The sequence below is a fragment of the Martinezella lusitana genome (assembly GCF_016901135.1).
Lineage (GTDB): Bacteria > Pseudomonadota > Alphaproteobacteria > Rhizobiales > Rhizobiaceae > Rhizobium > Rhizobium lusitanum_D.
On sequence record NZ_JAFEVL010000018.1, the window covers coordinates 1 to 55866 of the forward strand.

Genomic DNA, 55866 nt, shown 5'->3' on the forward strand with positions numbered 1-55866 from the left:
TGTGGATCGTCTTTCCGATCTTCTCGTCCATGGTTGCGAACCTCGGCGAACGCCAAGAGATTCCGGTGTCTAGCCTGATTGCCGTGCTTTCTGGCACCGTCGTTCTTCAAGCGAGCTATTGGGCAAGAATACGTTGGGTGGCCGTTTGTCCCCCGTGCCAATCAATTTTCGTTGCCCATGTGGTATCGTTTGCAGCGCGCCTTACCTTTCTTTTTGGCGGCGTCTTCTTTTCGACTATTTTCTTCAGGCACTTGCCAGAGGCCAGCTCGCTACCTCCTCTAGGGCAGGCAGTATTGAGAGGGGTCTCGATCGTCATGGTTCTGTTCGGGCTGTTTTGCTACTCCACGGAACTGGAGAGACTTGCGAAAGCTGTCGAGGATCAATCGGTGCATTGAACGACCGCCGCAGGTGTATAGGCAAGCTGCTTCCCCAACCTACTTCGAATATTGCGGGAGCCGCCCAAGCGCCATCATGAATTTAATGTGGCGTTGTGACAAACGCCCCTCCTATCCCCATCGACTTCGCGAGCGTTACCGAGGGCAGTTCACCGAACTGTCGCCGGTACTCGGCGGAGAATCTACCGAAACACCAAAGCCAAATCGTGTGAATCAGCATCGACCGCTGACCCCTGGCCTAAGTGGCACTAAGTGCATGAGGTTGCTGGAAAATTTATCGCCTCCGCGGGGTCATCTTGCACCGATCGTGACCCCGCTCAGTTTTCCATTTAGCGTCGGTAGATCAAAGCCTTACGCTCAAATCGTGAGGGGTCAGCCTTCGGTGCCGATGCACACCAAAGGGTTCGAAACCCCCGATTAACGACTTTATCCCTACCCTCCGCGATAGTGATTCCGCCTAAACCTGAGAAGGACATTCCGATGGCCGACGACACTGCCAGAGTGCTACACTCCGAACAGGAGCAGACGCTAGAGAACCACTACTGCGAATATCCCGGTTGCGTGAGGTGGGCCGGTTTCGGCTACGACGTCGATCACGGCACACAATGGTTCTGTGTGGAGCATAAGTGGCAGGACTACCGGCTCGGCAAGCCCCGACGCACCTTTTTCGACGACGAGGCGTCGGGCATCGACGCCATCATGGTAGAACGCCACGCAGCAGTTCTGTGATGGATTCGCCGAGCCGGGCTTGAGCTGGAATGGCCCGGTAAAGATTGAAGAACGAAAGGGATTGAAATGAGCGCCTATGTGGTATTCGTTCGTGACCGGATTACGGACCCCGAGGAATTCAAGACGTATGGACAGATGGCCCCTCTTGCAAGGGAAGGGCACGAGATGAAGGCCCTCGCCTTCTACGGACCGTCCAGGACGCTGGAAGGACTCACGGTCGACGGATCTGTCATCATAGAGTTTCCGACGATGGATGCCGCTCAAGCTTGGTATGACAGTCCGCTTTACCAGGACGCTCTGGTTCACCGCCTGAAGGGCGCTGAGTATCGCGTCTTCATCGTTGAGGGTATACCGAAGGCAGGGACGTAACAGGCGACGAGCTCAACGGACTTTGATTTTGCGACAATTGCAATTGTCGTCCCGATGGGCCTTTCCGATCCCTTGCTGGCTTGGCCCATGTCCGCTGCCTGCGCGCTGTTACAGTCGCTCCCTGACGATACAGGCCTGACCCAAAGGCGAATCCTGATAGACTTCGGGAGACAGGGAAATCGACACCGTCTGGTCGCTGGACAAGCAACAACCCGAGCCAAGCGCGCTATGAGACCATTGTGTGATTAAGGTCTGGAATGATTTCGGGAGAGGTCCAAATGCAGGGAATGCAAGGACTGATAGATTGGATTGTCGCAAAAGGACTTTCCGCGGACGACATCGACGATATTCTGGTGGGTCTTGCTGAGCGCCTTGAGGAGATGGGTTATCCCCTTTTGAGGGCGTCGATTGCCATGCCGTCCATCGATCCCATGCGAAAAGGCTTTTCAGTGTCATGGTCCCGGTCGTCGACAATGTCTATCGAGGTTCAGGGCCACGACAGCGCTGGCCAGGAGCTCTTTCGCCGATCGCCGATCTCCTATCTTTTATCGAACGACCTCGAATTCGGTCGCTGGAAGCTCCCGTCGCCGGCCGATCAAGAAACCTTCCCTCTGCTGCAGGAACTCGCAGGTCTTGGGGCAACCGACTACTTGATGAAGCTTATCGCTTTCCCAGGGGAAACCGCGCTCGCCGGCGTGGGCTTCTCCTTGGCGGTAGACGGCCCCGGCGGCTTTTCGGACGAACAAATTGCCGGTCTTGATACGTTTCTGCCAACACTCGCACTTGCCTGCTACAGAATTGCAGCAATGCGAGTAGCGACAGATGTGCTTGCCGTTTACACAGGCGTCAGAACAAGCGGCCGAATTCTAAACGGCCAGACTCGGCGCGGAGACGGAACCTCAATCTATGCTGCGATCATGATGGCCGATCTGAAGGACTTCACCTCTCTGAATGAGAGATACGCGCCGGACGATATCGTGGCGTGGCTCAACGAGCATTTCGAGGCCATTGCGCAGCCCGTCGAAGACGCCGGCGGAGAGATTCTCAAGTTTATGGGCGACAGCGTTCTCGCGATCTTTCCGGCCGAAATCGATAATCCAGATGACGCATGCAGACGGGCGCTGTCTGCGACTATGACGGTGCTGAGGACAACCGCCCAACTCAACTCCGCTCGAGCAATTGCGGCCAAACCGGAGATGCTGGTCGACATCGTCCTTCACGTAGGAGAGGTCTTCTACGGAAATATAGGCGCTTCGCGGCGTCTGGACTTTACCGCGATAGGCAGAGCTGTGAACGAGGCGGCGCGCATAGAGAAGCTATGCGACGCGCTCGATCGAAATCTTTTGGCATCGGAGGCCTTCGTGGCGCACGTTCTCGACGCCTTCGAGATGCTGGGGACCTTTCCGCTTAAGGGTGTGGCAAAGCCGGCCAACGTCTATGGGTTGATTTCGGCGGATCTACCCGACGTCTCTCGACTCTAAGCCTGTCGGAGAGCAGACCGTTTACGCCGCTTATGAAAATCATATAAACATTATATATATCAGTATATTATCGTTGTAACTTAAATTTACGATGTAGAAATTAGAACGTCATGAGCTATTAGAGAAGAGGCCTTGTGCCAGTCCGGCAGGCCGCAGCGAGACACTGATCCTGCGGGGCCCTGTCAACCCGGAGCGGCGCGTGCTAGATCACTTGCAACGAATGCGCCGGCATGGTGCGGCGTGCCCGCAATCTTAATCAGGCAAGGGCGATCATAATGAGACAACTCAGTGAAGAGGGCCGACGGATCCTGGCAGGGATTGCAGAGCGGTACGGAGTCAGCCCCGGCGCGGTGGAACACCTTCTGATGGCGATTATCGCCGGGCAGGCGACACAGGCCCAGTTCAATCATCCCGATCTGGGTGGGATGGGGCAATGGTCGCAGGGCGGCATGATCATGGTCGGTGACATGTTCAACAATGCGCTGAAGGCGAACGTGGCCGGGATTTGTTCCGAGCTTGCGAACTTGGTGCGCGGCACGGATTTGCTGGGCCCGCAGACGTCGCACCAGTCTCAATATCAAGGTCAGGGCGTCGTCAGCCTGTTCGTGCCTAGCGCGCTGTCAGCTGGGAACTGGTGGCCCGAGGAGTTTGGGCACCCTGCCTCGACAGGAGCGCAGAATGACCTGCGGTATGCCTTTTTCCCGACAACCCAACGGCTGGCGATTGATATCGGCGGTCGGGTTACGGTCTATGACACGAAGGACCATCGCATTGGCGGGTTCTCGCAACAGCAAAGCGGCGACCAGTCGCTGAGTTTTACCTCTCAATATGGGCTGGTGAAAATTTCGGAACTGGATGTGGTACGGCAGGGCGGCAAGGAACCGGCGGACATGCCGGCTACCGGAACATCCGCCGCCACGGCTGCGCCGTCGATATTCGCATCGTCCGCGCCGGAATCGGCCGAGTCACAACAAGCGGCACGCCCAGCACCGGAGCCGCTTCGGTCGGATGAGGATGTCTTCGACAAGATCGAACGCCTCGCGGCACTACATGCGAAAGGCATTCTCACGGATCAGGAATTCGAGGCCAAGAAGTCGGAGTTGCTCAGCCGACTATAGCATCCGATGAACGGGGCTTGCCACAGGAAGGTCAATGGAAGGCTTTCCATCGGGCCGTGCCGGGCGATGACGACCATCAACAACCTCCGACAAAACCGTACTCCGATTGAGTTCGCGCTCGCGCATCAAGACCCATCCCATCCGTCGCTTCATGCCAGGCGATACTGACCTGGCCGAAGTGCCACAGTCGGCTCTGGTTCAATTAGCTCACCATCTGAACGACCTGCCGAGAAAGTGTCTGGGCTATGAGACACCGACCGAAGTGTTCATGGCACATTTGCAAGAGGGGGGCTGCTCCCCTGCCCTCTAAGACAGGCATGATGCACTTGGGTTAGCTTCTCCAATCCAAAAACCGGAACACCACCGGAGATCAATGCCACGCCGATCCTAATGAATGCGTTTGCAATAGAACCAATCTTGCAACAGAACCGTGGCGGCCTCGATCAGCGAACTGGACGAGGTGACCGACAGCATCGGTGAGACGGATGGCGTCGAAAAGCGCTTTCATCGATCACATTGTCGACACGATCGATCGCTGGCAGAAGGCCTATCGGAAACGTGAGGCCGCGAAGGGCCTGATGTCGATCGGCGGCGGCCGTTTGGAAAATTCGACAGCGACCAGTTCTCCGGTTTTCGGGCCGGCGGCAAGGCCGATATGGCCGTGACCGAAGGCGTGCATGACGTCGGCCGTTGCGCTCGAACGTGAGATGACGGGCAGGCCATCGGGGGTCGAGGGGCGGTTGCCTTGCCAGCGCAGGACCGTCAGCTCCTCCGAGCTTTCCCCAAGGTCCGGATAGGTGCTGAGAAGCTGCCGCAAGAGGATATCAGCTCGCCTCCAGTCGGGCGCGGCATCGACGCTAGCCAACTCCACCTGCCCCGATGCCCGCAGCCGGCCGGGCATCATGGTATTGGCCATCTTGCCGTCGCTCGGCATGATCGGGATGCGCGGACCTGTCTTCGGATCAACGACCTCGACATGATAGCCCCGCTCGCTCTCAAGCGGGATGCGGTCGCCGACCATTCTCGCCAGCGCCTTCGACCAGATTCCAGCCGCGATGACGGCACCATCGCATTCGATTGGACCGGTGTCGGTGTCGACTGCCGTCAGACGACCATCCTTTATCCGGAAGCCGGTCGCGCGCGCCTTCACCAGTTGGGCGTCGCCGCGAAGGACGTGTTGCACCAGCAACGAAACATAAGCACCGGGATCCACACAATGCCCACCGGCCTCGACGAGCGCGGCAAACATATAGCGCCGGTTAAGGGAGGGCTCGAAGGCACGCAGTTCCTCGCTCGAGAGTTCCCGCCACGCAACACCATTGTCGCGCCGCAGCCGCCAGGCAAAACCGTCGGCCTCGAAGCTTGCCCGGTCGGGATAGACATAGAGCAGTCCGTCCTGCCGGATCATGTCCGCCTGCCCGCAATCGGCTGCAATCGCACGATGGCGCGACGGCGCATCCGACAGCAGCGACGACAGGATTTTCGCCGTCCGCTGCACCTTGGCGAGCGATGAACCGGCGCTGAGGAAACGCAGCAGCCACGGCGCGAGCGGGAGAAGATGCCCCCAGCGAATGGTCAATGGCCCTTGCGGATCGAGAAGATAAGTCGGCACTTTCTTCCAGAGGCCCGGAACAGACATGGGAATGATTGAGGCCGGGCTGAGGAAGGCACCATTGCCATAGCTCGCCGCCTGCTTGTCGCCCGGCTCACCCGGTTCGATGATCGTCACACGATGCCCGTCCTTCAGCAGTGCGAATGCGCTGCAGGCGCCAACGATGCCACATCCGATGACGGCGATGTGTTTTGGGGCGGTGTTCGGCATTCTGGTTTCCTGATTTTTTTAGGCACGCCCGTCACCCCCTCCGTCCAGCGTAGTCGGCCGATCTTTCCGGGGCGAACACCAGGCGCGATTGGAGGTTTTTTCAAACGGATCGTGTCCCTCTTCACCGCTCAGCAAGTATTCGAGCATTGCCACGAAGCGATGCCTCGCTGACGCTGATACCGAGCCCGGGACCATCGGGTACAATCACACAGCCATTTCTGTTCGCAATACGCTCTTCCAGAACATCTTCCGTCAGGACGTGATGCGGCATGTAGAATTCGCAACCCAGGGAAACGCCGGGTGTTGCGGCTATGAACTGGGTGCCGGCCGCTAACGCAACGCCACCCTCCCAGAGGGTGCCGCCATAGCCCGGCATGTGTGCTGTGTCTGCGATTGCCATCAATGCCTGAGACTTGAGAATGCCGCCCGCCTTCATCAGCTTGACGGAGATCGCATCTGCCGCGCTCAAGCGGATGATCTCCATGAGGTCTCGGGAGTTGAAACAGCTCTCGTCGGCCAGGATCGGCGTGTCGAGCGCATCTGCAAATGAGGCCATTGCCTGCAGGCAGTCGCGTGGCACAGGCTGCTCGATGAAGGTGGGACGAAACCGATCGACATCGCGCAGGGTGGCGATAGCGCCGAAGGGCTGAAGCGCCTGATTGTAGTCGAGCCGCAGGTCGATGCTATCGCCGAAAGCTTCGCGCATGGCCTCCAGATGAGCCATGTCTTCGGCATGCGGCTTTACCCCGGTCTTGACCTTGAAGATGGTATTGCCCATCGGCACCATCTCGTGCATCCGAGCCATGTCGGCGGCAAAATCCGGATCGGCGATGGAGAAGGAAAGAGGAATCTCGTCGCGGACGCGGCCTCCGAGAAGATCGGCGATCGACAGGCCGCTGGACTTACCCAGGATGTCGAACATGGCGGTCTCGATCGCGAGCTTGGCTTCGCCGTGGCCGACGAGTGCCCGGTCCATCGCGATCGTCAGCTTGCGGATTTCCTTGACGGGAGCGCCGATGACCAGGGAACGCAGGTAGATGTCGATTGCGGCAAAGGCGCCTTCTGCCGTGCCGGTGAAAACCTCCCAGGGAGCCGCTTCGCCCCAGCCTATGATGCCCGAGGACGAGATGAGCTTGACCAGCACCCGTTTGACTGTGCCCTTGACATTCCCCACCCCTTGAAGCCGCGCCATCTTGATGGGGCTTTCGATGAGGTAGACATTGAGATGCTCGATACGTTCCATGTCCGGTCTCCGAATTCTGTTTGATCCGCGACCGTGCAGCCTTTTGCGGGCTAAGGTCGGTGTGGCGGATCGAGGCTTAGTGCGATGCGTTGCCCTGGTGGAAATGACTGAGGAAGGCTCTGGTCGCCTCCATCTTAGGATGGTCGATCGTTTCCCGCGCCGGGCCATCTTCAACGACGACACCGTCGCGCATGAAGACGAGGCGATCCGCGACCTCGCGGGCAAAGGCGATCTCATGGGTGACGATGACCATCGTCATGCCGTCTGCCGCAAGCTTCTGCATCGTCGAGAGAACTTCTCTGACGAGCTCAGGGTCCAAAGCCGAGGTCGCTTCGTCGAACAGCATCACTTCCGGCTCCATCGCCAGTGCGCGTGCGATAGCAACCCGCTGCTTCTGTCCTCCCGAGAGCGTCTCTGGCATCTGCCCGGCCCGATCCGCCAGACCCACTTTCTCGAGCTGAGCCATGGCAAGATCGCGAGCGGTGACGCGGTCGAGCTTGCGAACATGGATCGGCGCCTCCATCACGTTCTGCACAACCGTCATGTGGGGGAAGAGGTTGAAGTTCTGGAAGACCATACCGGTGCGCGACCGGAATTCCGCAAGCGCCTTCGTCCGGGGCGGCTGGTGCCCCTGTCCGAAGAAGAAGGATGTATCCCCTACCCTGATGGCACCATCATCCGGAACGACCAGAAGGTTGATGCAGCGCAGTAGCGTGGATTTTCCCGATCCAGAAGGGCCGATCATCGCGACGACCCGGCCCGTCTCGACGCTGAAGTTGATATTCTTGAGGACTTCCAGTGGACCGAAGCTCTTGCGAAGAGCCGTGACTTCGATTTTGGGCACATCATCGCTCATCGATTGGCTCCAAATTTTCTTTCGCGGTGACGCACGAACAGGGTCAGCGGGAACAGGATCACGAAGTAGGCCACAGCGACAGCTGTGTAGGCTTCAAGCGGGCGGTAGCTGTCATGCGCGATCATCTGCCCCTGATAGACTAGGTCCGGCACGGCAAGCACAGAGACGAGCGACGTGTTCTTGAACTGCATGATCGACTGGTTCATCAACGCCGGCACCATGCGTCTGAGCGCCTGCGGCAGGATGATACGTCGCATCGCGAGCCCGGGCGTCATTCCCAGCGCCGCTGCCGCTTCCGACTGACCCGGATCAATGGAGACGATGCCGCCACGGATGATTTCGGCATAGAACGAACCGCCATAGCACGAGAGCCCAAGCAACGAGGCCGTTATCGGCGTCATCTCGATCCCGGCGAGGATCGGCAGCGCGTAGTAAAACCAGATGAGCTGAACGAGGATCGGAGTGCAGCGAAAGATCTCGATGAAGGCGAGCGAGACGCCTCTTATCAGCCGAAAGCGTGACAGAAGGCACATCGCAGCCACCAGACCGATCAACAGTCCTCCCACGATGATCGCGACGGTGAAGCCGACCGTGACGCCGAGCCCCTGAAGCAGCACCCATCGGTAGCCCCAGAGTATGGAAAAATCCCATTCATACATGGAGAAATCCCGCGTTTAGGATGAGAAGCCCGTAGAGACATGTCCCCACAGGCCGAGATGGTGACGCGTCAGATTTCAAACCCGGCGGGGAAACTGCTTTCCGTCACGCCCACCAGTGCCATGTTACGAATGATTGCCGATTTGATGAATCCGTTGTCGCGGTGTTCGCTGATCCAGTGATCGACGAACTGACGCCAGGACTGGTCCTCCTCGCGACGGAAGCCGGCATTCGACGTGGTGAAATCCACGGGAGTCGGAATGACGAGTTCGCCGATTGCAGGGTTTTTGGCCCGTAGCGTCAACGCAAGGACCATGACAAGGCACTGCGCGTCGATGCGGCCTGCCTGAAGCGCGGCGGTTACATCACTTGCGGTCTTCAGGCGCGAAATCTGTGCGTTGGGCGCATGCCGCGTCACGGCCGCGTCATGCGACGATCCGGCATCGACGCCAATTCGCATCTCCGGGCTGTTGAACTCATCCCAGGTCTTAGCTGTGACCGATTTCTTGGCAATCAGGGTGAAGGAGTTCTTGAACACCGGCCCGGAGAAATCGATGACCTTCTGGCGCTCGGGCGTCGGGTTCAAGCCGAAGAATACATCACTCTTGTCAGCCTGCAGGTCGAGGACGGAGTTGCCCCAGGTCGTCTCGAGGATCGACAATTTCAGACCGAGGTCGTCGGCCAGTTTCTGGCAGATGTCGACATAGAAACCGCGCCATTGCCCGTCGGCCAGACCCTTTTGATAATAGGGGGCGCCATCGGCAATGCCGCCGATGCGCAGCACGCCCGAAGCCTTGATGCGCTCGAGCGAACTTGCCGTCTGCGCGCGCGCCGGTAGCGAAACCAAACCGGCAGTGGCCCCGATCGCGGTTGCGCCAATAAGTTTTCCAAATGTTCTACGCGTAATCATAAAGTTCCCCTCTATCGTTTTTGTGGTCGTTGTCGTTCCGATGTGAGCAAGTCTTGTCGTGGCTGCAAGGCAGTTTTCATCCCGTCTGCTTTTCCATCAGTTGAGATTTCCGGCTGGCGAAGCCTTGCCTTTGCCGCGAGCATTCAGCCCTCACATTGCGTATTAAACCTAACATTAATGACGGATGCGGCTGCGGAATGTAAAACTTGAAAAAATGGGTTCGTCATGACTATTTGTCATGACGAAATTCTGCGAGCCAGTGAATCCATGCGTCGCTTCCTTCCTTCATTGTCAGCCCTGCAGGCCTTTGAGGCCGCGGCTCGCCACATGAGCTTTACGAAGGCGGGGGAGGAACTTGCCATCACGCAGAGCGGTATCAGCCGTCAGATTCATAGTCTCGAACGCTATCTCGGCGTCCGGCTCTTCGAGCGCTCCGGATCGAGGCTCGTACTGACCGATCCGGGTACCAAATACTTTCAGGAGATCGAACAGACACTCAACAAGCTTGAGGAGATCTCTATTGACGTCGTGCGCGGGCGTAAGGCTGATGCATCGCTGATGATCGGCGCATATCCCACTCTTGCTGCGCGATGGCTGGCACCTCGGCTCGAAAGCTTTGTGCAGGGAAATCCCGATATGCCGATCGAGATCATGCTGGTCGATCCCAAGCTGGATTTCGACCATAGCCGGATTGATATCGCCATCCTGCGAGGAGTCGGCTCCTGGAGAAATGCCCGCGCTTCATTGTTGTTTCCCGAGGAGCTTGCCGTCGTTGCCTCGCCAAAGCTTATCCCGGCGGCGACGAAGCTCGACTGGCTCGATTTCGCTCGGTTTCCTACTCTGCAAAATGCTAGTAGACCCAGCCTCTGGCTCAACTGGCTGCGGGCCGCCAATTTGAGCTACAGCGGCGCCATCCAAGGGGTTCGGTTTGCCCATAGTGAGATGCTGATCAGCGCAGCGGTCAGCGGCCTCGGCCTTGCGGTTGTGCCGGTGCAATATGTCGAACGGGAACTGGAGAGCGGTGAATTGCACCTGCCGCTCGGAAAGCCGGTTCGCTCCAGCGAGTCCTATTGGGCGGTGTATTCCGAGCGTAAGTCGCAAAAGCACAGCGTGATTGCATTCCGGGACTGGCTGCTACATGAGAGCCGAAAAGGACGCAAAGCAGTTTGAACCACCCCTGATGGAGGCCGGGGATGTCAGGCTAAATTCAGCAAGAGCAGCTTTGGACAGGCGCGCTATACAGCCGTCCACCAGTCGCTGGGCGAGCCTGATCCCTTTCCGCTTCGCTATCGCGCCAAGCTGCGTGAATTCGTCGCTGACCTCATCCGTCGACCGGCCGGCCGCAATGAGGCCGCCGCGCGCATTGCCGCTTGGACGACCGAGACGATCAATCCCGCTGACCGTGGGCGCTTCATCGAGATTGCAGAAGCCGAGCTGACGGGACTACATGAAGGCAATTTCGCTATCAGATCAGACCTTAGGAGTTTACTGCCTGGCGCAAAATCTGGGAGGGGAAATGACCGACAGCTCCTCGGCATCATTGATCCACGCAGACTATCGGGCCAATGTCTGCTTTATACTTGCCAAACCGCGGCGCAGGAATGGATCCGAGTGGATGTAGAAAAACTGGACGCCCTTAGCGAGCCAGTATGGTAGTTCCTCGACAGTCGCGAGCGTGCCTGCGATCCTTCCGGCAGCCCGTATCTTCTCAACCGCGTAGGCTACTTTTTCTATCACCTCGGCTGGACGTGCCTCGCCGAATGGGGGCGCCGGCGGAAAGCCCATGTTTTGCGAGAGATCGCCGGGTCCGATAAAGAAAACATCGATGCCCTCCACAGCGAGCATTTCATCAAGGTTGTCGATTGCCTCGAGCGTCTCGATCATGCTGACGACCAGACGTTTTTCGTAATCGGACGGCAAAGCGTATCGAACGGCGTCGACGACAGCTCGGGCCTGGTTGGCCGTATCCACCATCGGCACCATGAGCCCATCGGCGCCAGCATTCAGATAGCGGATGAGAACCGGCCGCTCGTGCGAATGGGGGCGAATGATCGCGGCACCGCCAACGGAGCGGACGATCTGTGATGTCATGCGGACATCCTCGAAACTCCAGGTGCCGTGCTCGCAATCAACGAAGACGGAGTCCGCGCCGAGTTCGATCAATCGCGCCGAAAGGCCCGATGAGGAATGGTGCGGGGTGAACATGGTGATGGTTTCGCCGGCCTGAAGCCGGGCGCGCAATTTGGCACCGTTCATGATGTTCCTCCTAGCTTTGTTTCTTTGGCAGGTCGGGCGTGTCTGCCGGCGCTCCGACCCAGCGCGCGGTCTCGATGTCGACCGAGGTGTCGCGCATGAATGTCGGGCAGATATGCAGCTCCGGTATCATCGCGCCCTTCTGCAGGCTGGCACAGAGTGCAATGGCGCGGGCGACGTCGTGCGGATCGAGCATGATGGCGCGCTCGTGCTCCAGCGGAGGTCTCGCCCGATTGTCCATGATCGGCGTATTGGTCTCGCCCGGAAGGATAGTCGTCGCGCGAATGCCCTGGTTGCGGTAGGTGTTGTGAACGAAGGTCATGAAGTTCTTCACGCCGGCCTTGGCCGCTCCATAGGCCGCACCACCGAGCAGATTCGGGTTGAGCGCCGCGAGCGAAGAGACTGTGATGACGGTCCCTTCCCCCTTGGCGATCATGTCGGGTAGCACCGCCTGAGTGAGATTAAAGACCGCAGTCAGGTTCACATTGACCGTCGAGTTCCATTCGTCTTCGCTGAGAAACCGTGCGTTCAGGACCTTGCTCGCACTCCCGGCATTATTCACCAAGATGTCCACCGGCCCGATGCCGTCGCTGATCCATTTCACGGCCGCGAAGATCTCCTCACGGGATTCGATATCGAGCACACGGGTAAATGCGTTGCCGCCTTTCTTTTCGATCCTGGCGGCGACTTCGCGCAGAGGCGTCAGACGCCTGCCTGTGAGGACCACGCGGGCGCCCTCTTTCGCAAGGAGCATAGCGGCTTCTCGGCCGATACCCGTCCCTGCCCCGGTGACCAGCGCAATTTTTCCATCAAGCAGACCCATTACCTTCTCCTATTCCGCGGCGACAGCAGACGTACCCTTATAGGCATAGACGGTCTTTGCCGCCCTCGGCGTGATTAGGCCTTCGGCAAGGTCCTGCTCGATGATCGCGACAGACCGCTCGCTGGCGCGGCCCCAGCCGCCGCCGCCCGGCGTCTCGACCTCAAGACGTTCGCCGGTCTTCAGGACGACCTTTCCCTTTGGGAACTGAGGCTTGCCTTCCTTCATGACTTTGCCGGCCGCGCCATTCTGCCCCTCAACAACGCCGAAGCAGGGATGACGGACGCGCTCCGAAGCGAGATAGATATTCATCGGGGTTTTGCCGAGATTGCGAAGGACCACTCGCTGCCCGAGACCACCGCGATGCTTTCCGGCACCACCGGAATCGGCGATCAGCTCCTTGCGCTCCGTCAGCACCGGCACTGCAATTTCGAACATCTCGATTGCGGTGACCTTGCAGTTGGACGGGAAACTCAGCGTGTCCAGGCCGTCAAGTTCGGCACGGGCGCCCTGACCCCCGTGGAAGTTCTGCACGGAACCATATTGCGAGCCATCGTTCCGCTGGCCGACGCAATTGGCCGCCCAGATCGGTGCGCCGCCGCTATCGCCCATCACCTTGTCCGGAACGACTCCCTCCAGCGCCTTGAAGATCAGCGAGGGAATGACGTGACCGATGAGGTTGCGCGAGTTGCCGGCCGTCCATTGCTGCGGGTTCAGGATGCTGCCGAGCGGAGCTTCGTCGGTGATCGGGACGATGCAGCCTTCGTTGTTCGGCGTCTCGGGGTCGAGCAGGCACTTCAACGCGTAGACGGAGTGAGCGTAGCGGTAGTTCGTCCGGCAGTTGATCGAATGCAGAACCTGGCCGGAAGTGCCGGCATAGTCGACGTGGATGGAATCGTCCCTGACGATGACGGAGGCTTTCAGCTTCACATCGACATCATAACCGTCGAGAAGAACCTCGGCCGAATAGGTGCCGTTCGGCCATTCGCCGATCGCCTTGCGGGTCTGCGCCTCAGAGCGGGAATGGATCGCTTCCGCAAGACCATCCACATCATCAAGACCATATTCATCGAGAAACTTCAGAAGCTCGCGGCCCATGACGTTGTTGGCGGCGATCATCGATTCAAGATCACCCTTCACTTCCGTCGGCAGACGGACGGAGGCAGCGATGATATCGAATACGTCCTGGTTGGGGATACCCGCCTTGAGCAGCTTCACGATCGGGAAGCGGATGCCCTCCTCGAAGATGTCGCTTGCCTCGGAATGCAACGGCGCGCCGCCAATATCCGGAAGATGCGCGATCGAGCCGGCATAGGCGACGACCCTGCCATTCTTGAAGATCGGCGTAATCATCGTCACGTCGGGGAGATGGCCGGTGCCGATCTCCGGATCGTTTGTGGCCAGCACATCGCCCTCTTCCAAGGCTTCCGCCGGGAACTTCGGGAGGAAGTACTTTTGCGCGGCAGCCGGTAGCGAGGTGATGAAGACCGGGATCGACCATGTGCACTGCGCGAGCGCGCGGCCCTTGCTGTCGAGAAGGACGGTCACGTAGTCGTGGTTCTCGCGGACGATCGGCGAGAACGCGGTCTTGCCGAGGACATTGTCGGCTTGGTCCGCGATGAAGATCAGGCGGTTCCACATGACCTGAAGATTGATCGGATCGTTGAAATCGGTAGCGGGCTTCGACATCTGAGGTCCCCCTTAGAGAATATTGATCACGAGGTTGCCGTTGGCATCCACATGGAAGACGCCGCTCGGGCCGACGACCGCGGTCGATTCACGCTGTTCGACGATCGCAGGTCCCTTCAGCTCCTGGCCGACAGGGAGCTTGTAGTGGTCGTAGACCGAGGTCTCGGTGTATGTCCCCAGCTCTTGAAAGTAGACCTGACGGCTTCCCTTCCTCGCATCGGCAACCTCAATCTCATGCGGACGGGTGACCTGATCCTTCTCGCCACTGGCGCGCAAACGCCAGGTGATGACTTCGACGGAGGCCGCGACCGTGCGCCCGAAGAGCTCCCGATAAAGCTTGAAGAAATTGTCGAGAAGCTGCTTGAGGAACTCCTCCTTCGGCAGACTGCGGTCGGGCAATGCGACCGTGATCTCGTGACCCTGACCGACGTGGCGCATATCGACGGTATAGCGGTTTGTGATCCTCTCCTTGGCGATGCCCGCAACTGACACAACCTCGGCCCCCTGTGCCGCCAGATCATCGAGCAGGCGGTTCATGCCGCCTAGATCCCATGCATCCACCGCCATCGGGTGGCTTACGGACAGATCCACGGCGACCGGAGCGATCAGGAGACCAATAGCAGACGTCACGCCGGCACCCGTTGGGCAAATGACGCGCTTGATGCCGAGTTTGCGGGCGATACCGTAAGCATGAACCGGGCCGGCGCCACCGAAGGCGACCATAGGCAAGGATCTCGGATCGACGCCGAGGTCCGTGGCATGCATCGCAGCCGCCTTGCTCATGGATTCGTTGACGAGATCATGGATGCCCCACGCGCAGCGATCGACGCTGACATCCAGCGCATTTGCCAGTTTGGTTATGACTTCGCGCGCGGCATCTTTCGATACCTTGAAGGATCCGCCAACGAAGGACTCCGTCCCCATATAGCCGAGCAGAATGTCGGCGTCGGTAACCGTCGGTTCGGTACCGCCGCGCTGATAGGCGGCAGGCCCCGGAAGCGCGCCGGCGGAACGCGGGCCGACGTCGAGCAGGCCGAGCGGGTTCTTTGCAGCGATCGAACCGCCGCCGGCGCCGATTTCGATCATCTGGATGGACTGGATCTTCAGAGGAAAGCCGGATCCCTTGCGGAAGCGCTGGTAATGCGCGACCTCGAGATCGGTTCCGACCGTCGGCTCACCATTTGGAATGAGGCAGAGTTTCGCGGTGGTGCCGCCCATGTCGAAGGAGAGGACACTGCCCTCGCCCGCAATGCGTCCGAATTCAGCCGCGGCCACGGCTCCGGCAGCCGGACCGGACTCGATCAATCTGACTGGAAGCTCGGCTGCGCGGCTGCTCGGAACCAGGCCGCCGGACGATGTCATCCAGAGAACCTGGCGATCGATGTCCTTCTTCGCAAACTCGCGCTGGAGATGCGCGACATGGCCCGCCATTTGCGGCCGGGTATAGGCATTCACGACCGTCGTCGAGGCGCGATCGAATTCGCGCATTTCGGGGCAAACCTCCGAAGAAAGAGAGACGAAGATGTCAGGGTCTTCTTCGCGCAGCAGAGCTGCGACGCGCTGCTCATGCTGCGGATATTTATAGGCATGAAGCAGGCAGACCGCGACGGAGCGGATCCCCTTTTCCTTCAACCGTCCGGCAATCTCGCGGACAGTTTCTTCCTTGAGTTCAGTCATGACGGAACCATCGGCAGAGATACGCTCTTCCGCACCAAAGCTATTGGCGCGTGTCACCAGCGGATCGGGATATTTGATGTTCAGATCATAAAGATCGTAACGGCCTTCATTGCGGATGCGCAGCATATCCCGGAAGCCGTCGGTGGTGATGAAGCCCGTCTCGACGCCCTTGCGTTCAAGGACGGCATTGGTCACGACTGTGGTCGCTCCAAGCACCTGCAATTTCTCGATGGCGACCGCTCCGGAAAATTTCTCCAGCAGTTCCGAGACGCCCTGCACGACTGCTTCAGCCGGGTTCTGAGGCGTGCTGAGGACCTTGTGAAGATGCAGTTCGCCGGTGTCATCCAGCAGAGCGAAATCGGTAAAAGTACCGCCGGTGTCGAAAGCCAGTTTTGCCATGTTTCCCTCGAAGCGACCGTGCGGCGCCAAAGCGCCGTTGTGCCGGGGTCCGGCCTTCCGAACCCGTTATCTGCAAAGAGGTTAGGTGACAGGGGCTTGCATTGGCCAACACAACTACAGTCTGCCGCCATAGGGTTTGCTTATGGCAAAAATTCTATGCCGCGCGAATGCCCGGATGGTGGCCGGCCATCAACTTGCCGACGATCTCCAAGAGGACGGACCGCGCGGCAAGGGCAGGTTCGGAAAGCGGGAGATGGTCGGAAACACAAAGCGACACGGTCGCCTCGATGACAGGCCGAACGAGCGCGCGGACCTGCGCACCCGCAAAGCCGGATGTCTCGGTGACCACCGAGGCCGGCAGGATTGTCGACCCCAGCCCATCGAGAACGGCGGCACTGAGCGCGGGAACCGATTCTATTTCCGAGACCACGTCAGGCTCGGACCGAGCTCTCGCCAGCGCCTCGTCGATAAGCCTGCGCAGAAGATGACCCTTGCTGGGTAGAAGCAGAGGGATCTCGTTCAGGGCGGATAATGGCAAAGGTTCTTCCGCGGCGCCGGGAAGCGTCGAGCCCGGAGGAGAAACGAGGAACATCTCTTCCCGAAAGAGCGGCTGCAGCGTCACGCCTTTGATCGGATTGGCCGAGTAGATCAGCGCCATGTCCATCTTGCCGGTCATGATCAATTCGCTGAGGATATGGCCGAAACTATCGTTGATATGAACGACGATCTTCGGATGTTGCGCTTTCATTTCCTTGATGATCGGCAGCGATAGCGCGCTGGAGGTCGAATACGTCGCCAGACCGATGGACACGCGTCCGGCAAGAGATCGGGTGGACTGATTGATGTCGGTTTGCGCCTGCTCGATCTGCTTCAAAAGTAATTGCGCATGCCGATAGAGAATAAGCCCGGCTTCGGTCGGCGCGATGCCGACATTGCTGCGGATGAGGAGCTTATGTTTGAAATGCGCCTCAAGCGCCGCGATCTGCTGCGATAATGCCGGTTGGGCGGTCCGCAGAATGCCGGCGGCGCGCGAGACGCTACCCGTATCGACGATCTTGACGAAGCTTCGCAGTTTTCTGAAATCGACGCTCATGGTTCCCGGCTTATCGTTTCGTGGAACCTAAAGCCTGTGGCAGGAGCGGCGCAAGCCCCTCCTGCATGCGCATGACTGTTAGCGAAGGGCCGCCGCCGCATTCTCGATGCGGTCACATGCCGCTTTGATCGCATCCATCGATGTTGCGATGGACAGGCGGAAATATGGCGACAAACCATAGGCGGCGCCCTGAAGCGCGGCCACGCCAACGCCATCCAACAGATAGAGAACGAAATCGAGATCGGTCTCGATCGTCTTCCCGTCTGGCGTCTTCTTGCCGATGACGCCGGCGCAGTTCGGAAACAGATAGAAGGCTCCGTCCGGCACTAGGCACGACAGGCCGGGGACTGCATTGAGCCGCGCGCAGGCATAATCGCGCCGCTCCTTGTAGACTTTTACGCTTTCGGTGACGAACGACTGATCAGTGGTCAACGCGTGCGCCGCGGCTGCCTGGCTCACCGAGGACGGGCAGGACGACATTTGCGACTGCAGCTTGTTGATGGCGGCAATGAGCGCCGCCGGGCCGGCCGCATAGCCGATACGCCAGCCGGTCATTGCATAGGATTTCGACACGCCGTTAGCGAGCAGCACTCGATCCTTCAGCGCCGGCACGGCAGCTACCAGCGTGGTCATAGGCTCATCGCGGAACCAAACCTGGTCGTAGATGTCATCTGAGAGAACGAAGACATGGGGATGACGCAGGAGCACCGCGCCGAGTGCCTCCAATTCGGCGTGTGTGTAAGCCGCACCGGTTGGATTGGAGGGAGCGTTCAGAATGAGCCACAAGGTTTTCGGCGTGATGGCAGCCTCGAGCGCCTCGGGGGTCAGCTTGAAGCCCTGCTCCTGCGGGCATTGCACGATAACCGGCTTGCCATCATTGGCGATAACCATGTCCGGATAAGAGACCCAGTAGGGAGCGGGAATCATGACCTCCGCATCGGCCTCGACGCTGGCCATCAGCGCCAGGAACAGGATCTGCTTGGCCCCGCCGCCGACGCATATCTCGTTCTCGGCGTAACGCAGGCCAAGACGGCGTTCGAAGTCACCGATGATCGCCTTGCGAAGCGCCGGTGTGCCGTTCACGGCGGTGTATTTGGTCTCGCCGCGATCGATGGCCGCATGCGCAGCGGCCTTCACATTCTCCGGGGTGTCGAAATCAGGCTCGCCCACCGTCATATCGACGATATCGCGGCCGGCTGCCTTCAGTTCGCGTGCTCGCGCCGCCGCCGCCGTGCTGGGCGACACTTTGATTCTCGACACGCGCGATGCAGGCACAAAAGTGCTCATTGGAGTTTCCTCGGTTCTGGTTGTGAGCTGTTTGAAGCAGCTTTAATGAACGGCGTCGGTTTCGCCGCGCATCTTTCCGATCAGGAAGAGTTCGCCAAGCTCGTCATGCGTGATGTCCTTCGGCAGGCCGTCCCAGATGACCTTGCCGAGACGCAGGATAACGGCCCGCTCAGCGACCTCCATTGCCTTCTTGGTGTTCTGCTCCACGAGAAGGATTGTCTGGCCTGCTGCGTGAAGACGGAGAAGTTCATCGAACACTACGCCGATAGCCGCTGGCGACAGGCCAACCGACGGCTCGTCGACCAAAAGAACTTTCGGCCGTTGGAGGACCGCCATGGCCACCTCTAGGAGCTGTTGCTCGCCGCCCGACATGTTGCCGGCAAGCGTCGAGCGGCGTGTCTTGAGGATAGGAAAGAGATCGTAGACATAGTCCCGATCTGCCTTCACTTTAGCGTCACGGATCGTATAGGCCGCCATCTGCAGGTTCTCGTCGACAGTCATCACCGGGAAGTTGCAGCGCCCCTGGGGTACGAAGGAGATCCCCTCCCCCAGAATGGCGCGCGATTTGTAGCCAGCAATATTCTTGCCGCACCAGCCGATGCTTCCGCCCTTGATAGTGGTCATGCCGTAGAGCGTCTTGAGCAGCGTTGACTTGCCCGCCCCATTCGGCCCCATCAGCGCGACAAACTGGCCCGCGGGCACATCGAGGTCGATGCCGTTCAGGATGTCGAGATTGCCATAGCCCGCCCGCAGGCCCTGGATCGAAAGGTTGGAATCAGCCTCCAAGATAGGCCTCCCTGACGCGCTGGTCCTGAATGATGTCATGCGGCAGACCCTCGACGAGCTTCGTTCCCTGATCGAGAACGATCACACGCTGGCAAATGCTGGTCACGACGTCGATGTTGTGCTCGATCACCAGGAAGCTGACGCCGAGCGACTTGTTCGCATAGAGGATCGTCTCGACCACGCGTTCGATAATCTTCGGATTGATGCCGGCCATTGGCTCGTCGAGCAGGATGAGCTTCGGTTCCGGCATCAGCATCGATGCGAACTGGATCAGCTTCTGCTGGCCGCCGGAGAGATTGCCCGCCGGCTGCTGGCGGACATCCCAAAGGCCCGCCATCTTGATGAGATCGCGCGCTCTTTCCCGCAGTCCGGCGATCCGCTGACGCGACATCCTACCGAGCCCGAATGTCGACAGCAGCGACGGAAACGTGAACATCTGGCCGGCAATGACGAGGTTCTCCTCCACGTCCAGCGACTTGAACGTGACGGTCTTCTGGAATGAGCGGAGCATACGCCCTTCGCGGGCGATGCGGTTCAGCGACCAGCCGGTAATGTCCTGGCCATCAAGGATGACCGTTCCGGAATCCGGCTTGGCGAGACCCGTGCTGCAGTCGAAAAAGGTCGACTTGCCGGAGCCGTTCGGCCCGATGAGCCCGGCGATCTCGCCGCGGTCGATATGGATGCTGACATCGTTGACGGCCTTGACCGCGCCATAGGACTTGCTGAGATTCTTGATCTCGAGAAGGGGAAGATGGCTCACTTCGCACCTCCGATCGCATTCCAGAAACGATTGATGAGGGGAGCAAAGCCCTTCTTGAACCAGAAGACGAGCACCAGAAGACAAAGCCCGTAGGCGATCATCCGAAGTTCCGGCGTCACGCGCAGGGCTTCCGTCAAGCCGACGAAGAGAAGGCTGCCGAAGACGGTTCCCGAGATCATCCCCGCGCCGCCGCCGAGCACGATGATCAGCATCGTCGTCGAATAATACATCTGGAACGTCAGCGGGCTGACGACGGTCAGATAGTGGGCGTAGAGACTGCCGCCAACCCCGGCGAATACGGCGCTGATCATGAAGACGATCAGCTTGTAACGCCACGTCGGAATACCGACTGACTCCGCAAGCGTCTCGTTTTCACGGATGGCAATCATGTTGCGGCCGGCCGGCGAACGGACAATCGCCCAAACGACAAGGGTTGCGAGCGCGCCGACGGCCAGAGCCAGATAATAGAAGTTCGTGGTTCCCGAGACGGTGAAGGACAGCGGACCGAGCGCAAAATGCGGCTTCGGTATTCCCGACAGTCCCATGTCGCCGCGGGTCAAGGAGATCCAGTTCTTGGCGATCGCCTGGCCGATGATCACGAAGCCCAATGTGCACATGACGAAGGATGTCGAACGCAAGCGAAGTGCCGGAATACCAAGCGGAAGCGCAATCGCTCCGGCAACGAGCCCCGCGGCTACTGCGTTCACGTAGAATGGCGTCCCATAGGTCACCGCCAGAAGTCCGGCGGTGTATGCTCCGATGCCGAAGAAGGCCGCCTGGGCGAGCGAAAGCAGTCCCGTGTAGCCGACGAGCAGGTTCAGCCCATGTGCGGGAAGCATGAAGATGAGCGCGATGATCAGCGCGTGTGTGACGTAACGGCTGCCGATGAAGGGAGCAGCAAGCGCGAGCACGAGCAGGATGGCGGCAAGCGGAACACGGAAATCGCGTCGGCGCAGCTGTTCAGTCGTTTCCGTGAGAGACATAGCGAGTCCTCAAAATTCGAGAAAGTTTCGGCGGAACGCGCCTAGAAGCGCGCCTGCGTCGAGAAGAGTCCATGCGGTCGCCACATCAGCATCAGGATGAGCGTTGCGAAGCCGACCGTGTCGCGGAATTGAAGCCCCACATAGGTCGCCACCAGGCTTTCCGCGATGCCCAGGATCATGGCTGCGAAGAATGTGCCTCGGACGTTTCCAAGACCGCCCATGATGATGATCGGCAGCGTCTTGAACGTGATGAGTTCCCCCATGCCGCCGTAGACGCTGACATTGACCGGTGCGGTGAGCACGCCGGAGAGAGCGGCAAGTGCCGCCCCCAGGACGAACGTTCGCAGCACCACCTGCGGCACGTCGATGCCGACGACTTCGCAGCACTCGACATTCTGGGAAACGGCGCGCATGGACTTGCCCATGCGGCTGTAGGTGACCATCAGTTCAAGGCCGATGAAAACCAGCAGACAGACGAGCAGAATGATGATCCGCTGTTCCGCCAGACTGAACCCGAGGATCGAGACGGGCTCGATATATCCGCCGGAAAAGAACTTGTATCCGCCGCCGAAGACGAGGATCACCGTGTTCTGCAGGACGAGCGCAATACCAAGTGTAGCAAGTACCCCGGACTCCGCCGGGGCTCCCACCATGCGCTGCATGACAAGCTTTCCCACGACATAGGCGACGACGATGGTCGAGAGGACGCCAACGACGATCGAGGCCTCGTAGGACAAGCCGAGATAGTCGATTGCAAACCATGCTCCGAATGTGCCGAGCATATAGTATTCGCCATGCGCAAAATTGATAGCTCGCAGCACACCGAAGATCATCGTCATACCGACAGCGACAATCGCATAGACCGAGCCCGTCACGATGCCGTTGATTATCTGCTCGAGGATGGTCGAGAACATTATGATATTCCTCGCGCTCGGTTATTGGGCAGGATAGTGGATGTCCGCGGTATAAGCACCCTTGATGCTTGGCTTGCCATTTTCGATCTGGAGAAGGATCATCGGCAGGCGCGCCTGGTTGTGGTCATCGAAGGTGACCTCACCAACGGGGCTGTTGTACTTTATCTTGGAAAGCGCCTCGCGGACCCTGTCTTGCTCGATGCTGCCCGCCTCATGGATGGCCTGAGCCAGCAGATGAACGGTGTCCCAATGAACGTAAGCGTGGTTATTGGGCGCTTCTTTGTAAGCGGCGGTGAACTTCTCGACAAAGGCCTTGCTAGCCGGCGAATCCCAGGACGGGAGCCAGGCGGCAGCCTCGACAGCGCCTTCGAGCGCTGTTGGGGCCGATTTGATGGTCTTCTCGGTGTTGAACTCGCCATTGCCGATCAGGGTTACCTTGCCCGCAAGACCCAGCTCGATCATCTGCCGCGCAATAATTGGTGTCGTATCGGCAAGACCGTACAGAATGATCGCCTGCGCGCCATTGTCCCGGATCTTCGCCAGCACGCTGCGGAAGTCGACTTCGCCTTCCTTGTAATAATCCTCGCTCAGAATTTCTCCCTTGAACTGCGGGAGGTATTTCTTGGTGAATTCAATGGCAGAGCGGCCGTAGTCGCTGTCGACGGAAAGGACTGCAAACTTCGTAAAGCCGCGCTGTTCGGCGGCATATTTCGCGACGATAAGCGCGCGGTTTTCATCGGTGGGGTAATTGCGGTAGGTCCACTTGTAACCGCCGACGCCAGCGCCGTATGTGATCTTCGGATTTGATGAGGCGGCGTTCAGCAGTAGCACCTCGGCGTCTTCCACGACGGGCTGCATTGCAAGCGTCACCGAACTGGAAACGTCACCAATGATAAAGCCGACCTCGTCCTCATCAATCAGGCGGCGTGTGGCCGAGACCCCCTCAACAGGCGTACCCTGGCTGTCTGCACTGTAGAGCTCGATCTTATGACCATCGACGCCGCCGGCATCGTTGATCTCCTTGACGGCAAGTTCGGCGCCATGCATCGAAAACGCACCGTACCGCGCGTTCGGGCCGCTCATCGGCGCGACAATCCCAAGTTTGATGGCGGCGCCCTCGGCTCTCGCAACGCCCGAAATATTCGGCGCAAGCGTCGCCAATGCCAGCATGGCGGTAGATATGCAAAGTGCTCTGCGGGTTATCGTATGCGTCATGTTCCCACTCCGTTTTCGGATGCGATCGCCCGGCTCTTTGCCTTGACGTGCTTAGTGCCGCTTTTGCGGTTCTTCGTCATCACAGTAGGTTCATAGAGGCGCGGAAGGCCAACACAACTCCATTCTGCCGCCATAGCGTTTCTTTATAGCGAAGGCGTTTGCAACGATACTAGTCTTGCAAGGGCGACATGCCTCATGTGCAAGCACATGCATTTTATTTGGGCTCTAGAATGATTATTTCCTGGTCGCAAATAAAGGAGCTAGACATGAGAGTATTTGATAAAATTAGGCGGTTCGCTGAAAATCGCCGGGCAATCCGCGAGCTCGGAACGTTGGACGATCATGTTCTCCATGATCTCGGCTTATCGCGTTCGCACATCCGTTCGGCCGTCTTGGGCAACTCCCGTTCTTAAGTTTGCACGGCGCTGTCACGCTGTTTCGAAACGATGTGTTGGGAGAGCTGCTGGTACATGAGGCCAGCGCTCCAAGAGCATATCTTCGACCAGCCGTAGGCTCAACGGGAACCGGAAATACAGCCAAACCGCACGCTGATGGCTGATGGTTCCTTCAAAACCAAAACTGCTGCGTTGGCAGAAGCAGAGGGTCTAGCTGCTCACAAAATAGCAGGAAGCATCAACTTCCGCCCGCCGTCACCCCAGAACAGAGCTCACTGTGCAAGGTTGCTTCAGCGCTTTCCAAAGCCGGTCGCGAAAGTGGCACGATCCGGAAGCCGTTCCTGCCCGCCGATTTTACCTCGTATAAGACACGGTCCGCTTTCGCAAATATGTCTTTGGGCGATTGGCCAGGTAGGATTATGGCAGCTCCAACGGACGCGGCGATCCGAATGTTCTTCGTTGGGGTTGAGATCGTCCAATTCATGCCTTTTACGACACGGGCGGCGATCTTTGCGAGATCTTCGACCGATGAACATGGATGGATGACGGCAAATTCGTCCCCGCCTATGCGAGCGATCATGTCGGCCCGTGGTAGCGCCCGCGAGAGCCTGTGGCTTGCGACTTTGAGACAGTCGTCTCCGGCCTGATGTCCGAAAGTATCATTTACAGACTTAAAACCGTCGAGATCCGCCAAGAGCAGGGCTTGCGCCCTTTGACCGTCGGCTCCACATATCTCACTAAGGAAGGTTTCAAACCTGGTCCGGGAACTCAGTCCGGTGAGGGCATCGCGCTCCGCCAAGTGACGAAGCTGCTCAACCACAGCCTTCTCGGCAGTGATGTCCTGTTTCACCCCGAATATTCTTGCGGCAGTGCCGTTCGCAAACTCGACGCAAGCGGTTATTCTTATCCATCGGCTGTTACCTTTCGCGGTAACGATTTGAGCGTCCAGGGTAAAGCCTTCACCTGTGCGAATTGCCCTATCGCGGGCCTCGTTGAGCAGTTTACGGGTCTCTGGCGTGTAGAGTCTGACGATTTCTTCCCGCGCCAATGGCGCTTGCGGAACAAGATCGAAGAATTCATAGACCATATCCGTCCAACTTAGCGTCTGATCCGGCAAGCTGCATTCCCATACACCTATCCGAGCCGCCTTGAATGATCGATCAAACAGCTCCCGCAAACGAATGAACTCCTCGGAGCCGATCGCGTGAGGCTGCGGTATTTCATATACATTGCAAGACATATGGCTCCCTCGCCAGCTGAACGAAGATCGTTGCCAGTTTCATCAAGATGCCCCGGACCACCATCCCAAACAGAGGATTACACATATTGCTTGCGTTCGGGTTTCTAAAAATACGGACCGCACGAATTTCGTTCAATCAAGAATCGCGTTCAAGCCCCGGTTCCGAAACTAATCCACAGCCCGGCAGATCGCGACGCCCGCGCTCAAAGCGCGGCCAAGCTTTCGCCTGACACAATCAACCTAGACATCCGTTTGGAAATTTCGGAGCACTGCACATCGGTATTCGAACCGAAGAACAAACTCCTGCGCGGATTCATGACAATCCAGTTTCGCGTGACGCACAGATGAAGCAACCGGGCCGGTCCTCAATGTGTGAAAATCGAGCGCCTTGAGAGGACTCTAACCGGCGATACTTCCTCTCCAGTGCATGCTTGCGACGAAAACCCGTGTCGTTTGCAGCAGAATTCTAGCGGGTGATCTGATCTGGGGATTTGACCGCAATGCCGAATGGCCGAAAGTGCTTTAGATTCGCAGTAATAACAGTGAGCTTATGAATGCTTGCCGTGCCTGCGATGATCGCATCGGCTGCGCCAGGGCTTTGTCCGGCAATGATCGCTTTGGCTTCCAGTCTGCCAGATTCAAGAGCGACATTGTTGTCAACCGGCAAGATGCGATCTCCATATCCGGCGATAAGACCTTGCAGCCAGGTATGAATTCCGGTTGCCTTTGTCTTTGCACCTTTCGCCTCTAGTAGCCGAACGCCTTTTTCGATCTCATGGATCGTCAAGGATGAAAGATAAATTGCGTCCAACCGGTCCTGTTCATTGACCCAATCAGCAAATGTATCCGATGCACTTGCTTTGGACGGCGCAAACATCGAGATAGCGTTGGTGTCAAGAAGAAAGCTCATAGATCAACCTCGCGGGAGGGGGTTGGATTTCGGGCGAAGACATCGTCGACCAGATCGAGATCTGCCGGAAAGCTCTTCAGATACTCAACCAGGCTAGGTCGATCCTTACGGAGCACCTTCCTTGCAGCCTCTGCTGCTCCTACGCTGACGAGCACAGCAGCAGCACGACCATGACGCGTGATCGTTACAAACTCGCCAGCGGCGGCTTGATCAACGACGCGAGAGAACGACATCTTTGCATCTTTCAGACTAATCGTTGCCACTATGGATCTCCAAAAGGGGTCATTTATGACCCCTTTTTAAAGGCAGACCTATGCAAAATCAAGAAACTTAGCGCTGCGAAGACAAGATCTGCGATTGACGCTTTGATTTGGGCGTACGCGAAGGCAGGCGATCAATCATGTGAGCCAAAATCCTTAAGCTGCTGGAGCGAATGGGCGGCGGTAAGATAGATGGCAAAGGCAACTAGCGTTAGAAACAGAAGGAAAAAAAGCGGCGCGATCAGAGCGAATTCGACTGCGGCTGTCCCCTCTTTTGCCCTGGTGAAATCAGAAACACAAAGCATCGTCCTGTCTCCTTCAATCGGCCGTTCATCTATGATGAACACGATCCAGGAGACTTTAGATATTGACCTAGTGCGCAATATCGCCAGTATTCCGTCCGAATTGTCAGCTGGCGGTTCTGGTCCAGAGGTCGCGAGCCTCTTGCATCAGGAGCAAGGATTCCTCCCACCGGTCCGTGGAGTCCTCGCCATCCCTCCCTGTGATCGCATAGGGTTTTGGCCCCAGCTCGCAGGTAAAGGCGAGAGTATCATCGCTGCCGGCGCGCTTTCTCCAGCTTCTGAAGCCGTATTCCCACCAGCCGAGGAAGAGATCGACCCAGGGCCGATGATGCGGAAAGGAGATTTCGATCTGCACCTGCTCGCGCGAGGCGACCCGGCCGTGGAAGGCCCACGAATTGTCGAGTATCCGGTGCATGAGCGCATGATTTTCATCCGATACCGGCCAGGCAAACTCCCGTCCGACGAGGAAATGCGAGATATCGCCCAGCAGCCACAAATCCGGTAGGCGGTCGAGCAGATCAAGCGTGAAGAACAGATCGGTGGTCATCCGGTCGCGATGCGTTTCGATGAAGACGTCGATGCCGGCCTCCTCCCCAAGACGCTGCCAGCCCTCGAGCAAGGGAATGCAATCCTCCAGGCGGCGCAATCGCACATCGGGCTGCAGACAGATATGATGCACATTGCATTCGGCGGCGATCTCGAGCGCTGGCTTCAGATCGTCGATGGTCTTGGGAAAGCATTGTCCTTCCGCTTGCAAACCATACTGCTTGAGCAGCCCTGCGACCCGGCGAACATAGCTGCGATCGTACCAATGCGTGCTGATGCCGTCGAAGCCGGCGGCGGCGATCTTCTCCAGATTCTCTTCGAGAGTCTGCTCCGGATAAACAGCGCTGCGTCGCTCCATGGCCCAGAGCGACTGAAAGATGAGCATGTTCTGCATGGTGCCTCCCGTACCAGTGGACTGCACAGATCATGAATTTGCCGTCTTTGCGAGACCGTTCGGTGATGTGTTTTGCTCATAGCTGCGTTTCATTGCAGCGCGGATGCATTTACGCGCCGACAGTCACCGGCATGATGGTTTTTCATCAAAATACTCTCGGACGCCAACCGGCTCCATCAACACGCCCCGAGCTGCCGGCCATGATTAATTCTCATCAAATCTCTGCTGTCGTTCCGCACCTGCGTCGGAGACATTGATTGCATGATTTTCGCCAACTGGGAGGCAACACCATGGACGACACGCTCTACGGAACGCGTGACAAGCGCGGGGATTGGAAACCCAACAAGCTCCTCAAATATCCGCCGGTTTTCGTTTGGCCGGCTCAGCCCGTGGCCTTCCTGAAATGGTTCTTCGGCTATCCCGGCTATCTGATGCCCTGGAATACCGTCTATGCGATCGTCGGCACGCTGCTATGGTTCTATGCCACGCCCTCGATGGAGACGATGAAGACCTTCGCACCGGGCTGGATCGCCTATCTTCTCCTTCGTAACGCCGCCCTCGTCTTCCTGTTCTTCGGCGCCTTTCATCTGCGCCTCTACATGCAAAAGAAGCAGGGAACGACCTTCAAATATAACGCGAAGTGGCCGTCGACGGGCAATTCCGCATTTCTCTTCGGCAATCAGACCGTCGACAACGTGATCTGGACATTCGCAAGTGCCGTGCCGATCTGGACAGCCTTCGAAGTCCTGACCCTATGGGCTTTCGCCAACGGCATCATTCCCCATGTCGATTTTGCCGAACATCCGGTCTATTGCGCCGTGATCATGCTGCTGATCCCGGCATTCCGCGATCTGCATTTCTACCTCGTTCACCGCCTGATCCACTGGCCGCCGCTCTATCATGCCGTTCACAAGCTGCATCATAACAACGTCAATCCCGGACCCTGGTCCGGTCTGGCGATGCATCCCATCGAGCATCTGCTGTATTTCTCGGGCGTGCTCATCCATTGGATCGTGCCCTCCAGTCCGATCCATGTCCTCTTCCATTTGACGCATACCGCCCTTGCGCCGGCGCCGGGCCACGCGGGTTTCGACAAGATCGTGATCGCAGACGATACCGCCATCGACACCCACGCCTACGACCACTACCTGCATCACAAGTTCTTCGAGTGCAATTACGCCGACGGCGTCATCCCGCTCGACAAATGGTTCGGCACCTTCCACGACGGCTCGAAAGAGGCAGAGGACCGCATGAACAAGCGTTTCATGGAACGGGCGAAGAAATATGCCAACAGGCAGGCGCGTCGTTCAGGGCCTGCTAACTAGGCTGAGCCCGGTCGGAACAGCTAGGCCTGGCAACGACCTCAAGGACTTGCCAAGGGCGTGCTGTGCTCCATATGCGACATTTGGTTCTCCCCCCGCCGCCGGTCCTCAGGTCGTCGATGGCGGGAAATGCCGGAGCCTGCGGGCCCTCCTTTCGCAGGCTCCGGCATGACCAATCATGCCAGCACCACCTTCTCTACAGTCTGCGGTTTGACGCATCCCCTTTTCGTTGGGAACGCGCTCGGCGGTCGTAAGGCCGACGCCTGCGGCCGCTGCAATGTCGACCAAACGGATTTTCTTCATGCCGCTTTTCTATGATGAAAAATGATCATAATCGACCTGGAATGTGATGGGCCATATCGCGCATGGTTGAAACTCCTCAGGGGGGAGAAAAACAAGTGCGATCAATGTTCAACGCGCTGATGTTCCTCCTCTGAAACAACATCTTTCACGCATGGCGATAGCCGCCGACGGGCGGTAGCGAGGAGGCAGAAAATGACGACATGGATCGATGCGTGTGCAGCCGAGGAGATCGATCAGGAGGACGTCGTCCGGTTCGATCACGCCGGGCGAACCTTTGCGATCTATCGAAGCCCGGATGACGAATATTTCGCGACCGATGGGCTTTGCACCCATGAGAAGATCCACCTGGCCGAGGGGCTTGTCATGGACGACACCATCGAGTGTCCAAAGCACAATGGCCGTTTCAGCTACAAGACCGGCGAGGCTCGCGGCGCGCCGGTCTGCGTCAATCTGAAAACCTATCCGGTGAAGCTGGAGGGCGATCGCGTCATGATCGGGATCGAAGCATGAGCAACGATGAGGGCATCATCATCGTCGGCGCGGGCGAATGCGGCGCGCGCGCAGCTCTGAGCTTGCGAGAAAACGGCTACCCGCATCCCATCACCCTCATCGGCGACGAGGCTCACCTCCCTTATGAGCGGCCTCCCCTTTCCAAGCAGATGCTGCTCGCCAAGGCAACGCCGCAGGCGCCGACCGTTCTCAGCGATATCATGCTGGGCGACCGCGCGATCCGGCATATCGGCAGCGCGTCGGCGATCGCTATCGACACCACCGGCAAGCAAGTGATCCTGTCGGACGGCCGTTCGTTGCCCTATGACAGGTTGCTGTTGACGACGGGCGCGGCGGCCAGGCGATTGCCGAATGTGCCAGCCAATGCGCGGATACTCTATCTCCGCACAATCAACGACGCGCTTGCGCTTCGCCCCTGGATCAGCGCCGACATGCATGTGGCTGTGCTCGGAGCAGGCTTCATTGGTCTGGAGGTTGCCGCATCGGCGCGCAGCCGCGGCGCAAGGGTCACGGTGATCGAATCCCAGGAGCGCATTCTCAAGCGCGGCGTACCCGAACCGATCGCCGAGACGGTCAGTTCGCTGCATCGTCGCAACGGGGTCGTGGTGAAATGCGGCGTAACGGTCAGCGAGATCGATGCCGGCGACCGGCGCGTGAGCGTCCGTCTGGCCGATGGAACCGAGGTGACCGCGGATGTGCTCGTGGTCGGCATCGGCGCGCAACCGCGCACTGAGCTCGCAGCACAAGCAGGCATCACCGTCGACAATGGGATCGCGGTCAATGAGCGCCTCGAGACTTCGGTGGCGGATATCTATGCTGCGGGCGACTGCTGCTCGTTTCCACATCCGCTTTATGGGGGACGCCGGTTACGCCTGGAGGCGTGGCGCAATGCTCAGGATCAGGGCATCCTTGCTGCGGCGAATTTAGCGGGCGCAACGCACAGCTATCAAGCCGTTCCTTATTTCTGGTCGGACCAGTTCGACCATACCCTGCAAATTGCTGGACTTGTCGACGAAGGGCGCGTGGTCATCCGGAGAGACCTCGGCGACAGTGCCTTCATCCTGTTTCATCTCGACCACGACGAGAGGCTCGTAGCCGCCAGCGGCATAGGTCCCGGCAACAAGGTTGCCAGGGACATGAAGTTGAGCGAGATGCTGATCGCAAGGCGGATCACGCCGCCGAGAGAGGCGCTGGCGGCCGACGCTAACCTGAAATCCTTGCTGCCAAGAGCGGCGTAGAAGGCTGCTGTTCGCCGGCTCTAGCAAAAGACGTGAGCAGCCCCCGGGTCGAACTCCAGATTGACATGGTCGCCGCGGCTGAGGCCCGAGATGGCCTCATGCCCGAAAGGCAACCGAACGGACAAGGTCTCGCTGGCTGAAATCTGCGTCGTCACGTGCACGTTGTTGCCTAGAAAAGTGATGTCGTTGACGGTGGCACTGAGGCCGTTGCCCGCGCCGTTGCTGCGCCCGAGCCGGATGCGCTCGGGTCTCAGCATCAGCGCGGCCTTGCCGCCGGTGGCCGCCCTGCCATGGACCGGGATGCGCTCGAAGATCGCCTTGTCTCCAAGCGAAATGGTCGCCCGTCCATTATCCGATGACAACAGATGGCAGGAGATGAAATCGCTGTCACCGATGAATTCGGCGACGAAGCGGGTGCGTGGATTGGCGTAGAGCTCCGGCCCTGTACCAATCTGGTCGATGATACCGTTGGAGAACACGGCAATGCGATCGGAGAGCCGCAACGCCTCCTCCTGATCGTGGGTCACGTAGAGGATCGTCACTTCGGTCTGCTGATGGATCCGCTTTATCTCGTGCTGGATTTCCTCGCGAAGCTTCTTGTCGAGCGCCGACAGCGGCTCGTCCATCAGAAGCACCGGCGGATCATAGGCGAGCGCCCTGGCAAGCGCGACGCGCTGCTGCTGGCCGCCGGACATCTGTGCCGGCTTGCGATCCTCGAAGCCTTCCAGCCTGACGAGACGCAGCATTTCCTTCACCCGGCTATCGACTTCGGCCTTGGACTTGCGGCGCACCTTCAGCGGAAAGGCGATATTCTCGCCCACGCTCAAATGCGGAAACAGCGTATAGCGCTGGAACACCATGCCGATATTGCGCTTGTGCGAGGGCGTCGACAGCAGCGTCTGGCCGTTCAGCAGGATGTCGCCCCTGGTGGGGTTCTCGAAGCCGGCCAATATGTAGAGCGTCGTGCTCTTGCCCGAGCCGGAGGGGCCAAGAAAGGTCAGGAATTCGCCACGCCGGACGTCGAGATTGACATCGTGCACGGCGACGACCGGGCCGTATTCCTTGCGGATGCCTTTGATTTTCAGGAAGGATTCACTCATGATTTCAGAACCTTGCGTACGATCGCGGCCAGCGCCATCAAAGTGACCGTCAACAGAATGAGAAGTGTGGAGGCGGCAGCCACGACCGGGGTGAGATCCTGCCGCAGCGTCGTCCAGACCTTGACCGGCAGTGTCTGCAGCGTCGGGCTCGCCATGAAGATCGCCACGACCACCTCGTCCCAGGATGTCAGGAACGAGAAAACGGCCGCGGAGAAGAGCCCGTGACTTATGGCGGGCAACGTTACCCGGATCTTTGCCTCAAGCGGCGAAGCACCACAGAGCACGGCCGCATCCTCGATGGACTTGTCGAAGCCCTCGAGCGCGCTGGAGATCGATAGGATGGAAAAAGGTAGCGCCAGAACGAGGTGGGAAAGGACGAAGCCTACCAGGGTTCCGCCGAGCCCTATCCGCAGGAAAAAGGCATAGAGGGCAACGGCAAAGACAACGACCGGAAGGATCATCGGCGTCAGGAACAGTGCTTTCAGCGCATCGCGAAACAGAAACTTGCCGCGCACGAGGCCGAATGACGTCACCAGCCCGAGCACGACCGAAAGCACCGTGACGATTGCCGCGATCCGAAAGCTCGTCCAGGCGGACTCCAGCCATTGCGGATCGGAAAACAGCTCCCCATACCAGCGCAGCGTCCAGCCCGGCGGCGGAAAGATCAGCCATTGCGACGAGCCGAATGACAGTGCCGCGATGAAGAGGATCGGCAGCAGCAGAAAGGCAGCTGTCAGAACGGTGATGGTGAGAAGCACATATTTCCACCAGCCGAGTTGCCCGAAATTCAACAGCATCTCAGCGCCCTCCCGTATTCTGCACGCCGAACAACCGCAGTTGGACCGCGTAGAGCGAAAGCGTAACGACAAGCAGGACAAAGGCCGCCGCTCCGCCCATGCCCCAATTGACGAGGGATTGAACGAACTGGGCGATGAGTTCCGCCAGCATCATGTTCGCCGTGCCGCCGAGCAGCGACGGGGTAACGTAATAGCCGAGCGACATGACGAAGACCATCAGCGCACCAGCCATCATGCCGGGAGCCGCGAGCGGAAGGAGAACGCGAGTTAGGCATTGCCAACGGCTCGCGCCACAGAGAGCGGCCGCCTGCAACACCGCCGGATCAATCTTCTTAATGACGCCGTAGAGCGGCAGGATGATGAAGGGCAGCATGATATAAGTCATGCCGATCGTGACGCCAGTCAGGTTGTTGACGAGCGCCAGAGGCTTGTCGATCAGCCCCATACCAACAAGCATCTTGTTGATCAGCCCGGTCCGCTGCAGCAGCACCATCCAGGCGTAGGTCCGGGCAAGCAGATTGGTCCACATTGACAGGAGCAGGATTGCAAATACCAGCGAGGCCAGTCTCGCAGGCATGATCGCCAGCGTCCAGGCGACGGGAAAGCCGATCAGCAACGATATGATGGTGACCAGGCCGGAGACGATGAAGGTATTGGCGAAGATTTTCAAATAGGTCGCGGATCCGAGCAGCTCGGCGTAGTTGCCAAGCCCGATCCTAGGCTCCATCACGCTGCGCAGGAGAAGTGCTACGACCGGAAAGGCGAAAAAGATCGCAATGAAGATCAGCGCCGGCGCCACCTGTCCAAAACCGGTGGACTTCGCCGCCTTGCGCGTCGGTGCGGTTTCGCCCGCAACGTCCATATATGTCGACATGGCAATCCTTTCCCACCGTGGGCACCGGCAGGCAGCCATAGCCGCCATGCAGGCCCGCACCTCGTATTGCCGCACCGCGGACCGATGTCCGCGGTGCTGTTGTCAGTTTCCTGGGGCTTACTGCGCCTGCCAGGCGTACCACTTCTTGCCGATGGCATCGCGGTTTTCGGCCCAATAGTTCATATCGGCATTCACCTGGCCGGCGGTCTGCTGGTCCGGCAGGGTCTTTGCCGTTTCGGGATCCATCAGCTTGGCCGAGCCGAGATTGATCGGCGCGTATCCGGTGGCCTTTGCCAGATCGGCCTGTTGTTGCGCCGATGTTGCAAGCGCGATGAACTTCATCGCCGCTTCCATGTTCGGAGCGCCCTTGGGAATGACGAGGGAATCGGCTGCCGTGATGTTCTGGCTCCACGACGTCTCGGTCTTGACGCCGCTATTGGCGAGCGCGGTCATGCGGCCGTTCCAGAGGCTGCCGAAGGGCGCTTCGGCCGATGCGACCAGCTGCTGAGACTGCGCGCCGCTCGACCACCAGACGATATCGGACTTGATCGTGTCGAGCTTCTTGAAGGCGCGGTCGAGATCGAGCGGATAGAGTTTATCGGCGGGAACACCGTCGGCCAGCAAAGCGGCTTCGATCACGCCCGGAGCCGACCACTTGTAGAAAGTGCGCTTGCCCGGAAACTTCTTCGCGTCGAAGAGATCGGCCCAGGTCTTCGGGCAGGCACTGACAGCATCCGCATTGCAGCCGATCACGAAGGAATAATAGAAGCTGCCGACGGAATAATCGCTGACGAAACGCGGATCGAGCTTGGATTTGTCGATGACGGAGAAATCGAGTTTCTCCAGCAGGCCGCTCTTGCCAGCCTGTGCGGCGTAGTCGCCCTCGACGTCGACTACGTCCCAGGTCACGCGAGCGGCCTCGACCATGGCTTTCAGCTTGCCGTAATCAGTCGGGCCGTCCTGCATGACGCCGATGCCGGTCTTTTCGGTGAATTGGTTCGCCCAGGCGACCTTCTGCGCATCCTGCGTCGTTCCTCCCCAGCTCGTGAAGACCATGGTATCGGCCTTGGCGGGCATGCATGCGGCCATCATTGCGGCAAAGGCCGCGAGTGCAATTTTTGCTTTCATGTTCCCTTGTCCTTGTTTTTGCAGTCTTTCAGGTCATGCCTTATGCGGCCGCCCGCTCACCCCGCGGGAGAAAAGCTGGCCGGCTTCATAATCTTGTTTTCCGCCACCTCGATCAGATCGCGAATCCTGGGCAGGAAGGCTTGCCACTCCGGGTCAGCAGCCAGTCGCTGGCGCCGCGCCTCGCGATCGTCGAGGCTCGCATAGGCCCAGATATGGACGATCTCGTTGATCGTGCCGATCTCCGAATAGAAATAGCCGACCAGATTGCCGAGATGGGCTTTCTGGATGGCAATTCCCTCCTCCTCGACGACCTTCAGATATTGCGGGATCGTGCCGTTCTTCAGCCTATAGGTGCGGATCTCGTAGAACATCGGCGTCACCTCATGACGAAGGGATCGGGGATCGGATCATCTGACGTGCGCAACCAGATCGTCTTGGTGCGGGTGTAGTCGAGGGCCGCCGCAAGCCCGCCTTCCCTGCCCTGCCCGGAAAGACGGAAGCCGCCGAACGGCGCGATCGGCGATACCGCGCGATAGGTGTTGACCCAGACGACACCGGCGCGAATGCCTTTCATGAGACGATGAGCGCGCGTCAGATTCTGGGTGAAGACACCGGAAGCCAGTCCATAGCGGGTATCGTTGGCAAGCTTCAGGGCCTCGGCCTCGGTCTCGAAGGAGACGACGGACAGAACCGGGCCGAAGAATTCCTCGGCAAGCGACGGCGAAGTGACGCCGTCGCAATCCAGGATCGTCGGCTGGAAATAGTAGCCGTCGCCATCCAGTTTTTGGCCGCCAGTGACGAGACGTGCGCCGCTTTGAACGGATTTGTCGACGAGTGCCGCGACGTGATCCTGCTGACGCTTCGTGGCAAGCGGGCCGACTTCGGTCGCCATTTCGAGCGGAGGGCCGATACGGATCGCCTCGGCCTTGCGCTTGATGATGGACAGGAAAGCATCCTTGACGCTGCGCTCGACAATCAGGCGGGAGCCGGCAACGCAGCTTTGTCCCGTCGCTGCGAAGATGCCGGCAACCTGGGCATTGGCAGCACTTTCGAGATCGGCATCGGCAAAGACGATGAAGGGCGATTTGCCGCCGAGTTCCAGGGATGTCGAGGCAAGGTTTTCCGCCGAATTGCGCACGACATGGCGTGCCGTCTCCGGGCCGCCGGTAAAGGCAATATGCACGACTTTCGGATGCCGCCCGAGAGCGGCGCCGCAAGATGGCCCGAAGCCGGTGATGATGTTGACGACGCCGGCCGGAAAGCCTGCTTCATGAACAAGGCGGGCAAATTCCAGAAGCGGCGCAGGCCCATCCTCCGATGCCTTGACGACCATGGTGCAGCCGGCCGCCAATGCCGGGCCGATCTTGACGGCCGACAGGAAGAGCTGGCTGTTCCACGGCACCATCATGGCGACGACGCCGATCGGCTCGCGGCGAAGCCAGACATCCATATCGGGCTTGTCGATCGGCAGGTAGGATCCCTCGATCTTGTCGGCGAGGCCGGCATAGTAGCGATAGTAATCGGCGACATAGGCGATCTGCGCCGAGGTCTCGCGAATGATCTTGCCGGTGTCGCGCGTTTCCAGTTCGGCGAGCTTTTGGGCATTCGCAGCAACGAGATCGGCGAGCTTGTAGAGCAGCTTGCCGCGCTGCGTCGCCGTCGTCTTGGCCCAGGGTCCGTCGTAAAGAGCCTTCTCAGCCGCATTGACCGCGCGGTCGACATCGCTTTCACGCGCCTCCGGCATGTCTGCCCAAACATCGCCTGTTGCAGGATCGATACTTTGGAAACGGGCTTCCCCGTCCAGAAACTCGCCATCGATATAATACTGGAAGCGCTGCATGGGTTTTACTCCGCAAATGCCGGCATGACCTCGGCGATGAAGCGTTCGAGCGAGGCTTTCTTGCGCTCGAAGGACATACCGGTGTCGATCCAGAAGGAATATTCATCATAGCCCATCGCCTGATAGGCCTTCAGCCGCGCAATCACGGTTGCGGCGTTGCCGACGACATTGTTGCTGCGCATGACCGTATCTGACAGCATGGCATTCGCCCTTATATCCTCATCAGGAATGCGCTCGATCAGGCCCTGATGGACCGGCTTCTCGTTCTTGAACCAGGCGAAGAAGTAGTTGTAGTAGACGCTGAGCTCATGGGCGGCCTCAGCGATATCCGCTTCCGACGAGCCGACATAGGTATGGCGCAGCAGCATGATCTTCGGCCTGTTGATATCAGGGTTCTTGGCGCAGGCGTCGTTGAAGCGCCCCATCAGCGCCTCAACTTCGTCATCCCCCTGCCAGAGGGGTGTCACCTGAACATTGCAGCCGTTGGCGACGGCGAATTCATGCGAGTTCGGATCGCGGGCGGCGACCCATATCGGAGGGTTAGGCTCCTGTAGCGGCTTCGGCGCCGAGGTGGTGGCGGGGAATTTGAAGAATTCGCCTTCATGGGCATAGTCGCCCTTCCAAATGCCTTTGATCGCAGGGATCAATTCGCGCATGCGCTGGCCGGCACCCCAGGCGTCAAGACCCGGCAATAGACGCTCATATTCGAAAGAATAGGCGCCGCGGGCGATACCGATATCGAGCCTGCCGTCGCAGATGATGTCGGCCATGGCCGCTTCGCCGGCAAGCTTGATCGGGTGCCAGAAGGGAGCGATCACCGTCCCCGTTCCCAGTCTCGCCCGCGAGGTGCGGCGCGCCAGATCGGCGATCGTCACGAAGGGATTGGGCGCAATGGTAAAATCCATGCCGTGATGCTCGCCCGTCCAGATGGCGTGCATGCCGCCCTTGTCGGCAATTTCGCAGAGCGCGACGAACTCGTCGTAGAGGCTCTTGTGGCTCTGGCTCGCATCGAGGCGTTCCATGTGAACGAAGAGAGAGAATTTCATGCTCGTGCCACCTTCGTCGAGACCGGGCGGACCGTGCCAGAGGTCTCATCTCCAAAATAAACGCCGAAATTGCCGATCTGGTTTTCCAGTGCGAAGCGAGCGACGATATCGGCTGTCGAACTCGTCTTGAAGCGGGTTTTGGTCAAGGCGTCCGGCTTGAAGAACCTGCCCTCGCGTGGCTCGCCTTGCGAGGCGAAGGCGCGGTAGACGATGTGATGCTTGCCATCGCTTTTGCCTTCATAGACCGAATAGAGAAAGCCGATCGTCACCGAAAGCCCGGTCAGCTCTTGAAGGTAGCTGCCCAGAATCTCGGTTGGGCTACCTTCCCTGCCCTCGCAGCTCGGCAGTGTGAGGATGTCTTCTCCGAGCAGCAGGATCTCGCCATCGCGCTCCAGAACGGCGCCGAGCTCGATATTGCCCTCGGTCGCGGCCGAAACCGCCTTGCTCGCAAGGATCGGCGTGAAGTAGCCGCCGCGAGCATAACCCAATCCATTGCGGCCGCTGTTGTGGAAGGAGGCGATGCGTCCCATGAGAATAACATGGTCGCCGGCATCGGTGACCTGCTCCATACCGCATTCGAACCAGGCGGCAACGTCGGCAAGGATCGGACAGCCGTCGGCGCCGGCATCCCATTCGACGGTTGCGAACCTGTCTTCAACCGGGCGCGCGAAGGTGTTGGAGATATCTTTCTGCGCTTCCGACAGAACATTGATAGCGAAATGCTTCGCGCTCGTCATGGTCGCGAAGTTGCGCGAGGTCTTCGCCAGGCAGACCAGAAGCAGCGGCGGATCGAGCGAGACTGAGGTGAAGGAGTTCGCCGTGAAGCCGATCGGCAGACCCGCCTGATCGTGCGCCGTGACGACCGTGACGCCGGTCGGAAATGCGCCGAAGGCGTCGCGCAGCGCCCTTGCATCGATATGTTGCGCCGTCATCTTGCGTCCTCCCCGCATGAAAGCCACTCGGCAAGCAATTCGTTGACGATCTCGGGTGCCGTCAGGTTGACCATATGACGATGTCCCTCGACGATCCGGACCCAGCCTCTCGGGGCGGCAGCCGCCATCTGCTCGGCCATCTGCGGCGTCGAATTGGGATCGTCCGAGCCCGTCAGGAACAATGCCGGCACCCGCACCTGCGGCCACCGATCGGCGTAGGTTTCGTCGCCGCCGGCAAATGCCGCATAGGCTGTCGCATATCCCTGCGGATCGACGAGACCCAACCAGTTGCGGGTCAACTCCCGGGCGGTAGCACTTTGCGCATCGTCGCCGAACCAGCGCTGGAGCGGTCCTTCCTTGTCGATACCGGTCAACGGGATTGCCGCTGCGCGTGCCAGGACCGCCGCCTTTGCTTCCGCATCACGGCGATAGACGCCGTTGAGATAGGCAACGCGCCTGATCCTCTCACCGAAGGTTGCCGCGGCACCACCGGCGACGAGCGCACCCATCGAATGCCCGGCAACATTGACCGCGTCGAGCGCCATCTCATCGAGGAAACCGCCCAACCACTCGACAAAGGCTTCCAGGCGGCTGCCGGCAGGCAATGCTTTGCTTTCGCCGTGGCCCGGCATGTCGATGGCGATGACGCGATGGCTCCCGGAGAAGGCAGCGATTTGTGGCAGCCAGGCTTCAAGGCGCATGCCGACACCGTGAATGAGGACAAGCGGCTCGCCCATGCCCGTGTCGTGATAGGCCGTCCCGCGTGCCGTGATCTTACGCGGCAGTCCTTCTGCCTCGGAGGCATCGGCTTTGCTCTGCGCTATGGTGTCCATCGTCGACATCTCGGCGCCCAATCCGTCAGACGCCGGCAGGATTTGAGACATCCTGCCCCAGGTCCTTGAGGTCCTGATAGCGATCGCCGATGCGATGATGCGGCCGGCCGCCGACTGAAGCGCCAAGCGCCACGACAATCTCGTCAGCAGCGGGCGCATCGGCGATCGATGTCTGGATCGTCAGATAATGCGAGCGCCGACCCTCGTCGTTCTTGTCCATCAGCGGGATCATGATCGGCGCATTGGCCGGGCCGCGCGTGTTGCAGAAGGCAAGATAGGATTTCGCGCCGACGGCGTGCCGATAATGATTGCCGAAGCGCAGCGTATGGATCAGTGCCGAAGCATGTTCGATCTCGCCATCGAGGCCGACCACCGCCGACTTGCCATAGGCCTCCACCGCCTCGCCCGATCCGACGGCCTCGATGATCATGCTGGTGAGCAATTCACCGAGAACCGGTGCCGCGGCGTGAATTTCTGGCTTCAGATTCTCGACGTAGCCGCGACCGGCCCAGGGGTTCTTCACGATCGCGCAGGCGGAGAACAACTTCAGCGGCGCGGGCGCTGCTTTGCCCCCTTCAATCAATGTGGTTTCGATCTGCAGGACGGTTTTACGGATTTGAAAGGTCATGGCTCCGCTCGCTTTTCTGAGTTTCGTATGATGGTATGCCATAATACGAAACTGTCAAGCCGCTTTGCGCAAACGAGTGGAAACCGGAATCTCTATGAAGGAAACTGTAATTATAACAGATGCTTATTCAGAAAAGCCAAAGTGATTGATCATGGCGGGCTCGAAATCATCGTCACGCCAATTTCTGGGGAAGCCTGCAGCTTGCGACTGCATTCCCAGTTATTTGATGCTCCAATTTTGTATTATTGATTATGGCATACCGTCACATCGAATGCCGCGGAGAGTCAAGCCCGCTTCGTGAGGTTGCCTTTAATTTGATGGGGGTCGCAGAGATGCCATTGGACACGATGCCGCCGTACATCGACGGAACATCGTTCGGTAAAGAACGGCCGTATCGGATTAATCGATCGGTTGGCGTCCCGAGAGAACAGCCTGCGCGATTGCGCTGGCGCTGGCAACATGTTGCATGGCGGCCTGGTAGGCGCCCTCGCCGTCTCCACGCCGGATGGCATCGACGATGCGCGCCATCTGTACCGGCCCCTGAACATCGCGATTTTGCGTCTTGATCGTCATCGAACGCAGATGATTGATGCGAACGGTCAAAAGATTGACGACGCCCCACGCGATGTGGCGGTCGACCATGCTGAACAGCGTCTGATAGAAGGATGAGGTATGGGCGAGCACGCCGGCCATGTCCTTGTCCCGATAGCTGTTTCTGATGTCCTCAAGGGATTTGTCGAGAGCATCGGCAATGGCGGGATTGCGCTGCTCGGCGCAAAGACGCGCGGCCATGCCTTCCAATGCGCCGCGGATCTCATAGATCTGCTTCGCCTCGTCATGGTTGAGCTGGGCGACGATCGGCCCCTTGTTCGGCAGATTGGCGACGAGGCCTTCGGATTCGAGATGACGTAAAACCTCGCGTACGATCGTGCGGCTTACACCAAGCTGGGCGCAGAGATCACGCTCCACCAGACGATCCCCCGGGCGGAAATAGCCGTTGAGGATCGCCTCCCGCACTTTGTCGAGTGCCAGTTCGCGCAACGTCTTGGCCGGACGCTCCACGCGAATTGCCGTGCCGTGCGCATCATCAGTCATTCCAACACCTCGGTTTCAGACGTCAACTTCCGTCCCTTGCCGCAGAGACGGTCAAGTTTCGGATACCATATTATGGCCTACCAAGATTATGCAATGGCGAGACGGAGTCAAATGCAACTGCATAGACCGTTGCGAACAACCCCTACTCCAATGTCACCGACAAGGATATCAGGAACTTTTTGCGACGGACTGGGCGCGGAAGTCTCATTGGGAATATAGGGTCGGGAGCTGATCCGGCCATGACAAATTCTGCTCCGCAGTCTTCCGACCGCAGAGCTCCGCCTTTTTCCGTCGAGCATCAGTGCGCAGCAAAGGCGCCTCGGAACTGCAGATCAGTTCAATCTGGCAAGCGGCTTGCCGTCGGCATCGAATAGGTGGCAAGCGGCCGGATCCATGTGGAGAGACAGGGGTGCATGCAGCGGCGTCGTATCGGTGCCTTCCGTCTGCACGACAAGCGATTGGTTCGCCCCGATATCCACATGCAGGATCGTGAGGCCGCCCAGCCGTTCGGCGAGCATCGCCTGCCCGGCGAAGCGGCCATTCGGGTCGATGCGGATATGTTCGGGGCGGATGCCAAGGATCAGGTTGGCCCCTACCGTGCTTGTTCCGCCGGAGGCCGGCACGGTGATCCTGTGTCCGCCCGGCAGCGCGACGGATATGCCTTGAGGCCCGGTCGATTCGACCATTGCCGGAAGAAGATTCATCTTCGGTGAGCCGATGAAGCCGGCCACGAAGATATTTGCCGGCCGGTTGTAAAGCTCCAGCGGCGAACCGACCTGCTCGATGCGGCCGGAGTTCAGGACCACAATCTTGTCGGCCATGGTCATCGCCTCGATCTGATCATGGGTGACGTAGATCATCGTTGCCGCCAGCCGCTCGTGCAGCCGCATCAGCTCCAGCCGCATGTTGACGCGCAAAGCCGCATCGAGATTGGACAAGGGCTCGTCGAAGAGGAAGATCTTCGGATTGCGCACGATCGCCCGGCCGATGGCCACACGTTGCCGCTGCCCACCCGACAGATCCTTCGGCCGACGGTCGAGCAGATGCGCGAGTTCCAGAATCTCGGCAGCTTCCCTGACCTTGCGATCGCGCTCAGCCGGGGAGACGCCTGCGATTTTCAGCGCGAAGCCCATGTTTTCGGCGACCGTCATGTGCGGGTAGAGCGCATAGGACTGGAAGACCATCGCCAGGCCGCGTTGCGACGGGTCTACATCGTTGGCGCGGGTGCCATCGATCATCAAATCACCGCCGGTGATCTTCTCCAGACCGGCGATCATTCGCAATAGCGTAGACTTGCCGCAGCCGGACGGGCCGACAAAGACCACGAATTCACGGTCGTCCACATCCAGATCGATGCCCTTGATGACTTCGAGTGCGCCATAGGTCTTGCGAGCGTCGCGCAGCTTGAGATTAGCCATTGCTGGCCTCCTTTCTTTCCATGGATGGGTTGGCGCCGATGTCTGCTTCTTGCCCGAGGATGAGGCTGGCAGCACCGATCAGGCCGGCATGGCGCCCAAGCTGGGCGGCAACGATGGGGACCTCGCGATAGGCCGGCATGGCGCGTTCGCGAATGGTCGCCACAACAACTTCCTGCAGAAGATCGAAGCCATGCGAGATGCCGCCGCCCATTACCAATATGTCTGGCGAATAGAGATGCAGCAGATTGGTAAAGCCGATGCCAAGCCAGCGCGCTTCCGCATCCAGCAATTCCATCGCCAGCACATCACCCTTTCGTGCGGCCTCAACGACATGCCGCCCGCTGACGTCGCCATCGCTGGCAATCGCACGCATCAGCGAGCCGTCGAATTTCCGGGTCCGCGCCGTGGCCCGTCGCCCCAAAGCCGTTCCCGAGGCAACGGCTTCGAAACAACCGATCGCGCCGCAGAAGCAGCGCTCCCCTTCGTTCGTGATGGTCATATGGCCGATCTCGGCCGCCAGGCCGCGCCGGCCGTGCAAAGTCCGGCCGTTGGTGATCACGCCGCCGCCGATACCCGTGGAGACCGTCACGAAAACCATCGAATCCGCGCCGCGACCGGCTCCGTAGTGCCATTCGCCGAGGGCTGCCGCATTCGCGTCGTTCTCCAGCCGGACCGGCAGTTCGAAGCGATCGGAGAGAATGGTCGCCAGCGGCACCTCATGCCAGCCGATAAGCGTCGGCGGCCCGATGACGATACCGGCCTCGGGGTCGAGCGGTCCCGGTGCGCCGACACCTATGCCGATGGGAGAAAGGTCGGGCGTTTGCGCCAGCACCTCGGCTGCGAGCTGTTCCATCTGCCGCGTTACCGCCGCAGGTCCATCGGCCGCCGCCGTCGGCATGGCCGAGAAGGCCAGAAGGCTTCCTGCCTCATCGACAAGCGCGGCGCGGAGCTCCGTTCCGCCGAGATCAAAGGCAAGGGCAACCTTGTTCACGCAACCCCGCTTTCCAAGTCATGCAGCCAGGCGATGCGGTCAGCGAGATCCTTGTCGCCGAAGGCGAGCGAACCGAGAACGACAGTCTGTGCACCGGCCTTGCGCAGGAGCGGTACGGTCTGCTCACGGATGCCGCCATCGGCCGCGAGGATGATCTGGTCTTCACGACCGGATTGCCGGAGCAAGTCACGCGCTTCCAAGAGCCGGTCGCATGCCCTATCGGAAAGGCTCTGCCCCTTGACGCCGATTGATGTGCCAAGCAGCGTCACGAAGGCAACATGATCGATGAAAGGCTTGATCGCCGAAACCGGCGTTTCCAGCCGCAGCACCACACCTGCCTCGGCACCAAGCTTTCTTGCGAGCGCTGCGGCGCGCAGCCCTGCCTCGCCATTCTCGGCATGAACGCTGATCAGATCGGCGCCCGCCTCTATGAACTGGCGTGTCTGTTCCTCGACGATTTCACCTTCGACCATTAGATGCACATGGATGGGCTTGGCGGTCGCTTTGGCGATGCGTGCGACGAAATCCGGAAAGAACAGGAAGCCCGGCGTAAAGCGGGCATCGGCGACGTCGATATGGTGCAGGTCGACATAGGGTTCGATCCGCTTGAGATCGGCCTCCATATTGGCGAGATCCGCCGACCAGAGCGAGAACTCGCCGAGCAATCGGTTGCGGGGCAATGCGGCGATGGCCGCCGGACCGGAAAGAGGTTTGGATGTCATGATCGAAAGAGGCTCCGGATTGAACTGGATGCGAGAAAATCGGTGATGGCGGTTTGGATTTCGGCGAAATGCCGCGCCTTGTCGGCTGTCTTGGCAGTGACTTCGACATAGCGTGCGCCGGGAATGGTTTCGGCAAGCGTGAGGGCGCAGGAGAGCGGATGGATCGCATCCTGTTCGTTGCCGATGATCAGCGTCGGAACTTTGATGGCTGCCGTGTCAGCCTTCGATACGCCGGGCCCATCGGCGGCGATGTCGCCAAGGACGGATGCGAAATCGAAGGCGTCTGGCCGCTCGAAATAGCCAAGCAGGGAAGAGAAATTGTCGGGCGCCTCGGACGCAATCCGACGCCCGATTTCCGAGGCGACAAAGCGCTCCCTGGCTTCCGCAACTGGATGCGAACGGATCAGGGCAGCAACGGCGCGACCAGGCTCGAGATTGTCCGGTGATGCCTCGAATAACCAGGCGGGACGCACAAGAATGAGTCGCGCGACACGGTCGGCGTGGTGATGGGCAAGATGCAGCGCAATGGCCGCCCCCATCGAAATGCCACCGACAACGAAGCGGTCAAAGCCATGTTCGGTGGCTGCGGCCAGCACATCCTCGGCAAACATATGGATCGAAAAGGGCCGCGCACTGCCAAGCGATGAGGCGCCATGCCCGCGGCACTCCAGCGTCAGTCGATGGAGTGCCGCAGAGGTGGGAAGATTCTGCGCCACCTGCGCCTCGTCACCGCCAAGACCATGCTGGAAGACGACCGGAAGCCCCTGCCCTTCGTCATAGACGGCAAGGCTTGCATCGCCGCGCATGAAGGAAGCCTTTCCCATCAGATCAGCTCCTTGAGGAAAACCGCTACGCCGGGGGCTTCGGACGCCGAGAGGCCATGCGTGACGAGTGGGCCGTCGAAGCCCACGGTCCGTAGCCGTGCAATGAAATCAGGGAAATTGACGACGCCCTGTCCCGCGGTTGCGAAGCGACCATCGGCATGGCGATCCTTGGCATGTGCGAGGGCGATGTGACCGGCCGCGGTTTCAACCGCCTCCTCGACGATCACCCGCGCCTGCCCCGGCGTCGCCTGCTCGAACAGATTGGCGGGGTCGAGCACGATGCGCAGCCGTCGCGATCCCATCTCCGCGATCAGCCAGCTGGCGTCCTTAGCCGACGTGACGATATTGGCTTGTTCCGGCTCGATGCCGAGATCCACACCATGCCGCTCGGCCAGCTCCAGAGCCTTTGACATTTCCGCCGCCATGTCGGCCCAGGCGGCGGGATCGCCATTGTCGGGATGATGAGCCCATTGGTCGTTCGGGTCGCGCGTGCCAGTGCAAAGGGTCACGAGCGGAATGGAGAGTGCTGCCGCCGTCTCGATGACGACGGCGAGTTGGGCAAGGCCCGTTCGACGCACAGCAATGTCTGGATGGGCCATGTTGTAGGTGCCGGAGAGGGCTGCAAGCGAAATCCCTGTCGCGTCCACAGCTGTCCGGATTTCCGCGAGCGTCGTTTCAGTGACGGCATCGGGCATGGAGGGCAGTCCACAGCAGGCGAGATTGAACTGCGCACATGTGTAACCGCTGTTGCGCACTGCCGAGAGAACGCCGAGCGGCGCGGTCCCCGGAAAGGTCTTGGCGAATATCCCTATCTGCATCAGACCGCTCCCGTGACCGATGCAAGTTCGACGCGTTCGCCCCGTTCCACCGATCGGGCGATCGCCACCATCGCGCGGATGGAAGCCAGGCCGTCCTCGACATTGGCGCCGCGCATCGGCGCGCCGTTCAATGCCGTATCGGCCAGACCCTCCACCTGCCTGCGGAAGAAATGGCCGTCGGCGCCAAGCGGTTTTCTGCTGGTCGCATCCTTCTCATGGAAGATCTCGACCTCGCTCGAGCGGAAGTACCAGGGATTGAAAGTCTTTGCGAGAACCGAGCCGTTTTCCCCGTAGAGCTGGAAGCCCTCATGCCAATCCATGCGCACCGCGACGGTCAGGTCCAGATGGCCGAGCGCACCATTGGCGAACTCGGTTTCCACGAACCAACAATAGGCGCCGGCGCGTTCGAGAAGCCGGGCGCGAACCGAAACGATATCGCCGCAGAAGAAACGAGCTGTATCGACGAGATGCGAGCCATGCGCCAGCATGAAATATTGCCGCAGGTCGGCCTTCGGATTGCCGGCCGGCTTGCGCGCAAGCTTGCTGGTGACAGGCAATGGCTGCACCGCATCCGTATTGGTATAGCGGTGGGTGGAATCGCAATACCATGCCTTCATCGCAAAGATCTGACCGATATCGTCGCGGACGAAATCGCGCGCCGCCTCCAGAGCGGGATCGAAACGCTTCATGTGCCCGACCTGCAGGATCCTGCCGGAGCGGCGCACGGCCTCGGCAAGTTGCAGGCCTTCCTCGATCGACACGCCAATGGGTTTCTCGCACAGCACATGCTTTCCGGCTTCCAGCGCCTTGACGGACATCGGCACGTGATAGGCGTCGGACGTGGCGACGATGACGGCCTCCAGATCGGGATCGGCGAGCATCGCATCATAGTTGTCGTACATCTTCTGCGGCTCGTAGGTCGCACCCATGCGGGCCAGAAGATCGGGAGCCGCATCGCAGATCGCATAGAGATCGGCATTCCTGGCCTTCACGCAGGATTCCAGATGCGCGAACTGGGCGATCGGCCCGCAGCCGAGCACTCCGACGCGAAGACGGCGATTTTCCTTTTCGATCATGGTTCTCTTCCTTATGCGCCGTAGCCGCGCATGGTTTCGCGGTTGGTCTTGACTGCGGCGGCAGGGTCGGCGGCTGCGGTTTCGGATTCTTCCTCCAGCACCAGCCAGCCGTTGAAGCGCGGCGCTGCGGAGACAAGGTCGATCACGGCAGGCGTGTCGAGAATACCCTTACCGAGCATTGCCCATCGGTCATTGGCGTCGACATCCTTGAGGTGCAGGTAGCGGATGCGATCCTGGTAGATACGCATCGTATCGAGCATGTCGGCATGTCCGCGCAGGATATGGCCGGTATCCGGCACCCAGCCTACCAGGCTCGGGTCGAGCAAGGCAAAGATGCGGTCATAATCGGCGCGGTCGAACAGCAGCGTATTGTGATGCGAGCTCGGATGGACGGCGACATCGACGCCGGCGGCCTTGCCCAGTTCTCCGGCGCGATTGTAGAAGTCGCCCGCAATGGCGAACTTGTCCTCACGCGGGCCGTCTGAGACGACGGTCGCCGAGCCGATGGAGACGAGAGCGCCCGGAAAATGCGCGGCGTAATCGATCCAGCGCTGCGCCGTCGCAAGGTCGTCTTTCACAGCATCGGCGACCGTGAAGCCGCTTCTCGAGCCGAAGGCGAAGGAGACGAGGGTTAATCCATGGCTCTTCAGCGCGCTCGCGAAAGCATGCGGGTCTGCCGCGTAGCGGCCGATCATCGTATCGGTGATTTCGATGCCGAGATAACCGCCGGCGGATATGGCCGACAGCAGGTCGTCGGCCGTTCCTCTCCAGGCATCGCCGAGCATTTCCCACGTAAATGTCTGGCAGCCGACTTTTATGTCCTTGCTCATTCCCGCTATTCCTTGATTCCGCCTTGGGTCAGGCCTTCGATGATGTGTCGTTGGAAGAAGAGCACCAAAACAATGAGCGGCACGGTGACGACAGCCGACGCGGCGGCGATATCTCCCCAGGGCACGTAGTATTGGTTGGTGAAATTGGCGATGCCCACCGGGATCGTCTGGCTGTCGCTGTCCGAGGTGAAGGCCAGCGCGAACAGGAACTCGTTCCAGGCGGTGATGAAGGCAAGCAGACCTGTCGTGACCAGGCTCGGCAGCGACATCGGCAGGATGATATGCCAGAGCAGGCCGACCGGGCCGACGCCGTCCATGCGGGCCGCCTCGTCGATCTCGCGCGGCAGCGTCTCGAAATAGCCGAACAGGACCCAGGTCACCAGCGGCAGTCCGAGTGCGAGATAGGTGATGATCAGCGCCGTATAGGTATCCAGCAGCCCGAGATCGGAGGCGATGAGATAGAGTGGCCCGACGAGCGCGATCTGCGGGAACATCGACACCGAAAGGATGACCGTCAGGATGCCGAAGCGTCCCTTCACATCGAGGCGAGACAGCGAAAAGGCGGCGAGCGAGCCGACGATCAGGCAGAGAGCTGTGGTCGACAGCGCGACGATGAGCGAGTTCAGCACATAGTGGTGCAGGCCTTTTTCGACGAAGGCGTTGTAGTAGTGCTCCAGCGTGAACGGGTTCGGAATGAGCGAGGGCGTTCCCTCGGTCAGCGCCTTGTCGAGCTGGAACGAGGTCGAAAACTGCCAGAGGAACGGGCCGGCGGACCAGATGAGAATAAGCAGTGCGCCGAGGTAGATGACGAGGCTTTGAAAGACGGAGCGGCTTTCGTTCATGTCGTCTTCCTTATCTGCCGCACGAGGAAGACGCAGAAGACAACGGCGATCAGCCCCTCTGTGATGAACATGGCGGTCGAGACGGCCGAGCCATAGCCGAACTGAAGCGTCGAAAAGAGCACTTTGTAGGACAGCGTCGAAAGCGTCTCGGTGGAATCGGCCGGGCCGCCACCCGTCAGTACATAGACCAGATCGAAGACGCGGAACGCATCGAGCGCGCGAAAAAGGCCGGCAATCAGCAGCGTCGGCATCAAGAGCGGCAGGCGGATGTGCCAGAAGATCGTCCAGGCTCTCGCGCCGTCCATGCGGGCGGCCTCGACCAGAGATTTCGGAACGGTCTGCAGCCCCGTCAGCAACAGAAGCGCCATGAAAGGCGTGGTTTTCCAGACGTCGGCGAGGATGATCGTCGTCAGGGCGGTGTCGGGCGAGCCGTACCAGTTGACGTTCTGGTCGATCAGCCCCGCATGCAGCAGGATGAAATTGATGATGCCGTGCTGACCATCGAAGAGCCAGCCGAACATCTTCGATGTCACGACGGTCGGCATGGCCCAGGGCACGAGCATGGCGGCACGGATCATGCCGCGGCCGGCGAAGGTCTCGCAAAGGATCAGCGCCATGCCAAGACCGATGAACGTCTCGAGCCCGGTCGAGATGACCGTGAACCAGATCGTGTGCCACCAGGCATTCCAGAACGGTGGATCGGCCAGCAATTGCAGATAATTGGCAATGCCGATGAAATCATTGTCCTGGGTGATCAGCGAGCGATTGGTGAAGGATAGATAGAGGCCGTTAAAGATCGGGTAGAAGGATACCGATGCGAGCGAGATGAAGGCCGGCAACAGCAGGAGCCAAGGCCAGAGGGCGCTTGGCAGCGCCCTCGATTTGCCTGGGGTTCGCTCGGACACGGGAACCGTCATCATCACGGCCATTTCAGCCAACGATCTTATTGATCTGGGTGGCAGCCGCCTGCAGTTCCGCCTTGACGTTGCCGCTGACCAGCGCTTTCGAGATGCTGGACTGCAATGCCAGGGTCACCTTGGCATATTGCGGCGTGATCGGCCGCGGCGTGGCGCCGGTGAAGACGCTCTGGAGGCTCGCCATGAACGGCTGCTCGGCTTTCAGCTTCGCATCCTGGAATATCGCCGGGCGCGAGGGCGCGAGACCGAAATTAAGCGCAAGCCGGGTTTGGGTTTCCGGCGACGACATCCAGGTCAGGAATTCGATCGCCGCATCCCGCTTCTTGGAGTTGGCATTGATGCCCAGCTGGTAGCCGCCGAGGCATGCGGCACTCTTGCCGCCGGCAAAATGCGGCAGTGGAGCGACGGCGACCTTGTCGACGACATGCGAGGCCTTCGGATCCTGCGCGATCGGATAGACATAGGACCAGTTGCGCATGAACATCGCCTCGCCCGACGTAAACGGCTGGCGCGAAGGCTCTTCATCCCAGGACAGGACATTCTGCGGGCTGATCTTCGTCTTGTTGATGGTGTCATAGAGGAATTGGATCGCCTCGACGGCGGCATCATCGCCGATGACCGAGGATTTGCCGTCAGCAGAGAGGATGGAGCCTCCATTCGAGGCAATGATTTCGACGGCGTCGCAGATCAGGACTTCCGCCTGCTTGCCCTGCCAGAGATAGCCGAACTTGGCGTCGCCGGCCTTCTGCGCCTCAGCCGCGATGGTTGCCATGTCGGCCCAGGTTTCCGGCACCTTGCCGCCATGCTTCTCCACCAGATCCTTGCGATAATAGAACATGCCGGAATCGACGAACCATGGCAGCGCGGTCAGCTTGCCGCCATAGGTGCAGGCGGCGACCGTGCCGGGGAAATAGTCGGCGCGCTTGTCCTTCGGGAAATATTCGTCGAGCGGCAAGGCCCAGCCAGCGGCGGCAAAGCCTGCGATCCAGATGACGTCCTGGCTGAAGACGTCAGGCGTTCCGTTGCGGCGCGCCAGCTGTTGGACGAGCCCCTGATAGACCTCTGTCGATGAACTCGGCGGCGGCAGCTCGATGAACTTGACGGTCACCCGGCTTTGCGACTCGTTGAAAGCCTTGACGAGATCGCCGAGCCCTTCCTTGCCGAAGAAGCTTGCGCTGGCAAAGCTGATTTCCGTCCGGTCGGCGGCACGCGCCGGGCGTATACCGAGGCCGGACGTGACCCCAAGGGTCGCCGCGCCGGCGGCAGCGCTCGCCGCACCAAGCAGCAGCTGGCGGCGGTCAAGCATTATCGATTGGCTGATCACCGTGGAGTCAGCCGTCGTCTTCTTGAAACCTGTCATGTTTCCCTCCCAGGAAGACTGGCGACCTCCAAACCTCCGCGCCAGTATTCGCACATGTTTCATAAAAAATTGTCGCGCGTCAAGAAATAAGATGCTTTAAATCACATCTGGAATCGTCGTTCGGTTGCGCCGACGCGCCGCGAACGAAGGAAGTGCATCAGGGAGGGTTGAAAAATATGACAGACAATTCAAAGGGAAAGCTCGGCGTCGGAGTCATTGGCTGCGGCAATATCTCCATGACTTATCTGCGCAATGCGGCGCTGTTTGCCGGCGTCGAATTACGCGCCTGCGCCGACATATCGGTCGATGCAGCCGCGCTTCGTGCTCGCGAATATGGCATTCGCGCCTTGAGTGTCGACCAGCTGCTTGCCGATCCCGAGGTCGATCTGATCCTGAACCTCACGGTTCCCTCCGTGCATTTCGACGTGACCATGTCGGCCCTGTCGGCCGGCAAGCACGTCTTCACCGAGAAGCCGCTCGCGACATCGGCGGCCGACGGCCGCATTCTTGTGACGGAAGCCAAGCGCCGCGGCTTGCGGCTGGGATCGGCCCCCGACACATTCCTCGGTGCGGCGGGCCGTCGGGCACGGCGCCTGATGGAGGAAGGCGCGATCGGCCGTCCGGTCAGCGGTACGGCCTTCATGATGGGGCGTGGCATGGAGCACTGGCACCCCAATCCGCATTTCTATTACCAGCCGGGCGGCGGCCCCGTCTTTGACATGGGCCCCTATTATCTGACCATGATGGTGAACCTACTCGGACCTGTCGTGCGCGTCATGGCGATGGCGACGAAAGGCCAGGAAGAACGCCTCATCACCGCCGACGGCCCATTCAAGAACACCAGCTTCAAGGTCGGCACACCGACCAATGTTCTGTCGCTGTTGGAATTCGCATCCGGCGCCACGATCAATTTCGGCGCCTCGTGGGACGTCTTCCGCCACTCCAATCATCCGATCGAACTGCATGGCACCGAAGGGTCGCTGCGGCTGCCGGACCCCGATACGTTCGGCGGAACGGTATCCCTGTCCGAGCGAGGCGCCGATTGGCGTGATTTCGATAGTGACGGCGAACTCTATGGCAAGAGGAATTGGCCCTATACGGCGCCGGATCGGGCGAATTACCGCATGCTTGGCGTTGCCGATCTCTCGCGCTCGCTTGAGGAGAACCGGCCGCCACGGGCATCAGGTGAGCTTGCGCTGCATGTGCTCGAAATCATGGAGGCCATTCTGGCTTCAGGAGAAAGCGGACAATCCGTCCGGATTGCCGGCGATCTTACACAGCCGGCGTTGCTCGGCGAGGACGAAGCGCGCAGTCTTCTCGCCTGACACCAGCCAGGGGACGCTGATATGACCGAACAGCCCGATGAAAACGCCCGACGGCTTCTCGATCTTGGCAAGGGATCGAAGCCTCGCGCATTCGAAGATGGCACGCCCGAACAGGCCCGCCTCGATTACAATGCCGGCTTTCTCTCGGTTCAAGGCGCCAAGGAGACCGTGACCTCGATAGAGGACCGGCAGATCGATGGCCCGAACGGCCCGATCAATCTGCGCGTCTATCGTGGTACTGGCGCACCATCGCGGGATGCCGCCGCCCTGCTCTATCTCCACGGCGGCGGCTGGATGCTTGGCAATCTCGATTCGCATGACGAGATTTGCCGCTGGTTTGCCAATATCGCGCAGTGCGTCGTCATCTGCCCGGACTATCGCCTGGCGCCCGAACACAAGTTCCCGGCGGGCTTGATGGACTGCGCGGCGACATTGACCTACATGGCACAGAATGCGGCCGAACTCGGCATCGATCCGCTGCGCATAGCGGTCGCCGGAGATAGCGCCGGCGGCAATCTTGCGGCGGTTCTAGCGCTGATGGCGCGCTCTGGCGAAGTGCCGCGGCTTGCGGCGCAGCTGCTGATCTATCCCAATACCGATGCTGCACAGACGGCGGACAGCTATCGTCGCCATGGCGAAGGTTTCGGCCTGACGTTGTCAACGATGCGATGGTTTCGCGATCACTATGTCCGCAGCAATGAGGATATCCTCGATTGGCGAGTCTCGCCGCTGCGCGCGGAAAGCCTGGCGGGTGCCGCCCCCGCTTTCGTCCTCGTTGCGGGGTACGATATCCTTGCCGACGAGGGCCTTGCCTATGCCGAGCGTCTGCGAGAAGACGGCATCCCGGTGGTGCTTCGCCAATGGCCCGGACAGATCCACGGCTTCGTATCGATGGGCAAGTACATTCCCGACGCGCGGCAAGCGGTCGAGGACGCGGTTGCGGCATGGCGCAGCTTCGAAGAGGTTTCGGATCGAACGACACCTTGAGGCGGCGTCAGGCCGACTGCCGCATGACAAGCGTCCCGCTCAGACGGACCATAGGTGCGACCGCCTGAGCCGGCGCATCCGTATCGCCGAGAAGTGCCAGCAGCGAATCGACACTGTTTGCCGTCATGGCGGCGAAATCCTGTGCCATTGTCGTCAGCGGCGGGCAGGTATAGCGGCTCAGCGGATGATCGTCGTGCGCGGCTATCCGCAGATCATCGCCCTTCTTGCGTCCGACTTTCAACCCATGCGCGAAAGCGGCGGCCATGACGCCGAAGGCGAGACGATCGTTGGCGCAGAGAATAGTTCGGCGCGGCAGGGTGTTCGCGTTCAGCATGTCGCCCATCTGCTGGTAACCGACGTGCTCGAACTCCCAGGTGTAAGAGGCTGTCGTCTTGATCACCAGCGGCTCATGGCCGGAGGCCTCCATCGTGGCGATGTAGCTCGCCAGCCTCTCCGGCGAGTTGTGATTGACATGCGGAATATCAAGATAGGCCGGCGCTTCGCCGGACCGGCAGAGATATTCGACGATCGTCGCGATGCTCTGCCTATTGTCGTTGCCGATGAAAGGCGTATTCCCCTCGATATAGGTGTCGAAATAGACGATCGGCACATTTTGCGCCAGCCTCTCGAACGCCCGCGGATCGGACGTCTGTCCCAGCGGCGCGGCCACGGCACCCGCGACCTTCAAGGAGAGCATCGTGTTGACGGCTTCCCTCTCCAGTTCCGGCAGACCATGCGAGGAAAACACGATCGGCCAATAGCCTTCGACGCGCAGCCTCAATTCGAGACGATTGACCATCTCCGCATAGAAGGGATCGGTCAACGCTGGAACGAGAATGCCGATATTGCGGGTTCTCTTCCGGTTGAGATTTCGTGCATAGATGTTCGGCTGATAGTTGGACGAACGGAGAGCAGCTTCGATCAGAGCCCGCGTTACCGGCTTCACACTGGTCGGATCGTCGAAATATTTGGAAAGCGTGGGACGGGAGACGCCGCAGGACTTTGCGAAATCCTCCATTGTCTTATGCGTCATTTTTTCCATCGAATGCCGACCATCCTGCCCGAGCCGGGCCGCTCGCTTTTCCCGTTATGCGTCCACCCGAAAGCAAGCGCAATCGACGACACAAGTTCCGGTAAAGTTTTCCGGAATTTACGTCATGCAAAAACATTACGTGCGCAAATTTATTAATTGACGCATAAAAGTTCAAGTCTTAGAAACATGGCTGGTTCAAAGCCTTCGCGCCGCCAAAATTGAAACCACCTGGAAGTGAGTTCAGCCTGCATGAAAAAGCTCGTCAGCGCCGGAGAGATCGTCGTCGAAATCATGGCGGATCGGGTCGATCAAAGCCTTGCCGAGCCCGGGCTGCTGCACGGCCCCTTTCCTTCCGGTGCGCCGGCGATCTTTATCGCCCAGGCTGCACGCCTTGGCCAGCCGGCTGGCCTGATCAGCGCGGTGGGCGATGATGATTTCGGCCATCTCAATATCGATCGATTGCGGGATTGGGGCGCGGATGTCTCCGCCATTGCCATCCACAAGGGACAGGCGACCGGTACGGCCTTCGTTTCCTATCGGGCCGACGGTAGCCGCCACTTCGTCTTCAACATCAAGAACAGCGCGGCCGGATCGATTGAGATCGACGAAGGGGCTGCAGCGCTTCTGGCCGGTGCCGACCATTTCCACGTCATGGGCTCCTCGCTGTTTTCCGAGAGGGCGACGTCCGTCATTCTCGCGGGTATCGAGATGGTCAAGCGCAAGGGCGGCACGGTTTCCTTCGATCCAAACATCCGCAAGGAGATGATCGAGCTGCCCGGGATGCGCGAGGCGCTGACCAAGGTTCTCATGTTGACCGATATTTTCCTGCCGAGCGGCGAGGAACTGTTCATCTTCACCGATGCGGCCGACGAGGCTTCGGCGATAACCGAGATGCTGGCGCGCGGCATTTCGGCGGTGATCGTCAAAAAAGGCTCTGCTGGCGCCGTCTATTACGACCGGCATCGCCAGGTGGCGGCCCAGGGCTTTCCTGTCACAGAGATTGATCCAACTGGCGCAGGTGATTGTTTTGGCGCGGGATTCGTCTCGCTCTGGCTCCGTGGCGCTCATCCCGAAGACGCTTTACGCATAGCCTGCGCGTGTGGGGCGCTGGCCGTCACGCGCAAGGGACCGATGGAAGGAATCGCAACACTCGCCGAGGTGCAGGCATTCCTTGACGACGCAATCGGGAGGCCTTCATCATGAATGCGACGCAACGGCTGGCAAGAATGCCGCAACGCCGCGCCGAGGGGTTGCCAACCGGTATTACCTCCGTCTGCTCGGCTCACCCGCTTGTCATCGAGGCAGCGTTGACGCATGGCAAAGCCAGAAACGCCGATGTGCTCATCGAGGCGACCTGCAATCAGGTCAATCAGGATGGCGGCTACACCGGCATGACGCCTGCCGATTTCCGAACCTTCGTCGAGGCGATCGCCGCAAAGGTCGGGTTCGCTCCGGACAGGCTCATTCTGGGCGGCGATCATCTCGGTCCCAATCCATGGAAGCATCTGCGCGCCGATGAGGCGATGTCGAAGGCGAAGACGATGATCGACGCCTTTGCCGCCGCCGGCTTTACC

General features: G+C 59.6%; 56 protein-coding genes and 2 pseudogenes (1 of these 58 only partly in view). 15 read left to right on the plus strand and 43 right to left on the minus strand.

Features of this window, described 5'->3' with window-relative positions:
• The 6 genes and pseudogenes from JTP94_RS06500 to JTP94_RS06525 all read left to right on the plus strand — a co-directional run.
• A partial coding sequence (locus tag JTP94_RS06500) for a hypothetical protein (protein WP_246754691.1) occupies nt 1-395 on the plus strand: 395 nt, incomplete at its 5' end.
• 480 nt (nt 396-875) lie between these two features.
• On the plus strand, nt 876-1124 hold the full coding sequence (locus JTP94_RS06505) for a hypothetical protein (RefSeq protein ID WP_204849722.1): 249 nt from the start codon (nt 876-878) through the stop codon (nt 1122-1124).
• A 66-nt stretch (nt 1125-1190) separates the two neighbouring features.
• Nucleotides 1191-1493 (plus strand): DUF1330 domain-containing protein, encoded by a 303-nt coding sequence (locus JTP94_RS06510; protein ID WP_204849723.1) that lies wholly within the window; start codon nt 1191-1193, stop codon nt 1491-1493.
• 278 nt (nt 1494-1771) lie between these two features.
• The gene (locus tag JTP94_RS06515) at nt 1772-2974 is read left to right on the plus strand and encodes an adenylate/guanylate cyclase domain-containing protein (protein WP_204849724.1); all 1203 of its coding nucleotides are present in this window, start codon (nt 1772-1774) and stop codon (nt 2972-2974) included.
• A 275-nt stretch (nt 2975-3249) separates the two neighbouring features.
• Nucleotides 3250-4092: an SHOCT domain-containing protein gene (locus JTP94_RS06520; protein ID WP_204849725.1), complete on the plus strand. Its 843-nt coding sequence runs from the start codon at nt 3250-3252 to the stop codon at nt 4090-4092.
• Nucleotides 4093-4231: 139 nt separating this feature from the next.
• Nucleotides 4232-4402, plus strand: a pseudogene (locus JTP94_RS06525) (IS30 family transposase); the annotation flags it as partial.
• A gap of 237 nt (nt 4403-4639) precedes the next feature.
• Here JTP94_RS06525 and JTP94_RS06530 read toward each other — a convergent pair.
• The 5 genes from JTP94_RS06530 to JTP94_RS06550 all read right to left on the minus strand — a co-directional run bounded on the left by JTP94_RS06530 (nt 4640) and on the right by JTP94_RS06550 (nt 9580).
• Entirely contained in the window at nt 4640-5914 is a 1275-nt protein-coding gene (locus JTP94_RS06530; RefSeq protein WP_204849726.1) for an FAD-binding oxidoreductase, read from the minus strand.
• Nucleotides 5915-6035: 121 nt separating this feature from the next.
• A complete protein-coding gene (locus JTP94_RS06535) occupies nt 6036-7157 on the minus strand; it encodes an enolase C-terminal domain-like protein (protein WP_204849727.1) in 1122 nt (373 codons plus the stop codon).
• A 76-nt stretch (nt 7158-7233) separates the two neighbouring features.
• On the minus strand, nt 7234-8013 hold the full coding sequence (locus JTP94_RS06540; protein WP_204849728.1) for an amino acid ABC transporter ATP-binding protein: 780 nt from the start codon (nt 8011-8013) through the stop codon (nt 7234-7236).
• Entirely contained in the window at nt 8010-8672 is a 663-nt protein-coding gene (locus JTP94_RS06545; RefSeq protein ID WP_204849729.1) for an amino acid ABC transporter permease, read from the minus strand. The genes JTP94_RS06540 and JTP94_RS06545 overlap by 4 nt, the downstream gene beginning before the upstream one ends.
• A gap of 68 nt (nt 8673-8740) precedes the next feature.
• A complete protein-coding gene (locus JTP94_RS06550; protein WP_204849730.1) occupies nt 8741-9580 on the minus strand; it encodes a transporter substrate-binding domain-containing protein in 840 nt (279 codons plus the stop codon).
• Nucleotides 9581-9847: 267 nt separating this feature from the next.
• Here JTP94_RS06550 and JTP94_RS06555 point away from each other — a divergent pair, with 267 nt between their 5' ends.
• Entirely contained in the window at nt 9848-10750 is a 903-nt protein-coding gene (locus tag JTP94_RS06555) for a LysR substrate-binding domain-containing protein (protein WP_204849731.1), read from the plus strand.
• 384 nt (nt 10751-11134) lie between these two features.
• Here the strand turns inward: JTP94_RS06555 and JTP94_RS06560 are convergent, their stop codons facing one another.
• The 11 genes from JTP94_RS06560 to JTP94_RS06610 form a co-directional block, all read right to left on the minus strand.
• A complete protein-coding gene (locus JTP94_RS06560; RefSeq protein ID WP_204849732.1) occupies nt 11135-11836 on the minus strand; it encodes an HpcH/HpaI aldolase/citrate lyase family protein in 702 nt (233 codons plus the stop codon).
• Nucleotides 11837-11846: 10 nt separating this feature from the next.
• Nucleotides 11847-12656, minus strand: a complete 810-nt coding sequence (locus JTP94_RS06565; protein ID WP_204849733.1) for an SDR family oxidoreductase — start codon at nt 12654-12656, stop codon at nt 11847-11849.
• Nucleotides 12657-12665: 9 nt separating this feature from the next.
• On the minus strand, nt 12666-14342 hold the full coding sequence (locus JTP94_RS06570; protein WP_204849734.1) for a hydantoinase B/oxoprolinase family protein: 1677 nt from the start codon (nt 14340-14342) through the stop codon (nt 12666-12668).
• A 12-nt stretch (nt 14343-14354) separates the two neighbouring features.
• Nucleotides 14355-16418: a hydantoinase/oxoprolinase family protein gene (locus JTP94_RS06575; RefSeq protein ID WP_204849735.1), complete on the minus strand. Its 2064-nt coding sequence runs from the start codon at nt 16416-16418 to the stop codon at nt 14355-14357.
• A gap of 154 nt (nt 16419-16572) precedes the next feature.
• Complete coding sequence (nac, locus tag JTP94_RS06580; RefSeq protein ID WP_204849736.1) at nt 16573-17511, minus strand: nitrogen assimilation transcriptional regulator NAC; 939 nt, start codon at nt 17509-17511, stop codon at nt 16573-16575.
• A 78-nt stretch (nt 17512-17589) separates the two neighbouring features.
• A complete protein-coding gene (locus JTP94_RS06585; RefSeq protein WP_204849737.1) occupies nt 17590-18798 on the minus strand; it encodes an aspartate transaminase in 1209 nt (402 codons plus the stop codon).
• 42 nt (nt 18799-18840) lie between these two features.
• Nucleotides 18841-19584: an ABC transporter ATP-binding protein gene (locus JTP94_RS06590; protein ID WP_204849738.1), complete on the minus strand. Its 744-nt coding sequence runs from the start codon at nt 19582-19584 to the stop codon at nt 18841-18843.
• On the minus strand, nt 19574-20344 hold the full coding sequence (locus JTP94_RS06595) for an ABC transporter ATP-binding protein (protein ID WP_204849739.1): 771 nt from the start codon (nt 20342-20344) through the stop codon (nt 19574-19576). Before JTP94_RS06595 ends, JTP94_RS06590 begins: the two co-directional genes overlap by 11 nt.
• A complete protein-coding gene (locus JTP94_RS06600; protein WP_204849740.1) occupies nt 20341-21327 on the minus strand; it encodes a branched-chain amino acid ABC transporter permease in 987 nt (328 codons plus the stop codon). Before JTP94_RS06600 ends, JTP94_RS06595 begins: the two co-directional genes overlap by 4 nt.
• 41 nt (nt 21328-21368) lie before the next feature.
• Entirely contained in the window at nt 21369-22241 is an 873-nt protein-coding gene (locus JTP94_RS06605) for a branched-chain amino acid ABC transporter permease (protein ID WP_204849741.1), read from the minus strand.
• Nucleotides 22242-22262: 21 nt separating this feature from the next.
• The gene (locus JTP94_RS06610) at nt 22263-23456 is read right to left on the minus strand and encodes an ABC transporter substrate-binding protein (protein ID WP_204849742.1); all 1194 of its coding nucleotides are present in this window, start codon (nt 23454-23456) and stop codon (nt 22263-22265) included.
• A gap of 266 nt (nt 23457-23722) precedes the next feature.
• On the opposite strand from JTP94_RS06610, the gene JTP94_RS06615 reads away from it, so the two are divergent.
• On the plus strand, nt 23723-23869 hold the full coding sequence (locus JTP94_RS06615; RefSeq protein ID WP_204849743.1) for a DUF1127 domain-containing protein: 147 nt from the start codon (nt 23723-23725) through the stop codon (nt 23867-23869).
• 220 nt (nt 23870-24089) lie between these two features.
• Here JTP94_RS06615 and JTP94_RS06620 read toward each other — a convergent pair whose 3' ends face one another.
• The 5 genes and pseudogenes from JTP94_RS06620 to JTP94_RS06640 all read right to left on the minus strand — a co-directional run bounded on the left by JTP94_RS06620 (nt 24090) and on the right by JTP94_RS06640 (nt 27503).
• Nucleotides 24090-25091, minus strand: coding sequence for a GGDEF domain-containing protein (locus JTP94_RS06620; RefSeq protein ID WP_204849744.1), 1002 nt, complete (start codon nt 25089-25091; stop codon nt 24090-24092).
• A gap of 466 nt (nt 25092-25557) precedes the next feature.
• On the minus strand, nt 25558-26001 hold the full coding sequence (locus JTP94_RS06625; RefSeq protein WP_204849745.1) for a type II toxin-antitoxin system VapC family toxin: 444 nt from the start codon (nt 25999-26001) through the stop codon (nt 25558-25560).
• Nucleotides 25998-26264 carry a type II toxin-antitoxin system Phd/YefM family antitoxin gene (locus tag JTP94_RS06630; protein ID WP_204849746.1) on the minus strand — a complete coding sequence of 89 codons (267 nt, stop codon included), beginning with the start codon at nt 26262-26264 and terminating at the stop codon, nt 25998-26000. The genes JTP94_RS06625 and JTP94_RS06630 overlap by 4 nt, the downstream gene beginning before the upstream one ends.
• 155 nt (nt 26265-26419) lie before the next feature.
• Nucleotides 26420-26566: pseudogene (locus JTP94_RS06635) on the minus strand (TadE/TadG family type IV pilus assembly protein); the annotation flags it as partial.
• A gap of 103 nt (nt 26567-26669) precedes the next feature.
• Nucleotides 26670-27503, minus strand: coding sequence for a sugar phosphate isomerase/epimerase (locus JTP94_RS06640; RefSeq protein ID WP_204849747.1), 834 nt, complete (start codon nt 27501-27503; stop codon nt 26670-26672).
• 290 nt (nt 27504-27793) lie between these two features.
• Between JTP94_RS06640 and JTP94_RS06645 the strand changes: the two genes are divergently transcribed.
• The 3 genes from JTP94_RS06645 to JTP94_RS06655 all read left to right on the plus strand — a co-directional run bounded on the left by JTP94_RS06645 (nt 27794) and on the right by JTP94_RS06655 (nt 30876).
• Nucleotides 27794-28828: a sterol desaturase family protein gene (locus JTP94_RS06645; RefSeq protein ID WP_204849748.1), complete on the plus strand. Its 1035-nt coding sequence runs from the start codon at nt 27794-27796 to the stop codon at nt 28826-28828.
• Nucleotides 28829-29320: 492 nt separating this feature from the next.
• Nucleotides 29321-29638, plus strand: a complete 318-nt coding sequence (locus JTP94_RS06650; RefSeq protein WP_204849749.1) for a MocE family 2Fe-2S type ferredoxin — start codon at nt 29321-29323, stop codon at nt 29636-29638.
• Complete coding sequence (locus JTP94_RS06655) at nt 29635-30876, plus strand: NAD(P)/FAD-dependent oxidoreductase (RefSeq protein ID WP_204849750.1); 1242 nt, start codon at nt 29635-29637, stop codon at nt 30874-30876. Before JTP94_RS06650 ends, JTP94_RS06655 begins: the two co-directional genes overlap by 4 nt.
• Nucleotides 30877-30896: 20 nt before the next feature.
• Here JTP94_RS06655 and JTP94_RS06660 read toward each other — a convergent pair whose 3' ends face one another.
• The 21 genes from JTP94_RS06660 to JTP94_RS06760 form a co-directional block, all read right to left on the minus strand.
• Nucleotides 30897-31976: an ABC transporter ATP-binding protein gene (locus JTP94_RS06660; RefSeq protein ID WP_204849751.1), complete on the minus strand. Its 1080-nt coding sequence runs from the start codon at nt 31974-31976 to the stop codon at nt 30897-30899.
• Nucleotides 31973-32773, minus strand: a complete 801-nt coding sequence (locus JTP94_RS06665; RefSeq protein WP_204849752.1) for an ABC transporter permease — start codon at nt 32771-32773, stop codon at nt 31973-31975. Before JTP94_RS06665 ends, JTP94_RS06660 begins: the two co-directional genes overlap by 4 nt.
• Nucleotide 32774: 1 nt before the next feature.
• A complete protein-coding gene (locus tag JTP94_RS06670) occupies nt 32775-33647 on the minus strand; it encodes an ABC transporter permease (RefSeq protein WP_204849753.1) in 873 nt (290 codons plus the stop codon).
• Nucleotides 33648-33764: 117 nt separating this feature from the next.
• Complete coding sequence (locus JTP94_RS06675) at nt 33765-34775, minus strand: polyamine ABC transporter substrate-binding protein (protein ID WP_204849754.1); 1011 nt, start codon at nt 34773-34775, stop codon at nt 33765-33767.
• Between the two features lie 56 nt (nt 34776-34831).
• Nucleotides 34832-35146, minus strand: coding sequence for an NIPSNAP family protein (locus tag JTP94_RS06680; RefSeq protein ID WP_204849755.1), 315 nt, complete (start codon nt 35144-35146; stop codon nt 34832-34834).
• A 5-nt stretch (nt 35147-35151) separates the two neighbouring features.
• On the minus strand, nt 35152-36615 hold the full coding sequence (locus JTP94_RS06685) for an aldehyde dehydrogenase (protein WP_204849756.1): 1464 nt from the start codon (nt 36613-36615) through the stop codon (nt 35152-35154).
• A 5-nt stretch (nt 36616-36620) separates the two neighbouring features.
• Nucleotides 36621-37661, minus strand: a complete 1041-nt coding sequence (locus tag JTP94_RS06690) for an LLM class flavin-dependent oxidoreductase (protein ID WP_204849757.1) — start codon at nt 37659-37661, stop codon at nt 36621-36623.
• Nucleotides 37658-38593, minus strand: a complete 936-nt coding sequence (locus JTP94_RS06695) for a flavin reductase family protein (protein WP_204849758.1) — start codon at nt 38591-38593, stop codon at nt 37658-37660. The genes JTP94_RS06690 and JTP94_RS06695 overlap by 4 nt, the downstream gene beginning before the upstream one ends.
• On the minus strand, nt 38590-39426 hold the full coding sequence (locus JTP94_RS06700; RefSeq protein WP_409456588.1) for an alpha/beta fold hydrolase: 837 nt from the start codon (nt 39424-39426) through the stop codon (nt 38590-38592). The genes JTP94_RS06695 and JTP94_RS06700 overlap by 4 nt, the downstream gene beginning before the upstream one ends.
• Before the next feature lie 25 nt (nt 39427-39451).
• Nucleotides 39452-40054: an amino acid synthesis family protein gene (locus tag JTP94_RS06705; RefSeq protein WP_204849759.1), complete on the minus strand. Its 603-nt coding sequence runs from the start codon at nt 40052-40054 to the stop codon at nt 39452-39454.
• A 399-nt stretch (nt 40055-40453) separates the two neighbouring features.
• The gene (locus tag JTP94_RS06710; protein WP_204849760.1) at nt 40454-41149 is read right to left on the minus strand and encodes a GntR family transcriptional regulator; all 696 of its coding nucleotides are present in this window, start codon (nt 41147-41149) and stop codon (nt 40454-40456) included.
• A 332-nt stretch (nt 41150-41481) separates the two neighbouring features.
• Entirely contained in the window at nt 41482-42567 is a 1086-nt protein-coding gene (locus tag JTP94_RS06715; protein ID WP_204849761.1) for an ABC transporter ATP-binding protein, read from the minus strand.
• Nucleotides 42560-43558, minus strand: coding sequence for an ROK family protein (locus tag JTP94_RS06720; RefSeq protein ID WP_204849762.1), 999 nt, complete (start codon nt 43556-43558; stop codon nt 42560-42562). The genes JTP94_RS06715 and JTP94_RS06720 overlap by 8 nt, the downstream gene beginning before the upstream one ends.
• Complete coding sequence (locus tag JTP94_RS06725; protein ID WP_204849763.1) at nt 43555-44280, minus strand: ribulose-phosphate 3-epimerase; 726 nt, start codon at nt 44278-44280, stop codon at nt 43555-43557. The genes JTP94_RS06720 and JTP94_RS06725 overlap by 4 nt, the downstream gene beginning before the upstream one ends.
• On the minus strand, nt 44277-45104 hold the full coding sequence (locus tag JTP94_RS06730; protein WP_204849764.1) for an alpha/beta fold hydrolase: 828 nt from the start codon (nt 45102-45104) through the stop codon (nt 44277-44279). Before JTP94_RS06730 ends, JTP94_RS06725 begins: the two co-directional genes overlap by 4 nt.
• On the minus strand, nt 45104-45922 hold the full coding sequence (locus JTP94_RS06735; protein ID WP_204849765.1) for a sugar phosphate isomerase/epimerase: 819 nt from the start codon (nt 45920-45922) through the stop codon (nt 45104-45106). The genes JTP94_RS06730 and JTP94_RS06735 overlap by 1 nt, the downstream gene beginning before the upstream one ends.
• A complete protein-coding gene (locus JTP94_RS06740; protein ID WP_204849766.1) occupies nt 45922-46998 on the minus strand; it encodes a Gfo/Idh/MocA family protein in 1077 nt (358 codons plus the stop codon). Before JTP94_RS06740 ends, JTP94_RS06735 begins: the two co-directional genes overlap by 1 nt.
• Nucleotides 46999-47009: 11 nt before the next feature.
• The gene (locus JTP94_RS06745) at nt 47010-47828 is read right to left on the minus strand and encodes a sugar phosphate isomerase/epimerase (RefSeq protein WP_204849767.1); all 819 of its coding nucleotides are present in this window, start codon (nt 47826-47828) and stop codon (nt 47010-47012) included.
• Nucleotides 47829-47833: 5 nt separating this feature from the next.
• Nucleotides 47834-48670: a carbohydrate ABC transporter permease gene (locus JTP94_RS06750; RefSeq protein ID WP_204849768.1), complete on the minus strand. Its 837-nt coding sequence runs from the start codon at nt 48668-48670 to the stop codon at nt 47834-47836.
• Nucleotides 48667-49590, minus strand: coding sequence for a carbohydrate ABC transporter permease (locus JTP94_RS06755; RefSeq protein ID WP_246754695.1), 924 nt, complete (start codon nt 49588-49590; stop codon nt 48667-48669). Before JTP94_RS06755 ends, JTP94_RS06750 begins: the two co-directional genes overlap by 4 nt.
• A 10-nt stretch (nt 49591-49600) precedes the next feature.
• Nucleotides 49601-50947 carry an ABC transporter substrate-binding protein gene (locus JTP94_RS06760; protein ID WP_204849770.1) on the minus strand — a complete coding sequence of 449 codons (1347 nt, stop codon included), beginning with the start codon at nt 50945-50947 and terminating at the stop codon, nt 49601-49603.
• Between the two features lie 176 nt (nt 50948-51123).
• Here JTP94_RS06760 and JTP94_RS06765 point away from each other — a divergent pair, with 176 nt between their 5' ends.
• Both JTP94_RS06765 and JTP94_RS06770 read left to right on the plus strand, forming a co-directional pair.
• Nucleotides 51124-52272, plus strand: coding sequence for a Gfo/Idh/MocA family protein (locus JTP94_RS06765; RefSeq protein WP_204849771.1), 1149 nt, complete (start codon nt 51124-51126; stop codon nt 52270-52272).
• Between the two features lie 21 nt (nt 52273-52293).
• Nucleotides 52294-53259, plus strand: a complete 966-nt coding sequence (locus JTP94_RS06770; protein WP_204849772.1) for an alpha/beta hydrolase — start codon at nt 52294-52296, stop codon at nt 53257-53259.
• A gap of 7 nt (nt 53260-53266) precedes the next feature.
• On the opposite strand, the gene JTP94_RS06775 is transcribed toward JTP94_RS06770, so the two are convergent.
• Entirely contained in the window at nt 53267-54301 is a 1035-nt protein-coding gene (locus JTP94_RS06775) for a LacI family DNA-binding transcriptional regulator (RefSeq protein ID WP_204849773.1), read from the minus strand.
• A 240-nt stretch (nt 54302-54541) separates the two neighbouring features.
• On the opposite strand from JTP94_RS06775, the gene JTP94_RS06780 reads away from it, so the two are divergent.
• Together JTP94_RS06780 and JTP94_RS06785 are read left to right on the plus strand one after the other, a co-directional pair.
• Entirely contained in the window at nt 54542-55495 is a 954-nt protein-coding gene (locus tag JTP94_RS06780; protein WP_204849774.1) for a sugar kinase, read from the plus strand.
• Nucleotides 55492-55866, plus strand: partial view of a D-tagatose-bisphosphate aldolase, class II, non-catalytic subunit gene (locus JTP94_RS06785; RefSeq protein WP_204849775.1) — the 5' end (the start) only. The gene runs 921 nt beyond the window's last position; only the first 375 of its 1296 coding nucleotides appear in the window; it begins with the start codon at nt 55492-55494; its stop codon lies beyond the right edge, outside the window. Before JTP94_RS06780 ends, JTP94_RS06785 begins: the two co-directional genes overlap by 4 nt.

What these genes read in the sequence shown, in the direction of transcription:
- JTP94_RS06600 (WP_204849740.1), bottom strand. Translation starts at nt 21,327, where the DNA reads ATGTCTCTCACGGAAACGACTGAACAGCTGCGCCGACGCGATTTCCGT.
- JTP94_RS06520 (WP_204849725.1), top strand. Translation starts at nt 3,250, where the DNA reads ATGAGACAACTCAGTGAAGAGGGCCGACGGATCCTGGCAGGGATTGCA.
- JTP94_RS06710 (WP_204849760.1), bottom strand. Translation starts at nt 41,149, where the DNA reads ATGACTGATGATGCGCACGGCACGGCAATTCGCGTGGAGCGTCCGGCC.
- JTP94_RS06780 (WP_204849774.1), top strand. Translation starts at nt 54,542, where the DNA reads ATGAAAAAGCTCGTCAGCGCCGGAGAGATCGTCGTCGAAATCATGGCG.
- JTP94_RS06645 (WP_204849748.1), top strand. Translation starts at nt 27,794, where the DNA reads ATGGACGACACGCTCTACGGAACGCGTGACAAGCGCGGGGATTGGAAA.
- JTP94_RS06640 (WP_204849747.1), bottom strand. Translation starts at nt 27,503, where the DNA reads ATGCAGAACATGCTCATCTTTCAGTCGCTCTGGGCCATGGAGCGACGC.
- JTP94_RS06545 (WP_204849729.1), bottom strand. Translation starts at nt 8,672, where the DNA reads ATGTATGAATGGGATTTTTCCATACTCTGGGGCTACCGATGGGTGCTG.
- JTP94_RS06730 (WP_204849764.1), bottom strand. Translation starts at nt 45,104, where the DNA reads ATGGGAAAGGCTTCCTTCATGCGCGGCGATGCAAGCCTTGCCGTCTAT.
- JTP94_RS06610 (WP_204849742.1), bottom strand. Translation starts at nt 23,456, where the DNA reads ATGACGCATACGATAACCCGCAGAGCACTTTGCATATCTACCGCCATG.
- JTP94_RS06665 (WP_204849752.1), bottom strand. Translation starts at nt 32,773, where the DNA reads ATGCTGTTGAATTTCGGGCAACTCGGCTGGTGGAAATATGTGCTTCTC.
- JTP94_RS06755 (WP_246754695.1), bottom strand. Translation starts at nt 49,590, where the DNA reads ATGATGACGGTTCCCGTGTCCGAGCGAACCCCAGGCAAATCGAGGGCG.
- JTP94_RS06655 (WP_204849750.1), top strand. Translation starts at nt 29,635, where the DNA reads ATGAGCAACGATGAGGGCATCATCATCGTCGGCGCGGGCGAATGCGGC.
- JTP94_RS06715 (WP_204849761.1), bottom strand. Translation starts at nt 42,567, where the DNA reads ATGGCTAATCTCAAGCTGCGCGACGCTCGCAAGACCTATGGCGCACTC.
- JTP94_RS06575 (WP_204849735.1), bottom strand. Translation starts at nt 16,418, where the DNA reads ATGGCAAAACTGGCTTTCGACACCGGCGGTACTTTTACCGATTTCGCT.
- JTP94_RS06505 (WP_204849722.1), top strand. Translation starts at nt 876, where the DNA reads ATGGCCGACGACACTGCCAGAGTGCTACACTCCGAACAGGAGCAGACG.
- JTP94_RS06695 (WP_204849758.1), bottom strand. Translation starts at nt 38,593, where the DNA reads ATGACGGCGCAACATATCGATGCAAGGGCGCTGCGCGACGCCTTCGGC.
- JTP94_RS06750 (WP_204849768.1), bottom strand. Translation starts at nt 48,670, where the DNA reads ATGAACGAAAGCCGCTCCGTCTTTCAAAGCCTCGTCATCTACCTCGGC.
- JTP94_RS06670 (WP_204849753.1), bottom strand. Translation starts at nt 33,647, where the DNA reads ATGTCGACATATATGGACGTTGCGGGCGAAACCGCACCGACGCGCAAG.
- JTP94_RS06605 (WP_204849741.1), bottom strand. Translation starts at nt 22,241, where the DNA reads ATGTTCTCGACCATCCTCGAGCAGATAATCAACGGCATCGTGACGGGC.
- JTP94_RS06735 (WP_204849765.1), bottom strand. Translation starts at nt 45,922, where the DNA reads ATGCAGATAGGGATATTCGCCAAGACCTTTCCGGGGACCGCGCCGCTC.
- JTP94_RS06675 (WP_204849754.1), bottom strand. Translation starts at nt 34,775, where the DNA reads ATGAAAGCAAAAATTGCACTCGCGGCCTTTGCCGCAATGATGGCCGCA.
- nac (WP_204849736.1), bottom strand. Translation starts at nt 17,511, where the DNA reads ATGAGCGTCGATTTCAGAAAACTGCGAAGCTTCGTCAAGATCGTCGAT.
- JTP94_RS06535 (WP_204849727.1), bottom strand. Translation starts at nt 7,157, where the DNA reads ATGGAACGTATCGAGCATCTCAATGTCTACCTCATCGAAAGCCCCATC.
- JTP94_RS06725 (WP_204849763.1), bottom strand. Translation starts at nt 44,280, where the DNA reads ATGACATCCAAACCTCTTTCCGGTCCGGCGGCCATCGCCGCATTGCCC.
- JTP94_RS06615 (WP_204849743.1), top strand. Translation starts at nt 23,723, where the DNA reads ATGAGAGTATTTGATAAAATTAGGCGGTTCGCTGAAAATCGCCGGGCA.
- JTP94_RS06680 (WP_204849755.1), bottom strand. Translation starts at nt 35,146, where the DNA reads ATGTTCTACGAGATCCGCACCTATAGGCTGAAGAACGGCACGATCCCG.
- JTP94_RS06705 (WP_204849759.1), bottom strand. Translation starts at nt 40,054, where the DNA reads ATGACCTTTCAAATCCGTAAAACCGTCCTGCAGATCGAAACCACATTG.
- JTP94_RS06515 (WP_204849724.1), top strand. Translation starts at nt 1,772, where the DNA reads ATGCAGGGAATGCAAGGACTGATAGATTGGATTGTCGCAAAAGGACTT.
- JTP94_RS06540 (WP_204849728.1), bottom strand. Translation starts at nt 8,013, where the DNA reads ATGAGCGATGATGTGCCCAAAATCGAAGTCACGGCTCTTCGCAAGAGC.
- JTP94_RS06560 (WP_204849732.1), bottom strand. Translation starts at nt 11,836, where the DNA reads ATGAACGGTGCCAAATTGCGCGCCCGGCTTCAGGCCGGCGAAACCATC.
- JTP94_RS06700 (WP_409456588.1), bottom strand. Translation starts at nt 39,426, where the DNA reads ATGGACACCATAGCGCAGAGCAAAGCCGATGCCTCCGAGGCAGAAGGA.
- JTP94_RS06550 (WP_204849730.1), bottom strand. Translation starts at nt 9,580, where the DNA reads ATGATTACGCGTAGAACATTTGGAAAACTTATTGGCGCAACCGCGATC.
- JTP94_RS06510 (WP_204849723.1), top strand. Translation starts at nt 1,191, where the DNA reads ATGAGCGCCTATGTGGTATTCGTTCGTGACCGGATTACGGACCCCGAG.
- JTP94_RS06770 (WP_204849772.1), top strand. Translation starts at nt 52,294, where the DNA reads ATGACCGAACAGCCCGATGAAAACGCCCGACGGCTTCTCGATCTTGGC.
- JTP94_RS06765 (WP_204849771.1), top strand. Translation starts at nt 51,124, where the DNA reads ATGACAGACAATTCAAAGGGAAAGCTCGGCGTCGGAGTCATTGGCTGC.
- JTP94_RS06740 (WP_204849766.1), bottom strand. Translation starts at nt 46,998, where the DNA reads ATGATCGAAAAGGAAAATCGCCGTCTTCGCGTCGGAGTGCTCGGCTGC.
- JTP94_RS06530 (WP_204849726.1), bottom strand. Translation starts at nt 5,914, where the DNA reads ATGCCGAACACCGCCCCAAAACACATCGCCGTCATCGGATGTGGCATC.
- JTP94_RS06565 (WP_204849733.1), bottom strand. Translation starts at nt 12,656, where the DNA reads ATGGGTCTGCTTGATGGAAAAATTGCGCTGGTCACCGGGGCAGGGACG.
- JTP94_RS06760 (WP_204849770.1), bottom strand. Translation starts at nt 50,947, where the DNA reads ATGACAGGTTTCAAGAAGACGACGGCTGACTCCACGGTGATCAGCCAA.
- JTP94_RS06690 (WP_204849757.1), bottom strand. Translation starts at nt 37,661, where the DNA reads ATGAAATTCTCTCTCTTCGTTCACATGGAACGCCTCGATGCGAGCCAG.
- JTP94_RS06775 (WP_204849773.1), bottom strand. Translation starts at nt 54,301, where the DNA reads ATGGAAAAAATGACGCATAAGACAATGGAGGATTTCGCAAAGTCCTGC.
- JTP94_RS06620 (WP_204849744.1), bottom strand. Translation starts at nt 25,091, where the DNA reads ATGTCTTGCAATGTATATGAAATACCGCAGCCTCACGCGATCGGCTCC.
- JTP94_RS06745 (WP_204849767.1), bottom strand. Translation starts at nt 47,828, where the DNA reads ATGAGCAAGGACATAAAAGTCGGCTGCCAGACATTTACGTGGGAAATG.
- JTP94_RS06625 (WP_204849745.1), bottom strand. Translation starts at nt 26,001, where the DNA reads ATGAGCTTTCTTCTTGACACCAACGCTATCTCGATGTTTGCGCCGTCC.
- JTP94_RS06585 (WP_204849737.1), bottom strand. Translation starts at nt 18,798, where the DNA reads ATGAGCACTTTTGTGCCTGCATCGCGCGTGTCGAGAATCAAAGTGTCG.
- JTP94_RS06555 (WP_204849731.1), top strand. Translation starts at nt 9,848, where the DNA reads ATGCGTCGCTTCCTTCCTTCATTGTCAGCCCTGCAGGCCTTTGAGGCC.
- JTP94_RS06570 (WP_204849734.1), bottom strand. Translation starts at nt 14,342, where the DNA reads ATGTCGAAGCCCGCTACCGATTTCAACGATCCGATCAATCTTCAGGTC.
- JTP94_RS06685 (WP_204849756.1), bottom strand. Translation starts at nt 36,615, where the DNA reads ATGCAGCGCTTCCAGTATTATATCGATGGCGAGTTTCTGGACGGGGAA.
- JTP94_RS06650 (WP_204849749.1), top strand. Translation starts at nt 29,321, where the DNA reads ATGACGACATGGATCGATGCGTGTGCAGCCGAGGAGATCGATCAGGAG.
- JTP94_RS06660 (WP_204849751.1), bottom strand. Translation starts at nt 31,976, where the DNA reads ATGAGTGAATCCTTCCTGAAAATCAAAGGCATCCGCAAGGAATACGGC.